This is a genomic window from Bacteroides pyogenes DSM 20611 = JCM 6294 (assembly GCF_000428105.1).
Lineage (GTDB): Bacteria > Bacteroidota > Bacteroidia > Bacteroidales > Bacteroidaceae > Bacteroides > Bacteroides pyogenes.
Genome location: NZ_ATZH01000029.1, coordinates 1 through 55,552 on the forward strand (window position 1 = coordinate 1; position 55,552 = coordinate 55,552).

At 42.6% G+C, this 55,552-nt stretch carries 70 protein-coding genes and 2 tRNA genes (1 of these 72 cut by a window edge); 26 read left to right on the forward strand and 46 right to left on the reverse strand.

Features of this window, described 5'->3' with window-relative positions; all coding sequences use genetic code 11:
- Window positions 1–175: 175 nt before the first annotated feature.
- The 8 genes from C234_RS16130 to C234_RS0108235 form a co-directional block, all read right to left on the reverse strand.
- On the reverse strand, window positions 176–382 hold the full coding sequence (locus C234_RS16130; RefSeq protein WP_051290204.1) for a helix-turn-helix domain-containing protein: 207 nt from the start codon (window positions 380–382) through the stop codon (window positions 176–178).
- On the reverse strand, window positions 375–725 hold the full coding sequence (locus C234_RS0108205) for a hypothetical protein (RefSeq protein WP_027325365.1): 351 nt from the start codon (window positions 723–725) through the stop codon (window positions 375–377). The genes C234_RS16130 and C234_RS0108205 overlap by 8 nt, the downstream gene beginning before the upstream one ends.
- Window positions 716–940, reverse strand: a complete 225-nt coding sequence (locus tag C234_RS0108210) for a hypothetical protein (RefSeq protein WP_027325366.1) — start codon at window positions 938–940, stop codon at window positions 716–718. The genes C234_RS0108205 and C234_RS0108210 overlap by 10 nt, the downstream gene beginning before the upstream one ends.
- A gap of 56 nt (window positions 941–996) precedes the next feature.
- Window positions 997–1,197, reverse strand: a complete 201-nt coding sequence (locus C234_RS0108215) for a hypothetical protein (protein ID WP_027325367.1) — start codon at window positions 1,195–1,197, stop codon at window positions 997–999.
- A 140-nt stretch (window positions 1,198–1,337) separates the two neighbouring features.
- The gene (locus tag C234_RS0108220; protein WP_027325368.1) at window positions 1,338–2,162 is read right to left on the reverse strand and encodes a site-specific integrase; all 825 of its coding nucleotides are present in this window, start codon (window positions 2,160–2,162) and stop codon (window positions 1,338–1,340) included.
- A 794-nt stretch (window positions 2,163–2,956) separates the two neighbouring features.
- The gene (locus C234_RS17435; protein WP_034540782.1) at window positions 2,957–3,181 is read right to left on the reverse strand and encodes a hypothetical protein; all 225 of its coding nucleotides are present in this window, start codon (window positions 3,179–3,181) and stop codon (window positions 2,957–2,959) included.
- A gap of 60 nt (window positions 3,182–3,241) precedes the next feature.
- Window positions 3,242–3,472, reverse strand: a complete 231-nt coding sequence (locus C234_RS0108230; protein ID WP_027325369.1) for a hypothetical protein — start codon at window positions 3,470–3,472, stop codon at window positions 3,242–3,244.
- A 14-nt stretch (window positions 3,473–3,486) separates the two neighbouring features.
- Window positions 3,487–3,867: a hypothetical protein gene (locus C234_RS0108235; RefSeq protein WP_027325370.1), complete on the reverse strand. Its 381-nt coding sequence runs from the start codon at window positions 3,865–3,867 to the stop codon at window positions 3,487–3,489.
- Window positions 3,868–4,406: 539 nt separating this feature from the next.
- Between C234_RS0108235 and C234_RS0108240 the strand changes: the two genes are divergently transcribed.
- From C234_RS0108240 to C234_RS0108260, 5 genes are all read left to right on the forward strand, one after another.
- Window positions 4,407–4,964, forward strand: coding sequence for a hypothetical protein (locus C234_RS0108240; protein WP_027325371.1), 558 nt, complete (start codon window positions 4,407–4,409; stop codon window positions 4,962–4,964).
- Between the two features lie 769 nt (window positions 4,965–5,733).
- Window positions 5,734–6,090 carry a hypothetical protein gene (locus C234_RS17780; RefSeq protein ID WP_027325372.1) on the forward strand — a complete coding sequence of 119 codons (357 nt, stop codon included), beginning with the start codon at window positions 5,734–5,736 and terminating at the stop codon, window positions 6,088–6,090.
- Window positions 6,091–7,746 (forward strand): phage/plasmid primase, P4 family, encoded by a 1,656-nt coding sequence (locus C234_RS0108250; RefSeq protein ID WP_027325373.1) that lies wholly within the window; start codon window positions 6,091–6,093, stop codon window positions 7,744–7,746.
- Between the two features lie 11 nt (window positions 7,747–7,757).
- Entirely contained in the window at window positions 7,758–8,165 is a 408-nt protein-coding gene (locus C234_RS0108255; protein WP_027325374.1) for a hypothetical protein, read from the forward strand.
- The gene (locus C234_RS0108260; RefSeq protein ID WP_027325375.1) at window positions 8,149–8,949 is read left to right on the forward strand and encodes a hypothetical protein; all 801 of its coding nucleotides are present in this window, start codon (window positions 8,149–8,151) and stop codon (window positions 8,947–8,949) included. Before C234_RS0108255 ends, C234_RS0108260 begins: the two co-directional genes overlap by 17 nt.
- A gap of 411 nt (window positions 8,950–9,360) precedes the next feature.
- Here the strand turns inward: C234_RS0108260 and C234_RS16135 are convergent, their stop codons facing one another.
- Window positions 9,361–9,774 (reverse strand): lipocalin family protein, encoded by a 414-nt coding sequence (locus tag C234_RS16135; RefSeq protein WP_051290205.1) that lies wholly within the window; start codon window positions 9,772–9,774, stop codon window positions 9,361–9,363.
- Window positions 9,775–10,165: 391 nt separating this feature from the next.
- On the opposite strand from C234_RS16135, the gene C234_RS16140 reads away from it, so the two are divergent.
- Both C234_RS16140 and C234_RS0108280 read left to right on the forward strand, forming a co-directional pair.
- The gene (locus tag C234_RS16140) at window positions 10,166–10,876 is read left to right on the forward strand and encodes a phage antirepressor KilAC domain-containing protein (RefSeq protein ID WP_081688140.1); all 711 of its coding nucleotides are present in this window, start codon (window positions 10,166–10,168) and stop codon (window positions 10,874–10,876) included.
- Window positions 10,873–11,115 (forward strand): hypothetical protein, encoded by a 243-nt coding sequence (locus tag C234_RS0108280; protein WP_148295176.1) that lies wholly within the window; start codon window positions 10,873–10,875, stop codon window positions 11,113–11,115. Before C234_RS16140 ends, C234_RS0108280 begins: the two co-directional genes overlap by 4 nt.
- Window positions 11,116–11,232: 117 nt before the next feature.
- Here the strand turns inward: C234_RS0108280 and C234_RS0108285 are convergent, their stop codons facing one another.
- Together C234_RS0108285 and C234_RS0108290 are read right to left on the reverse strand one after the other, a co-directional pair.
- Window positions 11,233–12,729 (reverse strand): phage portal protein, encoded by a 1,497-nt coding sequence (locus tag C234_RS0108285; RefSeq protein WP_027325378.1) that lies wholly within the window; start codon window positions 12,727–12,729, stop codon window positions 11,233–11,235.
- Window positions 12,726–14,330, reverse strand: coding sequence for a terminase large subunit domain-containing protein (locus C234_RS0108290; protein ID WP_027325379.1), 1,605 nt, complete (start codon window positions 14,328–14,330; stop codon window positions 12,726–12,728). The genes C234_RS0108285 and C234_RS0108290 overlap by 4 nt, the downstream gene beginning before the upstream one ends.
- A gap of 512 nt (window positions 14,331–14,842) precedes the next feature.
- On the opposite strand from C234_RS0108290, the gene C234_RS0108300 reads away from it, so the two are divergent.
- The 11 genes from C234_RS0108300 to C234_RS16150 all read left to right on the forward strand — a co-directional run bounded on the left by C234_RS0108300 (window position 14,843) and on the right by C234_RS16150 (window position 26,264).
- Window positions 14,843–15,466 (forward strand): hypothetical protein, encoded by a 624-nt coding sequence (locus tag C234_RS0108300; protein ID WP_027325381.1) that lies wholly within the window; start codon window positions 14,843–14,845, stop codon window positions 15,464–15,466.
- 28 nt (window positions 15,467–15,494) lie between these two features.
- Entirely contained in the window at window positions 15,495–15,902 is a 408-nt protein-coding gene (locus C234_RS0108305) for a hypothetical protein (RefSeq protein WP_248596493.1), read from the forward strand.
- A 37-nt stretch (window positions 15,903–15,939) separates the two neighbouring features.
- The gene (locus tag C234_RS0108310; RefSeq protein ID WP_027325383.1) at window positions 15,940–17,133 is read left to right on the forward strand and encodes a major capsid protein; all 1,194 of its coding nucleotides are present in this window, start codon (window positions 15,940–15,942) and stop codon (window positions 17,131–17,133) included.
- A gap of 19 nt (window positions 17,134–17,152) precedes the next feature.
- Window positions 17,153–17,527: a hypothetical protein gene (locus C234_RS0108315; RefSeq protein WP_027325384.1), complete on the forward strand. Its 375-nt coding sequence runs from the start codon at window positions 17,153–17,155 to the stop codon at window positions 17,525–17,527.
- 2 nt (window positions 17,528–17,529) lie between these two features.
- Complete coding sequence (locus C234_RS0108320; RefSeq protein WP_027325385.1) at window positions 17,530–17,853, forward strand: DUF6093 family protein; 324 nt, start codon at window positions 17,530–17,532, stop codon at window positions 17,851–17,853.
- A 4-nt stretch (window positions 17,854–17,857) separates the two neighbouring features.
- Complete coding sequence (locus C234_RS0108325; RefSeq protein WP_154656401.1) at window positions 17,858–18,400, forward strand: hypothetical protein; 543 nt, start codon at window positions 17,858–17,860, stop codon at window positions 18,398–18,400.
- 65 nt (window positions 18,401–18,465) lie between these two features.
- Window positions 18,466–18,816 carry a hypothetical protein gene (locus C234_RS17445; RefSeq protein ID WP_158330245.1) on the forward strand — a complete coding sequence of 117 codons (351 nt, stop codon included), beginning with the start codon at window positions 18,466–18,468 and terminating at the stop codon, window positions 18,814–18,816.
- A gap of 32 nt (window positions 18,817–18,848) precedes the next feature.
- Window positions 18,849–19,418 (forward strand): hypothetical protein, encoded by a 570-nt coding sequence (locus C234_RS0108335; RefSeq protein ID WP_027325388.1) that lies wholly within the window; start codon window positions 18,849–18,851, stop codon window positions 19,416–19,418.
- A 90-nt stretch (window positions 19,419–19,508) separates the two neighbouring features.
- A complete protein-coding gene (locus C234_RS16145; protein WP_052001909.1) occupies window positions 19,509–19,988 on the forward strand; it encodes a hypothetical protein in 480 nt (159 codons plus the stop codon).
- A 41-nt stretch (window positions 19,989–20,029) separates the two neighbouring features.
- Window positions 20,030–20,272 (forward strand): hypothetical protein, encoded by a 243-nt coding sequence (locus tag C234_RS0108345; protein WP_027325389.1) that lies wholly within the window; start codon window positions 20,030–20,032, stop codon window positions 20,270–20,272.
- A 13-nt stretch (window positions 20,273–20,285) separates the two neighbouring features.
- Entirely contained in the window at window positions 20,286–26,264 is a 5,979-nt protein-coding gene (locus C234_RS16150; protein ID WP_051290209.1) for a hypothetical protein, read from the forward strand.
- Window positions 26,265–26,395: 131 nt separating this feature from the next.
- Here C234_RS16150 and C234_RS0108355 read toward each other — a convergent pair whose 3' ends face one another.
- On the reverse strand, window positions 26,396–26,773 hold the full coding sequence (locus C234_RS0108355; RefSeq protein WP_027325390.1) for a hypothetical protein: 378 nt from the start codon (window positions 26,771–26,773) through the stop codon (window positions 26,396–26,398).
- Window positions 26,774–27,111: 338 nt separating this feature from the next.
- On the opposite strand from C234_RS0108355, the gene C234_RS0108360 reads away from it, so the two are divergent.
- The 8 genes from C234_RS0108360 (at window position 27,112) to C234_RS0108395 (ending at window position 37,353) form a co-directional block, all read left to right on the forward strand.
- Window positions 27,112–27,609 carry a hypothetical protein gene (locus C234_RS0108360; protein ID WP_248596494.1) on the forward strand — a complete coding sequence of 166 codons (498 nt, stop codon included), beginning with the start codon at window positions 27,112–27,114 and terminating at the stop codon, window positions 27,607–27,609.
- Window positions 27,610–27,613: 4 nt separating this feature from the next.
- Window positions 27,614–30,586 carry a hypothetical protein gene (locus C234_RS18035; RefSeq protein WP_248596495.1) on the forward strand — a complete coding sequence of 991 codons (2,973 nt, stop codon included), beginning with the start codon at window positions 27,614–27,616 and terminating at the stop codon, window positions 30,584–30,586.
- Window position 30,587: 1 nt separating this feature from the next.
- Entirely contained in the window at window positions 30,588–34,058 is a 3,471-nt protein-coding gene (locus tag C234_RS0108370; protein ID WP_027325392.1) for a hypothetical protein, read from the forward strand.
- Complete coding sequence (locus C234_RS0108375; RefSeq protein WP_027325393.1) at window positions 34,055–35,104, forward strand: hypothetical protein; 1,050 nt, start codon at window positions 34,055–34,057, stop codon at window positions 35,102–35,104. Before C234_RS0108370 ends, C234_RS0108375 begins: the two co-directional genes overlap by 4 nt.
- 46 nt (window positions 35,105–35,150) lie before the next feature.
- Entirely contained in the window at window positions 35,151–35,399 is a 249-nt protein-coding gene (locus C234_RS0108380) for a hypothetical protein (protein ID WP_148295172.1), read from the forward strand.
- Between the two features lie 24 nt (window positions 35,400–35,423).
- Entirely contained in the window at window positions 35,424–35,918 is a 495-nt protein-coding gene (locus C234_RS0108385; protein WP_027325395.1) for a phage holin family protein, read from the forward strand.
- A 449-nt stretch (window positions 35,919–36,367) separates the two neighbouring features.
- Entirely contained in the window at window positions 36,368–36,883 is a 516-nt protein-coding gene (locus tag C234_RS0108390; protein WP_027325396.1) for a glycoside hydrolase family 73 protein, read from the forward strand.
- Complete coding sequence (locus C234_RS0108395; RefSeq protein WP_027325397.1) at window positions 36,880–37,353, forward strand: DUF6808 domain-containing protein; 474 nt, start codon at window positions 36,880–36,882, stop codon at window positions 37,351–37,353. Before C234_RS0108390 ends, C234_RS0108395 begins: the two co-directional genes overlap by 4 nt.
- A gap of 164 nt (window positions 37,354–37,517) precedes the next feature.
- On the opposite strand, the gene C234_RS0108400 is transcribed toward C234_RS0108395, so the two are convergent.
- The 34 genes from C234_RS0108400 to C234_RS16185 form a co-directional block, all read right to left on the reverse strand.
- A complete protein-coding gene (locus C234_RS0108400) occupies window positions 37,518–37,856 on the reverse strand; it encodes a hypothetical protein (RefSeq protein WP_027325398.1) in 339 nt (112 codons plus the stop codon).
- Between the two features lie 153 nt (window positions 37,857–38,009).
- Entirely contained in the window at window positions 38,010–38,381 is a 372-nt protein-coding gene (locus C234_RS0108405) for a hypothetical protein (protein ID WP_027325399.1), read from the reverse strand.
- On the reverse strand, window positions 38,371–38,904 hold the full coding sequence (locus C234_RS0108410) for a hypothetical protein (protein ID WP_027325400.1): 534 nt from the start codon (window positions 38,902–38,904) through the stop codon (window positions 38,371–38,373). The genes C234_RS0108405 and C234_RS0108410 overlap by 11 nt, the downstream gene beginning before the upstream one ends.
- A gap of 96 nt (window positions 38,905–39,000) precedes the next feature.
- Entirely contained in the window at window positions 39,001–39,774 is a 774-nt protein-coding gene (locus C234_RS0108415) for a radical SAM protein (protein WP_034540772.1), read from the reverse strand.
- 4 nt (window positions 39,775–39,778) lie between these two features.
- Window positions 39,779–40,081 (reverse strand): hypothetical protein, encoded by a 303-nt coding sequence (locus C234_RS0108420; protein WP_027325402.1) that lies wholly within the window; start codon window positions 40,079–40,081, stop codon window positions 39,779–39,781.
- A gap of 20 nt (window positions 40,082–40,101) precedes the next feature.
- Complete coding sequence (locus C234_RS0108425; protein WP_034536682.1) at window positions 40,102–40,662, reverse strand: nucleoside triphosphate pyrophosphohydrolase family protein; 561 nt, start codon at window positions 40,660–40,662, stop codon at window positions 40,102–40,104.
- A gap of 241 nt (window positions 40,663–40,903) precedes the next feature.
- Window positions 40,904–41,395 (reverse strand): hypothetical protein, encoded by a 492-nt coding sequence (locus C234_RS0108435; protein ID WP_027325405.1) that lies wholly within the window; start codon window positions 41,393–41,395, stop codon window positions 40,904–40,906.
- Window positions 41,396–41,542: 147 nt separating this feature from the next.
- The gene (locus C234_RS0108440) at window positions 41,543–41,878 is read right to left on the reverse strand and encodes a hypothetical protein (protein WP_027325406.1); all 336 of its coding nucleotides are present in this window, start codon (window positions 41,876–41,878) and stop codon (window positions 41,543–41,545) included.
- 3 nt (window positions 41,879–41,881) lie between these two features.
- Window positions 41,882–42,175, reverse strand: a complete 294-nt coding sequence (locus C234_RS16160) for a DUF4406 domain-containing protein (RefSeq protein WP_052001902.1) — start codon at window positions 42,173–42,175, stop codon at window positions 41,882–41,884.
- 81 nt (window positions 42,176–42,256) lie between these two features.
- Window positions 42,257–42,619: a helix-turn-helix domain-containing protein gene (locus C234_RS0108450; protein WP_027325407.1), complete on the reverse strand. Its 363-nt coding sequence runs from the start codon at window positions 42,617–42,619 to the stop codon at window positions 42,257–42,259.
- Complete coding sequence (locus tag C234_RS0108455) at window positions 42,603–42,872, reverse strand: hypothetical protein (RefSeq protein ID WP_152532445.1); 270 nt, start codon at window positions 42,870–42,872, stop codon at window positions 42,603–42,605. Before C234_RS0108455 ends, C234_RS0108450 begins: the two co-directional genes overlap by 17 nt.
- A 304-nt stretch (window positions 42,873–43,176) precedes the next feature.
- A complete protein-coding gene (locus C234_RS0108460; RefSeq protein WP_027325409.1) occupies window positions 43,177–43,674 on the reverse strand; it encodes a class I SAM-dependent methyltransferase in 498 nt (165 codons plus the stop codon).
- A gap of 17 nt (window positions 43,675–43,691) precedes the next feature.
- Window positions 43,692–43,952 (reverse strand): hypothetical protein, encoded by a 261-nt coding sequence (locus C234_RS16165; RefSeq protein ID WP_034540767.1) that lies wholly within the window; start codon window positions 43,950–43,952, stop codon window positions 43,692–43,694.
- Window positions 43,953–43,962: 10 nt separating this feature from the next.
- Entirely contained in the window at window positions 43,963–44,394 is a 432-nt protein-coding gene (locus C234_RS0108470) for a hypothetical protein (protein WP_027325410.1), read from the reverse strand.
- A gap of 26 nt (window positions 44,395–44,420) precedes the next feature.
- Complete coding sequence (locus C234_RS17450) at window positions 44,421–44,567, reverse strand: hypothetical protein (RefSeq protein WP_160169606.1); 147 nt, start codon at window positions 44,565–44,567, stop codon at window positions 44,421–44,423.
- A gap of 5 nt (window positions 44,568–44,572) precedes the next feature.
- Window positions 44,573–44,956 (reverse strand): hypothetical protein, encoded by a 384-nt coding sequence (locus C234_RS0108480; protein WP_027325411.1) that lies wholly within the window; start codon window positions 44,954–44,956, stop codon window positions 44,573–44,575.
- Window position 44,957: 1 nt separating this feature from the next.
- A complete protein-coding gene (locus C234_RS0108485) occupies window positions 44,958–47,153 on the reverse strand; it encodes a DNA methyltransferase (protein WP_027325412.1) in 2,196 nt (731 codons plus the stop codon).
- 100 nt (window positions 47,154–47,253) lie between these two features.
- A complete protein-coding gene (locus tag C234_RS17790) occupies window positions 47,254–47,439 on the reverse strand; it encodes a hypothetical protein (RefSeq protein WP_154656403.1) in 186 nt (61 codons plus the stop codon).
- Window positions 47,369–48,097 carry a hypothetical protein gene (locus tag C234_RS18040; protein ID WP_248596496.1) on the reverse strand — a complete coding sequence of 243 codons (729 nt, stop codon included), beginning with the start codon at window positions 48,095–48,097 and terminating at the stop codon, window positions 47,369–47,371. Before C234_RS18040 ends, C234_RS17790 begins: the two co-directional genes overlap by 71 nt.
- Window positions 47,994–49,094, reverse strand: a complete 1,101-nt coding sequence (locus C234_RS18045) for a hypothetical protein (RefSeq protein ID WP_051290212.1) — start codon at window positions 49,092–49,094, stop codon at window positions 47,994–47,996. Before C234_RS18045 ends, C234_RS18040 begins: the two co-directional genes overlap by 104 nt.
- 115 nt (window positions 49,095–49,209) lie before the next feature.
- Entirely contained in the window at window positions 49,210–49,623 is a 414-nt protein-coding gene (locus tag C234_RS0108500; RefSeq protein ID WP_027325413.1) for a DUF1064 domain-containing protein, read from the reverse strand.
- Window positions 49,620–50,387 (reverse strand): phage antirepressor KilAC domain-containing protein, encoded by a 768-nt coding sequence (locus tag C234_RS0108505; RefSeq protein WP_027325414.1) that lies wholly within the window; start codon window positions 50,385–50,387, stop codon window positions 49,620–49,622. Before C234_RS0108505 ends, C234_RS0108500 begins: the two co-directional genes overlap by 4 nt.
- 82 nt (window positions 50,388–50,469) lie before the next feature.
- Window positions 50,470–51,132 (reverse strand): KilA-N domain-containing protein, encoded by a 663-nt coding sequence (locus C234_RS0108510; RefSeq protein ID WP_027325415.1) that lies wholly within the window; start codon window positions 51,130–51,132, stop codon window positions 50,470–50,472.
- A gap of 179 nt (window positions 51,133–51,311) precedes the next feature.
- Window positions 51,312–51,433 (reverse strand) — tRNA-OTHER (locus C234_RS17460).
- A gap of 46 nt (window positions 51,434–51,479) precedes the next feature.
- Complete coding sequence (locus tag C234_RS0108515; RefSeq protein WP_027325416.1) at window positions 51,480–51,770, reverse strand: hypothetical protein; 291 nt, start codon at window positions 51,768–51,770, stop codon at window positions 51,480–51,482.
- A 20-nt stretch (window positions 51,771–51,790) separates the two neighbouring features.
- Window positions 51,791–51,861: transfer RNA gene (locus C234_RS0108520), tRNA-Gln, on the reverse strand.
- Between the two features lie 192 nt (window positions 51,862–52,053).
- Window positions 52,054–52,491 (reverse strand): DUF4494 domain-containing protein, encoded by a 438-nt coding sequence (locus C234_RS0108525; RefSeq protein ID WP_428829122.1) that lies wholly within the window; start codon window positions 52,489–52,491, stop codon window positions 52,054–52,056.
- 2 nt (window positions 52,492–52,493) lie between these two features.
- Window positions 52,494–52,679, reverse strand: coding sequence for a hypothetical protein (locus C234_RS17465; RefSeq protein WP_034540765.1), 186 nt, complete (start codon window positions 52,677–52,679; stop codon window positions 52,494–52,496).
- A 5-nt stretch (window positions 52,680–52,684) separates the two neighbouring features.
- Complete coding sequence (locus tag C234_RS0108535; RefSeq protein WP_034536676.1) at window positions 52,685–53,266, reverse strand: hypothetical protein; 582 nt, start codon at window positions 53,264–53,266, stop codon at window positions 52,685–52,687.
- Window positions 53,226–53,402 carry a hypothetical protein gene (locus C234_RS17655; RefSeq protein WP_161625913.1) on the reverse strand — a complete coding sequence of 59 codons (177 nt, stop codon included), beginning with the start codon at window positions 53,400–53,402 and terminating at the stop codon, window positions 53,226–53,228. Before C234_RS17655 ends, C234_RS0108535 begins: the two co-directional genes overlap by 41 nt.
- On the reverse strand, window positions 53,399–53,833 hold the full coding sequence (locus tag C234_RS0108545) for a NinB/YbcN family protein (RefSeq protein ID WP_027325419.1): 435 nt from the start codon (window positions 53,831–53,833) through the stop codon (window positions 53,399–53,401). Before C234_RS0108545 ends, C234_RS17655 begins: the two co-directional genes overlap by 4 nt.
- Window positions 53,834–53,836: 3 nt before the next feature.
- Window positions 53,837–54,118, reverse strand: coding sequence for a hypothetical protein (locus C234_RS0108550; protein ID WP_027325420.1), 282 nt, complete (start codon window positions 54,116–54,118; stop codon window positions 53,837–53,839).
- A gap of 7 nt (window positions 54,119–54,125) precedes the next feature.
- A complete protein-coding gene (locus tag C234_RS0108555; RefSeq protein WP_027325421.1) occupies window positions 54,126–54,800 on the reverse strand; it encodes a lambda exonuclease family protein in 675 nt (224 codons plus the stop codon).
- On the reverse strand, window positions 54,800–55,552 hold the 3' portion of the coding sequence (locus C234_RS16185) for a recombinase RecT (RefSeq protein WP_051290213.1). 57 nt of this gene lie beyond the right edge of the window; only the last 753 of its 810 coding nucleotides appear in the window; its start codon lies off the right edge, out of view — the gene reads right to left on this strand; its stop codon occupies window positions 54,800–54,802. Before C234_RS16185 ends, C234_RS0108555 begins: the two co-directional genes overlap by 1 nt.

The window sequence follows — 55,552 nt, forward strand, 5'->3', positions numbered from 1 at the left end:
ATGACACAAAAAAAACAGCTACAAAATATTGTAACTGCCTGATTTTCAAAAAGAGCGGTAAACGAGGCTCGAACTCGCGACCCCCAGCTTGGGAAACTGTTTTAAATAGTCAATAAATCACTAAACATCAAATAGTTATAAATATGGAAATATTATTTGCACCGAATTTGCAATCCTACTTCCTCTTCTCAATTGTCAGCATATACCCCAATGCTGACAATATCCGTGAAAGCACGTCCACGCCGGGCGAGTACTTCCCGTTTTCTATCTTGCAGATGTTAGTACTTGTAACACCTGCAATGTCCGCAAGCTCTCGAACGGTCAGACCATGCTCTGTCCTGATATCGGCAATCATCTTGCCTATTCGTTCTCTATCATTCATTCCTACTCCTTTTTACAAGGAACTCGCCCGCTTTCCGCATTGCTGATGCAAGTTCCCTCTCGTTATCGCATTCATCTATCATACTTATATTATCTATATCCGATATGCCCTCGAACGCCACACGGGCGATGAAACGGGGATACTTGTTTCTCCGTATCCACGTCTCGCCGTTACGTTCGAATAGTTCATACGCAGATTGTTTGTCATTTCTGTCGCATGGACAGATGGCAAACTCTGGCAACCAGTCCTCCTCCGGTGCGGAGTGAAGTATGTCTCCGCACAGGGGGCACTTCATCAACCACATGTGAAGCGCCCCATCGAATACTTTCTTTGTTATTCGCATAGATTTTCTAAGAACTCTTTATACATTTTTTTATGCTCATCAGTTAACGTATATTCTCCATCAAGGTTTCCATCGTCAAACAACCACCGCCAAAAATCCGGATCACCCTCGCTTTCGAGTTCAAGCCATTCCATGAAAGATATTTCATGCTTTCCCTGACGGTAAGAGTCCCTCAATAATTGTTCCGCGTTACTTCTAATTCTAATTGTTGCCATAATAGTATATTTAAATTGGTTATTAAAATTATGCCCGTCATAGCACAGCTATATACTTATTCTATTGTTTCTTCGTATACGGTCTCGCCTGTTTCTTCGCAGACGATAGAAACCGTACCGCCTACGTAGTCACCGAAATAGGTGCTCTTATCATTGCGGTTGTTATCAATCCAATCACGGCATTCCTGTTCTGTGCCATGAATGTTTTTTGAGTTTGAATCGAAGCTGTCGTTAAATACTACATCATAAGTTTTCATGGTAATAATTATTTCTTGATTAAATTACAAAGCTATATATATTTTTAACGTTGGCAAATCAGGAAAAGAACGAAAGCGAAACCTTAACAACTTTTAGCCGAGCGAAAAATGAATAAGGCTGAATCCGTTCAAAATGATTTCTACCTGAAATACTCCATTACCTCAACAGATTGTTCGCGCAAACCGCAACATATATAGTTCTTTGCAGTCATTTCAACGCTCGAATGCCCCATCATTTTGCTGATGCTGTACAAATCGGCTCCACGTAAATATAGATTTGACGCAAAGCTCCTGCGGGCTGTATGGCTCGATACAAATTCCCACTTCTCGCCCTCCGCTTCTTTCCCAGCCCTGAAAACTTTCACAGGCTCAACGATTCCTGATGCCTTGCAGATTCTTCGCAATATACTATTGAAAGCAGGGGTGGATAATTCACTCTTAATGTGCGTTCCCTCCAATAGTTCAGCTACAATCGGCTTCAATGGTACGGTAGCGTGCGTTTTTGTCTTCTGGCTCACATAAGAGATGTAACCGTTTACTATATTTGTTTTCGTAAATCGGCAATAATCGGAGTGCCTCGCTCCGGAATACGCCCCCATCAGGAATTGAGCCTGTACAGTTCGTTCGTTGTCGTTCAGGGGAATATATGCGGATAGTTTTTCTAATTCGTCGTCATTCAACCACACGGGGACGGGCTTTTCATCCTTGATGGTTAAAACCTTCATATACCCTCCGGGTAGTTCAGCCTCTTCGCTGTACAGGTTTAATACAGCTTTGAATTTTGCCGCATATTGCCGGGCGGAACTTTGCGCCATCCGTTCAAGCATATAGTCCACGAAATTCTGCAATCGGACTTTTGAAAGGTTCCCCCACGTTGCCGGGCATCCGTTCGATTCTTCGAACATCCTTAATATAATTTCATATTTAGGATATTTCTTCAAAAATGATTGTTTTAAGCTTTTCATAAAAACCTCTCTTTCTTGTTTTATAATAGTTCGTTTAATAATTCGTTTGAAATGGCTGTAATTCGGTCTTATTTGCGATTATTTACCCACTCACCGATGCGATGATTGCTTTTAGAATGAAAGTGCCAAAAAACGCCCGAAAACAGTTCGTTTGCTTTTTCGTTTAGTTCGGTTAACCTCAATAGTTCGGGCATAATAATTCATTCAATAGTTCGTTCATGTTTATGCGTGAAGGTATGCGCATGGGAAACGGCGTATCAATTAGCGTGTATATATGTGCGCCTTCCCGGCTCTCCATCTCCCGGATAATGATTCTCCGGGTATCTCGGTTAACGTTGTTGACTCCTGTAGTACTCCTTTCTTCATCAATGAACAACGGAAACAAAGATTATATACTTGTCAAGACTGAATAACAACGCGTCTCTGTACGTTTAACATACAAGCCCGGCAAGATTATCCAGTTGCTTTATTGGCTATTCCCGTCAATACCTTACACCACATCAAGGAATCAGAACAATAACACAGAACACAGGAATAGCGCCGCTTTAGTGGGAAAAACTCTTTCCGATTAGAGAAAGTTCCAACCGGAAAGAATCATCTACATATATTTAATTCCAATATATAACCCTAATAGTACGCAAAAAATCAAATACACAGGAAGCAGCCAGAAGCCACCCAGAACGCTAAAGCAAATCAATAAGATTACTATCAGCCAAATAATTAAACCTAACATTTTTTAGATATAAATAATAGGGGAGTTTGCCCCTGAATGTAAATAAAATGAATTATTTAATTTATAAATTGCATTCCAAGATTTCAATAAACTTTTTATACAATTCTTCGTGTTCTTCTGTTAGCGAAGTTGGGCTTTCGAGATTCTCATCGTCAAAGAGCCACATCCAGAAGCATGGATCGTTCTCGCTTTCGAGTTCCAGCCATTCCATGAACGGCATAGATTGTTTTACTTGTCTGTAAGAGTCTCTCAATAATTGTTCTGCGTTACTTCTAATTGTTGCCATAATAGTATGTTTTAAGTTGGTTCTTTTTATGCCCGTCAAGCCGATAGCGCAGCTATATAATTACAATGTAGTATGATAAGCTATCCCGTTGTTCATGTTTACGTTAAACCTTTTCCCATCCTGAACCCTTGTAACAATCTTATAGCAAGGCTTCTGGGAATTGTTATATACGTTTCTAAGGTTGTAATACTCATTGTCGGACACCTTTACGAATTGAGCGAAAATGTTATGCGCCTTCATTACTTCTACTTCTCTACCTGTATATCCGTTTTTTAATCTGTAATCTTTCATAATATATCCTCCTATTATTTACCCTCTCTTAAGATATTCATAATTTTGTTATAAGCCTGATTCAGCGCACGCGCCTGACATTCGATCCAATTTTCGCGGGAGTTCGCCATGTCTTTCAAGGTTCCGTCCTTACGTGTCGCCTTCTTTAGCTCGGAAGGGGTGCATAATCTTTCGGCTATACCCTTGTCATAGATAAGAGACAAGCCGCCATAGCTGTATTGTACCCAACTATCGGCACCGTTCAATAATATTTCCTTTGCGCCGTCCGCATCAATGTTAGCGTAGTCACTTAATACGTATTCGACAATTTCATAAGCATAATCTTTTACGCCCTTATCCCATTGTGAACGGGTTTTGAGGTTCTCAATAGCTTTTAATAAGTCATTCGTTTTCATAACTGTAATATTTAAATGTTTAATAATTCAATACCACAGCGAATTTTTAAATAAGAAAAGTTTGGAAGATGGGGAAAATAGAAGTACCTTTGTCCTGTCTTGGATGGATACTTCTAAAGTTCCGTTCTCAACCTAACGCCGGGAGTATTGCAGTACTTTCGGCGTTATTCTTTTCAATATCAAAAGATCGCTCCAGAAAAGCTTTATCTCCTTTTCTGTATTACAAATATACGAATTATATTAGATATAGCAAAACTTTTGTACCTTTATTTCCAAGAAAAACACCGATATTTCACATCAATTAACTATATTATAACGCGCTAATAATCAGTGATATATATACGGGGAACAAGCAATCAGATAAACAAATATAATGTAAGTATTTTTATGCAAATACAAGCCAGGAATAACACGCACAAACACCATACACAAGCCACACACAAGCCACCACACGAAATATATTGCTTTTAAACGAACTTTATTCTAACTTTGCAGAATAAGACGCAAAAAGAAACAATAACACGAAAAACTATAGTATTATGATTTTCAGTAAAAGAATAACAGATTTACAACAGATTTACCAACTAACACCGAATGAAGTGTTTTTCTGTATGCTCGTAGCAGCCGGAGCCAATAGAGGAGAAGCATATGCGATCATATTCCGCCCAACGTCCACCAAGATAGAAACAGCGCAACGGGGAGCATGCCAGTTAGCGAAGGACAAGCCCGGAATCAACAAGCTTATAAAGTCATTCGAAAGTAACGGAATGCTTATACTACAACAACAAGAAGAAGAAACAAAAAAAACAAAAAGGAAAAGGAAAAAGGGAGAAGAAGAAGAGGGGGTGGTAAAATATCGTGACAAATCCTCTGTGCTGGCTGGTCTCGAGGAAACTTTGCCTCTGCTTCGGGGGAAAGACAGGGCAGACGTGTTAATGAAGATAGCAGATTTACAGCAAATGAAGAAAGAAGAGAACGTAGAAGAAGTAGATACCGTACATTATTATCTACCATTGCAATGTTATAGATGCAGTCTTTTTTTAGCAGAAAAAGAAAAGAGCAAAGCCTCTGTAGATGGTGAATCAAGCGATATTTAATATTATAGGTATAATATAAAGTTCAGATTTTAAATGTGTAATTTTGTTACCAAACTTCTCTTGTACATTAAACGGTTCCGGGAATCAATATAGGGGGTACCCCCCCTCTAACCGGTAGGGTGCCCAGACATTCATTCCCGGTCGATATTTTTATTTTTTTCTTTTTTTTGAGCAATAAATGGATGCTTTTTGGCTTTCTTCGGTCGTTAACTGTTAAATCCGTCAATCTATGTATGGTTTTCCTTCTAATAATGTATAGTTTGTGTATAGTTTATCTTATAACTATACATATCTAACACTCTCATTATCAATTAGATGTAATTTTTATGTATAGTATGTATAGTTTATATGTAAATTGCGTATGAAAAAAGTATATATTATAATATAGTTTTCACGGAAAACTATACATACTATACACTATTTTTCCATCTACTTGTGTTTCAGTTAATTAAGTATGTATAGTTTTAGTAAATACCATACATTAACTATACATTTCGAGGGTAACTTTGCCTTCGCTTTTTTCTTGTTATTTAGTCATTACATGCTGTATAACAAGACTTTACACTCGTTTGTGATAAATGTATGCTTTGTTGAAGAAATGTGGTAAAAATCGCCCAAAACAACCCTTTATTCTATGTTTATATAGAAAATAACTCTCTTTATATGATAAATTACTCTACTTATATAGAAAATCATTATATTTGTATGCGTAAATAGTTTGATTGGATAAAATCATCAAACCGCATTGTCCTTTTAGAATATATATTTTATGAAGATACACGAGTTTGACCCGTTGATATATCCGCGTAAGTTGTGGGTTGTGGTTGGTACCGATACATTCTCGGACAGGTTTGAAGGTGTAAGCGAGTGGGATGACACTGCTGATGCCATTGTAGATTGTGTTTATGACAAGCAGAGGGATTTAGGTGGTGTTCTTGTTCGGTTTAAAAGCAAGAAGTCCATGACTGTATCCACCATTTCCCATGAAAGCCTACATGTAGCGATGAATATATTTGATTATATAGGGGCAAAGGCTGATCCTCTGAATCAGGAACCGCTTGCCTATCTTGTTGGCTGGATTGCCGATAATATCAATCAAGTGAGGATCGGAAAGTTTAAAGAATAAATGGAATCGGAGAAGTATAAGAAATTGTTGAATGAGGTTTTCGGACTTATGAAAGGTGAAAAGCTGGATGCTGCCTTGCAGGAGTTCAAGAGTGCTGCACGTGTAGATGCCGTGCAGGATTTGATGCGTTCAGCCATTATAAAATCTTCGATTTGCAAGTTTAACGGTACGCCTTATTATTTCAGCGGTCGGATATACGAAGAGATGGCATGGGATGATTTTGGCAATCTGATATATGACTTGATGCGTAAATGCAACCTTCCTAACGGCGATTATTCCCGTGTGGAGGGAGTGTTGAAAGTCTGTAAGCGTGTAGTCTCCGGTAAGGCTTTAAAGCCCGATAACGCCATTGTGGTGTTCAATAACTGTGTGTTTGACATGAACGCCCGTCGTGCACATCCTTTCGACCGCCGTTGGGTGCAGACCACATCTGTACCTTATGATTATAATCCGAATGAGCATGTATTTCTCTGGAGTATGTTCTTGGATGAAGTTCTGCCGGACAGGACTATGCAGAAAGTCTTGCAGGAGTTTCTTGGGAGCATTTTTGTTGACCGCAGTGTGGCGAAGATGGAAACGATGCTTGTCCTTCGGGGTTCCGGCTCCAATGGCAAGAGCGTCATTTTTGAGACGATAATGGGCATACTCGGTAGGGAGAATGTGAGTAACTTCGGCATAGGCGCATTGATTACCGGCAATGAGAGAAAAAAGAACATTGCCTTCATTAACGGTAAGCGGTTGAACTACTGCTCTGAAATACAGGCGTTGGAGTTTGGCAAGGACAGTGATGCGTTAAAGGCGCTTATCAGTGGTGAGCCTACCGAAGCCCGTCCTATCTATGGTGATAATTTCACGGCGTACAATATCCCCCTGCTTATGGCGAACGCTAATCAGATGCCTTACTTAAAAGACTGGAGCTACGGGATGAGACGGCGTATCTGCATCATCCCCTTTGAGGTTGAGATACCCAAAGCCCGTCAGAAAAAGGAGCTTTCCCGTGACTTGGAAGCTGAATATCCGGCTATATTCAACTGGATATTGGAAGGCCGTGACCGTTTTATTGCCAACGGGTATAAGCTGACGGACAGCAAAGACCTTGAAACAGTCATGGACGAATATCAGTCGGAAAGCAGCACCGTGATGAAGTTCATGTACCAAATGAACTATATGTGCCGTTACGAGGATGTCGCCGACGTTGAACCCAAATGGATGTCTTCTGCTGTTCTGTATCGAAGATACTCCAAATGGTGCAAGGATAATGACATAAAGGAGGAAAACATGACTGTGTTCGGCCGTATCCTTTCGGAAGCCGGGTATCGCAAGAAAAGAACCCCCAAAGGTCAGATGTATGGTTTGTATGGTTCGGCTTTGATAGAGAAGATCTATTATAAGAGCAGGGAAGATTTGCGTGGCACCTACAGGCAAAGAATCGCCAAACCCGTTTATAAGGACGGGAAACGGTATATCTACACGCTCGAGGGGCTTAGTTATTATCTCTCGGTAGGCGTTCATACTGTCAGCCGCTTATTCCGGGAGAAGAAGCTGGAGGGGGCGTACCACAAGGAGAAAAGGACAACCGTTTTTGACTTGGACGCTGTGGAGAAGATTATGAAACAATTAAAAAGACAACAAAATAATAAGATTGAAACACTTTAAACAAAAAACTTATGAGTAAAAAAAAGGATGGCATTCAGGTGGGTAACTTTATTGTTACAAGGGATAGTGGCAGTGAGCACGACTGGATAGGTATTAAAGCCGTATCTGGCTTTTGGAGTATTCGTTTCCGGGATGACAACATGATGTTCGTCCGAATTAGGGAAATGGCTAACAAAAAAGAGTTCCATGAGTATTTGGAGGCGTGGATAAGGGTTTGTTACCTTATCAGCAACTCAACGCCGGATGTCCCGTTTTTAGAAGAGTTCTTTAAAAGCTATTCCGCTCTTTCCGAACGCTTACGGGCTTTGCAGAATCCCGTATCTCCCGAAAACGATGAAAAGGTGTTGGAGGAAGAAAGAATCATGAATAGCCTTAAGGAAGCCGTTAAAGAGGTAGGTGAGAATGAAGATGCCGACTGACAAGGAGATTGAAGAAGCGAAAGAGTATCTGCGGCAGAGGTTGGATGCGGAACTTTCCATGCGTGCCAACCTCCAAGCAGTGCTGACCGAAGCTGCGAAACAGATTATAGACGTTTCATATCGATATAACATTTCCCCTAAGCTGTTCCGTTTTTCGGCAAACAGACAATTGCAGGAAGAAGTAGACGCTATTATTGCGTCTCTTCTTGAAGCAATCGAGGATTATGCCTGTACATTGGCGGTGGCAACGCACGAAGAGAACAGGGATGCGATTGTAGCATACATAACACGAGAATCATACGGGAAAACCTTTAAACAACGGGCAAAGGAATATTCCGACCGTTTCTCAAAAGAGGTGGAAGCGGCTGTTGTCGCAGGGCTTTCGTTGAATGTTTCAAAGGAGAAGTTGCTTTCATCCATCAAGCAGTCCGTGAAAGCTCCATTGCTTAATGAGCATATACAGAAAGCTCTTTCAGAGGGGAATCCGATTATTTCAAGGCTTGGTATTCAAGAATCATATGGAGCGGGACGTACCGTAAGCTCTTGGACTGCGTTGTCCGATTTGACGGAGTACGCAGTGGCGGAAGGTTGGATGAAACACTTGGAACTGCATTCGAAAGCCAATGGGGTTGCCGGGTTCTTTGTCATGCGAGGTAGCTCTTATCCTTGCAGCATTTGCGATGATGAAGTAGGGTTTCACACGGAATGGTCGGAATTGCCGCCATATCACGGGCATTGCAAATGTTTTGCTATCCCCGTCTCGGATGTATTTACTTTAATTTGAACTTTAATATCGGACATATGTTTGGACTATCATTAATCAGCACAAAGAAGCTCAATCATCTGGCATCGGAATGCAGTAAGCTGGCTATCGCCAATGTTGAGCTGTCAAAACAAAACACGATACAGGCTAAAACCATAATGGAGCTTACCGGAGAAATACGTGTGTTAAACTCTAAAATGCTACTGACTGAAAGCATCAACGATGACTTTCAAAAGAGGCTTAATCGAAAATACCCCCGAAAGCCCTATAACAGGAAGTTACGCCGGAGATAGTCGATATGCTTGATTCGTTCATTACATTGGAATATGTATAGTAAAAGCAAAGAGGTTCATCCCAAACAAATTTTGAGACAACCTCTTTTGTTGTTATTTTGTATAATATCCGCATTATATATACATTCCAACCATTGCATTACTTTTTAGTGTAATAAGTGGGAGTGTCAACGGCTTCACCTTCCATGCTAAGGAAAGTCATTGTGTTATCTTTTATAGAAAAAGTAATTACTACCGTTTCTTTATCTTCCGTGTATCCTGACCATTCTCTTGACACAGAATTAAAATCTCGGCGTTTTTCCCAATTAATTGTCAGTTTACTGCCGTTAACGCTATAAGAGCCTACGTACTCCCTCATAGCCCCATTCCGTTTTAATGTGCTGTTGTCGGTAACAGAACCATTAGGTTTAAATGTAATTTCAGACGTTTCAAAGGCATCCGAAGTAGTCCAAGTTCCGACTATTGGGCTATTGACTACATTATCATCATCCGATGAGCAAGCGGTGAATAGAACTATTGGCAGCATAGCCAATAAAAATAAAACATTTTTCATACGAATGTGTTTTTAAGAAAATGAAACAATGCAGCAAATATAGACACTTTCCAACTATTGCCCGAATTTTTCCACATTTATTTCCGGAATATTGAAAAAAGATGTATATTTGCAGCGTTGAAACATTACGAGGGCGATGTATAAGAGGCTCTCAATATATGAGGGCTATTTTTGTATAGTCGCATCGGATAAGAAATTAGATACTGGTGTTCGTACCCCTGTGTGTTAGCTGTAATGGCGCACAAACAACTCTCGTAGTGTTTCAACAGCAGGAAAGGCGGACACCTCTTATTTTTATAGTTATGTTGAAAACTACGGAAACGAACGTTACGACGTTCACCAGCGCACAATTCGGGGAGCTGCGCACCCATCAAGCGGTAAACGGTATTATATGGTTTTGCCTTGCCGATGTTGCGAATGCTTTGGGTTTAGAGCAGCAACGCGTTTGAAGTCAAGGTTAAATGAAAAGGGGGTTACTACTATTAAGACCCTTACAAAAGGCGGAATGCAGGAGCTTAACTTCATCGATGAGCCCAATCTTTACCGTTGTATTTTTCAATCTCGCAAGAAAGAAGCCGAGAAATTCCAAAGCTGGGTGTTTGAGGAAGTACTACCATCCATCCGTAAATCTGGCGGATACCTTGCCACTTCTCAAGAAGACACCCCTGAACTGATTATGGCTCGTGCTTTGCAAGTTGCTCAAATGACGATAGAAAAGCATCAGATGCAGCTGCAAGCCGCCCAAAAGCAGATTGAGCTGCAAGACGAACAGATCAAGCAGTCCGCTCCTAAGGTCCAATATGTGGACAATGTTCTCCAATCGGTAAACACCTACACATCTACACAAATGGCGAAAGAGTTGGGCATGCGAGAAGCCGAACAGCTACACAAAACGCTCAAAGAAAGAGGAATCATGTTCAAACAGTCGGGGCAATGGCTTTTAACGGCAAAATATTGCGAGAAAGGATACACCAAGCCCCGTACAACAATATTCACTCGCTCGGACGGCTCGCAGGGGACTAATACGATAACAGTATGGACTGAAAGAGGAAGAGCTTTTCTTCACAAGATATTTCCACAGAAAGGAGGATGCGCCGCATGAAAAAAGAAATAGTACTCGATGCGAACAATCCTTATGTGCGTGGTTTGATGAAAGCGATAAACGAATTTATTTTGGAAGAAACAGGCGGATGTATCTTCACCGAACGTAGATTGATGAAGAATATAGATGAGTTGAAACGTGAGTTTGGAAACGAGCGAGATCGTATGGTTATATCAGGAAGCGTTCCTATGTTCAGCACACCGCGCCCGGATGATTTTGAAATAATATTTGCATTTTGACGCGATAGTAAAGGCGTCTAAAATGGCATGACGAGCATTCATATCAACATATATGTGTGTTGGATTAGAAGCGCGGGGCACCGAACTGCTCCCGCGCTTCGCTTTTCGGGTAGTATATTAATTTTCTCCTTCCTCTTTGCTTTTGTTTTTCTTGTTTTTCAGTTGATATAGCAAGTCCGATTGTTGCTGCTCCTTGTGTTCTCGAATGATGCGATCCCATTCATTGTTTTTCCCATACCCGGACTCTTCCGAACCCGTCTCCTTTGACAGGATGCCTGCGCCAACCAGCTGTACCAAGTTCGATACCAATTCAGCGGCGTTTTGGTGAACGTATGGTACTATCCAAGAAAAGACATTCAGATTGATGAATTTAGTAAGCTGTCCCTTCTCGGTTCCGTACCCGTATAGAAACAAGCGTTTCATCTTATCAATAGATTCGTCAAACTCCTTGCTGTCGATTATGGCTTTTTCCAAAGATGGTGAATAGATAAGTTTAATAGCCACACCCGGCAAATCTCCGGATTTCACTTCGGGAGGCATGACGACAAAGCTACCCATAAAAATCATTTTGAGCAATGTATTTAGTTGAAGCTCGAATGACTGTGCGGCTTCCGGGCGACTCATGAACCCCGCATCATCATCCTTACCCATAGTAATGGCTTTTACTGCGCCATACATGTCTCCCTGAATCTCGACATCGTCTCCTTTAAGCAGCATGATAGGGAAAGCGTATGCCATATTGTTCTGGCACAAATGGGAAATGGCCAGCTCGTACTTGTCGATATTGTCTTGTGAGAAATTCCAGCAAGGCCCGTGTTTGTCCCGATAATATACAACCGGACATTCGGCAAACCCATGATCGTGTTCCTCAACCAATGTATACCCATCAATACCGAAGTACTGTTTCACCTTATTGATTGTTCCGGTTATTCCTCTTTTATCTTGGCGGTAACGGTACATTTTCTTATCGTCCCACACTTCCACCCAAGAAATGACCTCCTTCCCCTCTTCGTCATAATCGCTGTATTTCCGAGCAAACAGTTTCATTCGTCCGGTTATGGAATCGTAGTGAGGATAAAGAGTGTCACCATTAAGATAGGAAAGGTTCTTGGTGAACACCTTGCCTTCATGCATGTAGAATACGATGGCTGCGTCTCCGGTTATTTTTACACTTTTGGCGAACTCGTAAAACGCAATCTCCATATTCTTGTCCAGCCATCCTTTTTGGTATTCCAGAAATGTTTTCCGTGAACTTTCGTCCACTTGCGAGTCTGTTAATTCATGATGAATATCGTTTCCGCACAAGTGCACAAGCTGTTGAATGGTGATTATCATCTGAAAGGGGAAAGAAGCCCGGAATACCTTTTCTTGGAAGAACTGTTTCCTTTCTTCATCGTACTTTACTTTGTCAGGGTAAAAAAAACTTGAATTGATTTTATGCCCCGACGGATAAAACTCACGGATGAAATCGGCTTGTGAAACAACCTGCCATATCAGCTTGTCGCCGCTGTTTGTGAACGATGCGTTTCTTAAATCGTTCGTCAATCTTCCTTGCAAGTACCCCTCTGGGGTAACCCTTGCAAAAGGCTTTTTAGTAAGAATCTCTGTTATCATATCAATCCTAATCCTTTTATGTGTTTGCGTTTATGTTTAATTTCAAAAATCATCCGCATAAGCATAGCTTCTATGAAGTCCGGAGAGTGTCCGACCAATCGCTTCATCATAATTTTCTTGATGATTGTCCATCCGTTCCCATCGGATTCTTCCGCTTTGCGTATCGCCTTTCTTTCCTTGTCAAGAATCTGTCTAAGGGGAACGTTCTCGAACCCTTTCCCGGAGAATTTGCGTTCAAGCAGTGTGTTTTCGATGGATATTTCACGATTGATTATTTTCTGTGCAAACATATATGCAGCCTGCGACTTCAAGTTGGCATAGATGTACTTGAATTTTTCTTCCACCGACTCTCTGTTGTTAAACGGCATGGCGTTTGGGAAGAATCCCTTGAATATCTGTCCGAGTCCGTTCAGGTCATAAGTGAAGTTCTCTTCTCTGACGTGCCACTCCTCCAATTTGGCTTTCACGGCATAGATTGTCTTCTTACTGTCGAGCTTACACACGAATATGTCTCTGATGTGCCACCCTTCCCATAGAAATAGGACAAGGCTGTCTCCGCCGTCAAATGCCGCATCGCATGATGCCCGGCGTACCCCGTCTCCTATTTGGATGGAGTTGGAGTACATGGCTTCCATGTGAGCCATTTTTATTATATCGTCTCCTGCGGACTTATACTTCCAGTTACCGTCAAGGTCACGTGCCCGTTGTTCTTCCGACTGATTGACAAGGTTTGCCAGATAGGTAGGGTCGGAGGACATCAGCTTTATATTGTCAGAGAGCTTTGCTTCGATAAAAGTAACCGATTTGATAAACAGCTCTTGCGGTGTGCCATATTGCTCATATTCCGGTCTCCAATAGGCATCTATGATGCTCTTGCATTGTTCATACACTTCCTCTCGCGTATCTCCCCAATATGTCCCGGATGGATCGTCTCCATCCATGAAGCAGTATCGGATAACGCCGTTGCGTTCCGGAATCGGAAGCCCGTCCTCACCAATCCACCACTCGATGAATTTGGCAACCCAACTGTCGGGGTCAGGGTTACATGTGCCTACGAATCGGTTTCGTATGTAAAAGGCGTTTCGGTTACAGGTGATAAGATATTTGAACTTGAGATAGTCCATGTGGGTTATCTCGTCTACGCCTATATACGCAAACTGTTTACCTTGAAACCGTTTTTTGAAATCTTCAAATGAGTCTGCATGATAGTTGAACTTCAAGAACCCTCCCTTTTGAAAATTCCATCGCATGTCATTCTTGGATTTGTTGTACTCACCGAAATCCTGATACAGTGTTAGTGAGGTTTCTATCATGTCGGAGAGGTCTTCAATTTCATGGCGAAGAAGAACTGCACGGAAATCTTTATTTTTTATATCTTTCAACGCTTCCAGCAAAAGGGTGAACGTTTTACTTCCACCTCTCGAGCCTCCCCCTATGGTAATATCAGCCATAGACGAGAGTATATTCTCTTGCCCCCCGCTTTGCGCTATGATTTTATACGAGTTAGGACTTTTCTTGTCCGCATCTCTCAATGATTGGATATACTCATAGCCAAACGCCAAACCGTCATCATCCGTTTTTATTCCACTATATTTCTCCATAAAAAGAAAAGCCGCTCCTCGCATAACCCATGCGAAAAACGGCTTACAAGCTCTTATTCTATTATTACACTACAAAAATAGACAATAATAGTATTCTTTTCTACTTTTTAATAGAAAATAATATTAAAAATGCTTTGATATAATAGATTTACTATATATATTTGCAACGAAAACATTATGTATGATAAAAGTTAACGCGGATAAGGACACAAACCAGCGGGAAGTATACAACAAAATGGTTTTATGCCCGATATGCGGGCAAAAGCTGACAGACATAAGCTATGTGAATGGCGTTGTTATATTGAGAGTGAAGTGTCGCAGATGCAAGAACTATATAAGCGTGGATGTTATGGGTAAAAAGTAGTTTTCAGGATATTTTTTCTCAAACATGGTAATTAGCAGAAAATTATACATCCCGCTTCTGAATTTTAGAAATAAGACCAAAGAGTCAGATTGATGCAAAAAGCATTATCTGGCTCTTTTTTTATAAACATAAACACAAAATAAACACGATGGAACAAGAAAAAATCTTATCCACTTTAAGAGAGAAACTTGGAGAAACCAGTTTTTCAGAGCGGACATTACAGAAGTACGTAGAACTTAATCCCGTAGCCGAAGGTTCGGAGCTTGACGAGGCTTATTGGGACACAGCTGTAGCTTTTATTAAAGGGATGGAAGGTCAGTACAATCACGATGTCGCAACCAAAGTTGAGGACTTTAAGAAAAACTATAAGCCCCAACAAACCCCGCCGACACCTCCAACGCCTCCCGCACCATCTGGGAAAGAGAGTGAATTGGAGAAAAAGCTGAAAGAACTCGAAGAGCGTTTGGACGCAGAAGACAGCAAGAAGGTTCAGGCTGACCTGCTAAAGAAGGTTACATCTGCGATGAAAGCGAAGCAAGCAACCGATGATTACGTGTTAAGCAAAACTTTGCAGGGAGTGACTTTCGACACCAAGAAGAGCGTAGATGAACTTGTTGTTGAGCTTCTGCCGAAATATGACGCAGAATACAAGGCGTGTCGTGGATATGGCACCGCTCCAAGAACTTCTTCCGATTCAGGCGGGACACAACACAGTGCAGCCAGCAAATACTTTGAGCGTAAAGGCAAGAAGGAAGGCTGGAAGAAAAAGTAATTTATTAACGACTTAAAACAGTGAATGTATGGGAACAATGGGTAACACATTTGACGCTAACACCATGAAATACGGACATGCCCGTAAGGTGTGGCGTGAAATCCGCCACCGTTATCCGGGCGGCGGTATGGTGAGCAACATTTCCGATTGGGTTGCGGCCGGGAAGATTCCTGCCGGTACAGCTGTGAAGTTTGACCTTAAAGGCAAAACGTTCACCGCTTATACGGATGAGAAAATCAAGGCTGCCACAGCTAACATCAGTACGCTCGGTATCAATGGGTATCTGCAAGAGGATATTCTTGTAGCCGGAGCGGGTACGAAAGCCAGCGGGACGGTTGTTTACGCCGGAGAGATTTATAGCTACATGTTTGACGAAGAGGTGTTGGCTGCCTTGCAGAAAATAACCACGCTTCCTCAAATCGTGTGGGTAGAGTAAAACAAACAGAAATAACATTTAAAAACACGACAATCGTATGAATACACTTCCTATTGATTTGTACAAGATTATCGAAAACGGGCTTGGCGGAGACACTTGGCAGGAATTTATCGACCGTTATAACGAGAAGTACGACCTCGTTCAGATTGACGGCTTCGAGTTTGATGCGCCCAAGTTGGATTATACCTTCTCTCAGCTCATTACGAGTCTTGGCGTAAAAACATTACCGGCTTATGTTGATCCGGAAAGCCCGGGATATGAAGCCGCATTGGGTGAACTTGAAGGGAAGACGGGTAATATCCCGACTCAAAAGAAGTTCTACCGCTTGAACCGTGTAACGGTGAGACAGCAACTCCAATTGTTACAACGGGTAGGCATTTCCGCATTTACGGAAGAGATGCAGAATGTGTTCTTGAAACTTATTGACGAGGGTTCTGATGGGCTTATCGGTGCATATTTCAATTCACTCACCCATCAACGCATGAGAATCGTCTCTACGGGTAAATTTACCATTGACACGGACAACAACCCGAGAGGACTGAAAGGCATCACCATCGACTTTAACGTCCCCGCAGACCACTATCAGACGTTGGATGGCACGAAACGGTGGTGGACGAGTGACGACCATGTCCCCTCCAAGCAGGGATCTGCTTCAGATCCGATTGAGGATGTGAAGAGCCGCGTAAAGGAGATTCGCCGCAAATACCATTATTTGGGTAAAATCAGAATGGAGATTGCGCAAGACCTGTGGGACGACCTGATGACTCACACAGCTGTCTTGAAACGCATCGGGCACTATCTCTATCCGAATGTGACGGACGACAACACGGTGACAGCCAATGCGAAGAACGAAGACGAAGACCGCTTGAAAGCAATCTTCAAGAAATTGGTGAAAGTGGACGAAATTGTTCCTCGTGACAGCTATGCCTTTGTGGACAAACCCGGCAAGGATACAGAAGGTCAGCCTGATTTGATAACCAGCCAGGTAGAGAACTTCAAGGCTACCAACATAGCTTTCATTCCCATCGGACAGATCGGAACAATTCAAGGTGTAGAGCCTTTGACGTTGGGGTATGAACCAGATAAGGTAGCTTCCTTCAATGAAGGCAGATTGAAGTTGACGCAGAGAGCCAATCCTGAAACGCACTCGATTTATATCGAGAGCGAGGCTGCTCAATTGTGCGTGCCTACTATGCCGCAGTATATGTTCATCTCTACCGTAACTGCGTAACTCCTAATTTCATGTAAAGATGGGTGAAGAGCTTTCTCATACGGAAGATATGACCATTGAGGACTTTTTGAGTGGCGCTACCGCTTACGAAATAGCGGACAACGCCCTCAAAAGAGTTCTTGTAAAGCGAAAAATCGCTTTCGGTACTATGGTTAGCAAGCTGGAAGAAAAGCAGATCGACCTTGCTACGGCGGACATCTACATGTGGTGTGCGAGTACTCCGAGCAGTAAGAATGACACGGAGGATAGTGACGGGGGGTGGAAGCATAAGGAAGGCGGATGGCAAACCAGTGCGTACGATAAGCGTCAGTTGCGTGAGATGGCTAAGGAACTCTATGAGAAATGGGGTGAAGATGTTGTAAAAGGCAGCAAAATCAGAATAGTAAACTTTTGAGTATGAAAGTAAGCAATCCGAGACATCCGCATAAATGTACTGTTTACCGAATCACGGGAGAGGATTCGTTCAGCGATGGCGAGAAGGTTGTCTTATACGAAGGTAAGTGCCGGAAAGAAGGCAGTACCAATTTGCGGACATTCAAAACGGATAATGTGATAAAAAGCGATTATCTGTTGAGCCTTCCCGGAACCGTTGAGGGGATATTAGCCGGTGATTTGATAGATGTCACGGACAGACAAGGCACTTTCACTCAATGTGTGGTTACTGATAGCTATGCCGGGAATTTAGGAACTACGGTATATTTCAATCTTGCAAAGAATTAGTGGTATGAGTAAGGGTATATCTGATAATGGTAGGTTGTTTGACGCTGGAATGTCCCGGTTTGAAAAGATTAAAAAGAGATCATTCCTAATGGGCGGGCGATCCGTAGCCCGAAAAGTGCTTGAGCACATCAAGAATTCGGGTAAATACTACGATGTGACTGGAAATACGAGAGGGTCTATCGCGTGGGGTATCTATTATGACGGGGTGCTGCATGAAATATCCACTCCCTATAAGAGGATATACGTTCGGAGAAGGACGCTTGTGAAAGGCGAGAGAGACTTCGAAACGGGATTTGTAGCCCGCACGGGAGATGTGCATTATTACGGATATGAAGCGTCGGAAGAGTTTCTGAAAGACTACAAGCCTTCATCGAAAGGTCTGTCCGTTGTATTCGTGGTGGGCACACACTATGCGGAATATATCGAGAACGTGCGTAAGCTGAATGTGATGACGGACAGCGTGTATTTCGTGAGAGCGGCGGGCAGTGGCTTGATTAAGGGTTCGTTCGATTTCGAAAGCGCGGGAAGATTACCTTTTAAAGTTTAAGTATCGCCATGAGCCATGTTACCCAATATCATATAGCAGAAGTGTTGCAAGAGGTGTGCACGCAGATGAAAGACGTTTCAGCGAATGTTTTTCCTGAAAGCAGACCAAGTGCGACACAACAGCAGATGAATGATTTTATCGTGGTTTCCCTTCCGGTTCTAATTGACGACCAGAATGCTTTTCAACGTACAACATTACGGATTGAGATATTTGTGAAAAATCGAGCCAGCGGTGTTGCGTACACAAAGAAACTACAAGAGCTTCTGAATGCAACCATTCGTAAATTCCCTATCGTCACAAAGCGGTTTTCGGCAACTGCTCCACGCCTGCTGTTGAAAGGCGCTGACGGATTAGGGTTTACAGCTTGGAATGTTCAAGCAAAGCTTATAATTAACACGACAGATTCATATAAATAACAAATCACAAACACTTAAAAAAAATAAAACGTATGCCAAACATGACAATTACTAAGAAGACAACGGATTTGAATACTCTTTTCAATGATGTTAAGGAGGTCTATTTCAAAAATAGTGAAATAAAGACTTCAGATTTGGGCGAAGAATCCTTAACAGGACTTATGGAACTTCCGGTCTTGAAAGACGGGGTGAATTTCGATACAGGCTCGGCGGATATAACTCCGGTCAAACTGACTACAGGGGCAACATGGACGTCCAAAGTATCAAAAGGCGATCCTGACATTTCTTTCCAAGTGGCAAGTATAGATGCCGAAGTAAATGACCTGCTGATGAGTAAGGGCAACCCTATAGCGGCTGCAAAAGGTCTTATCGATGGCAAGACCTACAAGGGTGCTGCATACAGCTTGGCTCCCAAGAAGGTTGTCGGCTCTTTGGTGGTGAAGAGCGAAGACGGGCAAAGTTTCATTATTCTTCCTAAAGTTGAGATATATAGCAGCTTTGTTGCCGCTGACGGTGACAATCCGGCTTATTTCAACCTTTCCGTTACGCCGATGGAAAATTCGGAAGGCTCTGACATTATGATTCTTTCTCTTTCAGAGTAAACGGATGACGTATAATAGAACGAATATGTAAACGTGTAAAGGGCGGATGGCTGAATGCCGCCGCCCTTTCTTTATAAAAGCAGAGGAATTATGGCGAAAGCAAAAAAGATAGAGCAGCCCGGCTTGGATGCGGAGCGGGAGTTGAACGATATTGTAAATAACTCCAAAGATATAGTCACCATACGGAAAAGCAAATGGAAGGTCGGGTGGATGCGGAACAGGGCGAAGCGAAAAATGACCGACATCCTTCTGAATGAGAAAGAAGATGATAAAGTAAACAGCAAGTGTGCCGCCGCCCTTCTGCTGAACGGGTACTTCAAAATATTCTTCTTCTATGAAATCCTGTGGAGGTGGTTCTATTATGTAAAACAATACAGCGATGAAGAACTTCTTCCCGTCATAGAATTGTGTAAAAAAAAAGTACAAGTGGAGGCGTATTGCGCAACTACCATATTACTGACAGAGATGAAGGACACAATAATGATAATGACGAGGGAGGAAGTAAGTCGTATCCGTCAAGAGAGTATTATGGCGCAGCATGGGCACTCGGAGAAAAACACCAATGCCTGACAGAATCCCTAAAACTGTTTTGGGGACTTTGGAACATTCCGATGTGGGGGTATTACGACGCTTATACTGCCGCACAAATTGAACTAATGGCGGTTGATGCTCCAATGGTGGTTTATAACCATGATAAAGAGAAAGGCAAAAAGGGCAAAGACGGGCAATCGTTCAAAAAAGCGAATGCTTTGGACATATTAGAAACCGCAAGTGAGTGGAAACGGAAATACGGCGATGGAGCATCGCCAACCAACATTTCAATTGACCTGAAAGGGTTCAAATTGGAAGCATAAACACAAAGAAGATATGGCAAATCTCGGGAATCTATTCTATTCAGTTTATCTGAAAGACATGACAGATGCGGATAAGGAAAAAATCCGCAAGAAGGTGGAAAGCATGACTGCCAAGCTGGATGTAACAGTCAGCTCTTCTACCATTCAGAAAGCTGTGAAAGCTGCATTGAGCGGACATACTTTCAAAGCGGATATTACCCCCAATATTAAAAAGTCAGGGCTTGGCAAGGTTGATATTGCCGCCAATTCAACCAACATACGCAAAAGTATCAATGATGCCTTGAAGGGACAGACTTTCAAAGCCCATGTAAATATGGTGGTGGACAAAGCGAAAGTGGATGACGCCATCAAAAAGGCGTTTGCCAGAGCCGGAATGCGGTATGATACTACGGCAAGTGATTTACGTGCCGCCAAAATTGCTGCCATTCAGACCAAAGCGGAAGCCGCTGCCGCCTCTTCACGTGAGCTTACTCGACAAAGAGCCGCACGTGCTGCCAAAGCGGAATTGGACTTGGCTAATGCCCGTGACAGGTCTTCCAGTGCGGCAAGACGCCACGTGTCAGCCACTCTTAGCATGAACGGAGCTATGAGCAGTCAGTTGAGCATTGCCGGACAACTAAGAAACGAATTTTTAAGCCTATACTCCATTTATGCGGTACAGAATTTCCTGCGTGCGGTAGTTGATATTGGTGGAGAGCTGGAAAACCAGAGAATCGCAATGTCCTCTATATTACAAGATGCAGGAAAGGCTACCACCATATTCAATCAGATTAAAAGTCTGGCTGTCGCTTCTCCATTCGGGGTTATGGACTTGAACCAGTACTCCAAGCAACTTTCCGCATACTCTGTGCCATATAATGAGTTGTACGACACGATGAAAAGGTTGGCTGATATTTCTGCGGGTGTGGGTGTGGACATGGGACGTATCATATTAGCCTACGGACAAATAAAAGCAGCCAAATTCCTTAAAGGTACGGAATTGAGACAATTGACGGAAGCAAATATCCCTATGGTAGACAAGCTGTCTGAACGATTCAGCAAGCTGGAGGGGCGCATCGTTAGTGCCGGAGAAGTGCTTGAGATGATTTCGAAGAAGAAAGTTACGTTTGAGGACGTAAAAGATGTTCTTTGGGAGCTTACGGATGAAGGCGGTATGTTTAACAACATGCAGGAGGCTCTTTCTCAATCCGTAAAATCCAAGTGGAAGAACTTGGCTGATGCTATTGACATCATGCTTGGTGATATTGCGGAATCAATGGGTAGTACATTGAAATGGACTGCCGAGAGCCTTACTGCCCTTGCCCAAAACTGGAAAGAGCTTGTACCTGTTATTCAAGCCGCAGTCGGAGCCTTCGGAGCATATAAGGCAGCTACATTCATGAGTAGTCGATTGTTTGGCAGTGAGTATAAAAGCATAACCCAGTCAATTCTTGCCAATAAAAGGCTTACGGCAGAAAAACTTCGCGTTGAAGCGGCGTATCGGAGGTTGACAGTCGCCGAACAGCAACTTATTGCTACTTCCAACAAACTCACCTATGCGGACTATGAACAGATGGCCGTTTCAGGACAACTGACAAAGAATAAGCTGATGCTGCTTGTAGCGATGAAAAAATTAACAGCAGTACAAGCAGAAAGCATAGCTCTTCAAGCAAAAATGGGAAGGCTTAATGTTTCGAATTCATCATACATTGGCATGATGAACGTAGGCGTCAAGGCTTTGTGGGGGAGTTTGAAAAATTTGGGAGCCGCTATGGTCGGGTTAATTAATCCTTTTACTATTACTTTTGCGGGGCTTGAACTCATCTTTACCCTATTGCATAAATCCGGTCAAAAGGCTGACGAAATGAACGAGCGTATTTCCGAATTGACCACAAAGGCACAAGAGGGTTTTAAAAGCCTCACAAAGGAAGCCCAGAAGTTTGCAGATGTCGATCCATTCAATGCGAATGACGCCTCATTGATTTCTTCTATTGAGAAAATAAAAACAGCATTAAAAGACTATTCTCCTGTCTGGGCGGAAACTTTTAATGAAGCGTTTAAAACTGACGACGAGGGGAAAGCCGTAAAAAGCCTTGCAGAACAATATATCTTACTTCGGGACGCCTTAAATGACACGAGGGATGCTTATAAATTGCTGAACGACATAAAAGGTACAGCCGAACATGCGAATGAAACGACAGACGGGTATTTCGATGAGAGCTTTAGCGAAAACATTAAAGACTACATTAAAGCAGAAAAGCGGGTAGAAAAAGTTATAGGGCGAATGACCGGCAGTTATATCGAGTATTCTACTGCCATGCAAAAAGTCATAGATAAGCATAAGGATTTTGCGAATGCCGCTTTGGGCAAACCCCTGAAAGAGCAGCTTCATATAATCAAAGAGTATCCTAAAGCGTTATCTTCTTTGAATAACGAGCTACCTCTTATGTACAGGGATGATGTTTTCCAACTGCGGAAAGCGTGGGGAATATCCAAACGTGTTCTCGATGAAGACGTATTACCGGATATGGAAAAGTTCATGTCTGAATATAGGTCACGCCTGCGAGCCGCTGGTTGGGATTTGGATAACTTGAATCAGGCTCAAAAAATTGCGATTGGTCTGGATATAAGAGCCTTCTTAGACCAATTTGAGAAAATGAAGGCGCATACGAGAGAGTTTTTCAATGAGAGACTTCTTGAGAAAGGGTTCAATATCAAGGTTAATGTCGAATACACAGAAACCGTTCAGGCAATATCTGATTTGCAGAAAAAATTCAACGAAGCCACAGATGGGAAATTTGAAGCTCAAATAAAGGTTTCCACCGATTCGGAGAAAATTATCGAGGGCATACAAAAGGCATATAAAGAAGCTAAAGAAACAACGAATCAGTTGAAGCCGATATTGATTAAAGCCGGGATAGATTTTTCAGGAATAGATGCCATTGATTTGTCAAAACTTCCCGAATGGCAGAAGCAAATAGTTTCAGATTACAGAAAGGCTTTAGGCATAGTGAGAGCCGGAGATGAGGGATCCAAAGAATTGGGTTTTTCTCTTACTGACACAAGCAAAGATAAAAAGGACGCATTCGCAGAAAAGATGAAAGAGCGGGTAAACCTGCTAAAGGATGCGTACTCTGAATACAAGAAGTGGTCAGGTCTTATCGGGAAAGAAGAAGCCGCCAAGAAGATTAAAGAATCAGGCATCTTTGATTCCTTGTTTAAAGGCAAGGAGCCGGTAAATATTGACAATTACCGGGACGAACTGAACAAGATTTTTAATCAGCTTGACGATAAGACCAAAGAGCGTAGGGAGTTGAAGGTTTCCATACAGAAAGTTCTTTTTGATATTGATGCCGACGCCATGAAAGAGGCTTCGGATAAAGCTTTAAAGGAAGTTGAGGAATATATTGCTGAAATTACGAAAAGGTGGGATTTTTACAAACAGTTATACGGTACAACCGGTGACAAAAATTGGGCAATGAATATTGCTTTTAGCAATCCGACATATTTTGATGAAGCGGCTACCCAAATGGTGGATTCCCTGAACGGGAGGATTAAAGCCAAAGGGTTGAGTATTGATATTCCTTTCTCCGAAACAAAGGAAAACGCCAAAAAGCTTTTCGGAGAGAATAATGAAGATTTATTTAATCTTTGGAAGGCTATTAAGGAGCGAATCGAGAACGGAGGCATAGATGTTTGGAAGTCCGAAGCCAAAGCTATGCAGGATTATTTGAACGAGTATGGCACATTCCAGCAGAAAAAGCTCGCCATAGAGAAGGAGTATGCCGCTAAAATAGCGGAAGCTCGTTCAAAGGGCAACGTAAATGAACTACGGTTGTTGGAAAATCAACGTGATTCATCGCTCCATCAAGTGGAAGTGAATGCTATTAAACAGTCTGTTGATTGGGGGAGTGTGTTCGGAGAGTTCGGAACAATGTTCAGAGAGCAGTTGCAGCCGACAATTGATAAATTAAGAGCAATATCCCTATCTGATGAGTTCAAATCAGCCAAGCTGGAAGAGCAAAAAGTCTTGCATGAACTGATAAAAAAACTTGAGCAATCCAATGCCGTGTGGGATGGCGATATATTCAAGAAAGTGTCTGATGATTTGATAGCCTATCAATCTGCGATGAGAGACTACATTGACGCCCAAGAGCGTGAGCGTCAGGCGACAGAAGCACTTACACAGGCAAAACGAGCACTTGAAAAAGCGGAAAAATCAGGTGATTCTGTCGGTGCACGTAATGCGCAGACTGAAATAGTTAAAACTCAATCCGCACTAAATTCAGCATCTGATGATGTAAAGCGTTTCGGGATGCAAGTTCAGGAAACTACTTCTGATTTGCAGTCTTCATCATCCAAAGCCGTGAGCATGTTTCAAGACTTGGAATCCGGTTTAAAAGGTCTTGCGTCAGGCAACTTGCAAGGAATCGGAGAAGGTCTCATGAAATTGGATAAAATATTCAATAATGGCGAACTCACGAAAACCGTTGGAAACTCCATTGCCAAAGGTATTCAGTCATTGTTGGGGAAAAATAGCAAGGCAAGTAAAGCCATATCAGAAGCATTGGGAAATTCAGGATTTATCGGAGCAATAATTTCGGCAATCTTATCCATTCTTGATGTGTTGAAAGACGGCATCGGTGCGCTGGTTTCAAGCCTGATTGATACGGTTCTTAATGCGGCGAATGGAATATTAAAAAATCTGCTGAATTTCAATACTTCTGTTCAGATTTTTGATTCTATCAAAAAGGGAATTGGCGGGCTTCTTGATGCAATTACATGGGGCGGTTTTTCTTCGTGGATTGATACCAGCAACGCCAAAGAAGTGGCTAAAACCACCGAAAGGCTTACTAATAGCAACGAGCGTCTAAAATCCGCAGTTGACAACTTGAAAGATGAAATGAGTAAGTCCGGTGGATGGAAGGCTATAGATGCGACCAAACAAGCAAGGGAAGACCAGAAAAAGATAAACGACCAAACCATGCAGATATTGCAAACACAAATGGGGTATCATGGTGCACATCACTCCAATGAATATTATTGGAGACTTGGTCGTGAAGATTATGCGTCACTTAACAAAAGTCTTGCTGATTACAAACGAAAAAATCCTTTGGCTGAAACAAATGCCAACTCCGTCTATTCGCTTGCCGATGTTTACAAACTTACTCCGGAACAAATGAACTATATACGTACCTACAATATCGAAATGTGGGAGAAGATGCTTGGTCAGGGTAAATATAATAAGAGAGAATTTTGGGATAATTACGCTGATCTCGCAGGTAAGTTGGAAGAGATAACAGAAGCATTAAAAGAAACACTGACACAGACATCTTTTGATGCCCTGCGTAATAGCTTTGTCGACGCCCTGCTGGATATGGATGCAAAGGCGGAAGATTTTGCCAATGACTTTTCAGAATATATGATGAAGTCTATATTGAACGCAAAGATATCAGATTTGCTTGATGACGAATTAAGGGAGTTTTATAACAAGTGGGCTGAATATGCCAAGAGTGACAATGAGATTACTGATGCGGAGCAGAAAGCCCTCAATAATATGTGGAATGCTTTAGTACAAAAGGGGATTGACATACGAGACCAAGTGAGTGCCATTACCGGGTATGCAGGAAAAGATGGGAAACAATCTTCCGGGTTATCAAAGGGCATTCAGAGCATAACGGAAGATACGGCACATTTGCTGGCTTCTTATATAAATTCCATGAGGTCAGACTTGTCTTTCGTCCGCTCAATTATTGAGCAAAAATATGGCGAGGTAGGTTCCGACTATTCAGCTTATATGTCGAATATTGTAGGGATTTTGAGTTCACATTCTTCATTATTTGAAACAAATAACGCTATCGCTTTGGCTCAATTACAGCAACTCTCTATGATTGTAAGTAACACAGGAAGGTCGGCTGATAGCAATGATGAAATATTGGAGGTTGTTTCCGAACTTCGAGACGATGTTCATGGCGCAAAGGTTGATAAAAATAGAGGCTGGCACATCCAATAAAAGGGAAAGGGCGGTCTAACAAGTCTTAGATCGCCCTTTTGTTATAGATGGCAAAAAATAAGGCTAATAGCGGGACAATAAGATTATAATATGCCGATCACAGATATGTATTCCCCCCCGAAATCTCGTTGTTATTCTTTTTCCATTTCAATATTATATATGGTGGGGTCGTATTTATTTATCTTACCTGTGCCCAAATCGACCAAAAATCCCGGCCAAAACAGTATATTCCATAGTGCTTTAGTGTTGAATGAGGATTCAACAACGAAAGGAGTATTTTTAAATCCCTCTTTCTTGGCTATTATTGTTTTGTCAGCAAGTTTTTTCTTAATTTTTACAGTTGTACTTCCGCCATCTTTTATTTCTGCTAACTTCATATTGTTTGTTCCATCATATAATTTTATACCATTCTCTCCGGTAAAGGTTATAGATTGCTTGGAACTTGAAAGTAGACTCATGCATGAAGATAATAAGAAAGCAGAAGCTACTAAGATTAATACCTTTTTCATAATCACATGTTTTTAATCGTTAAATAATCGCAAAAATAAGAATTTATTATTATTGAGCAAAAAAACAGAACGATAATTTTGTAGAGATTTCCCGCCGCCTTTTATATTTTCCATGTTTTTCAACACAAACTGTGAGAATGTACGATTTTTAAGATATAATAATCTACTAAATATTGTTTTTATGGTTTTATTTTCTATTTTAATATAGAAAATATTATTATATTTGCATTGAAATAAGATTAAAGTATAAAGCCCATAGAGCTTGTTGTGGAGATTGAATGTCTCTGCGGCAGGTTCTTTTTTTATGTGTGTATATGAACGAACCGTATTCCATTTTGATGCAGAAGATGAAGGGAGGCAGTCCGATAAAGGATTTGGTCGGTGATTTTGATATTGTGTGCGTTGAAATCCCCTTTGAGCCTTTTGGGGAAACAAAAGATCTTACCACAAGGGATTGGGCGGATGAAGACGGTGAAGACGTATATGTCCCGCAGGTGCTTCGGATAAAAGCTTATGATTGGAAGATAAAGGCGGCATGCAAGGGCGAGACAAGCGCAAAAGCTATCGACAAGATTACTGCGTTAACTGGATATTTAAGCGGGGCATCAGATGGCAATAGTGCGGAGATAAAGATATACAGCTCGCATTTGGACATCGGTCGAAAGAATGTTTACATGAAGAGCGTTGGGGATTTTGAACACTTCAAGGATGCAGCCGGCAATGAGGTTGTCGAGTTTAGCATCATATTCAGGGTTGCCGACCCTCGAACTCAAATAATCCCCTCGTATAGCATTACAATACCAAAGAAGATAGTTGCGTTAGTTGAAAAAGTGTAGCGTTATGGCATGGAAAGTTTATGATAAAACAGGTAATACGGTACGGTGTACACTCAAAGGATTAGAGTATAACGGTACATGGATGGGAGCATGTTTTGTGGTATGTTCCTTGAAAAGTGCTGTACCTGTTCCTTTTGAGATTGGCGATTATGTCATATATCGTGGCGAGAAGTTTGAGATAAACTATGACCCTACGGCATTGAAAAAGGCGGCAAGAAAAACTTCGGGAGAAGCGTTTGTCTATGACAATATAAAATTCAACTGGGCGGGTGATGAATTGACACGATGTGATTTTCTTGATTACGTGAGGAGTGATAACCGGATACACTTTACTTCTCTACCCAAGTTCAGATTCTTTGCTTCATCCATACAGGATTTGGCTGACCGTATTCAGGTTAATCTCGACCGCATATACACCGGAGCACAGAAATGGACGGTTGCGGTACATCCTGAATACGTGAGTACAACAAACGTAAATATTGACATAAACAATATAAAGGTATGGGGGGCACTGGAACTTCTCAACTCGAAATTCGGAGCGAACTTCGTAATTCGTGGTCGGACAATAACAATCGGTACTGCCGGTATTGCCGTTGACAAGGTTTTCGGGTACGGGCGTGGGAGCGGTCTGTATGAAATACAACGGACTGCCGATACGGAACAGCAGATTATCACCCGATTGCGGGCATACGGTAGCACAAGGAATATGCCTAACAGGTATTACAATAAGCAGTCAAACAGTTCTCTTGCTAATTACTTGCCGAATAATATGGCTGTGGAGAACCTGATGCTGCCCGATTTCCCAAAGATTACACTTGACCCATATATTGACAGCAAGAACATAGAAGCACTTGGCATCAGGGAAGCAAGCGTTTATTTTGACGGAACCGGTGATTTGGAAGAAATATATCCCTCAATGGAGGGCATGACTTCCGGGCAGCTGAAAAGTGCAGGTATTTCTGTCTCGTTGGATGTAGGTGATAATGGCAACCTTGATGAGATAGCAGCTGCGGAGCAGTTGACAGATGACGGTACAATGGATGGCTTGCAAAACGGACAAGACATTCCTCCTTTTACCATTAAGTTGAAAGATGTCGGTTTTGACATAAACGATTATCTGACTTCCGAAACAGCCACCATTAGCATGAAAGACGGCATGTGTGGCGGCAGGGAGTTTGAAATAACAAAATGCAAAAAAGAGGGCAACAAATATGTGTTGACCTGTAATCGTGTTCTTGACGACGGATTAAAGCTGTATTTCCCGTATAAGGACTATAATATCAAGGCTGGTGATAAATTTGTCCTGCTCAATATCGATATGCCTGACGTCTATATCCAAGCCGCATCGCAACGATTGCTTGCCGCTGCAAAAGAATACCTTGCAAAGAATGACTATGTACGCTATTCTTATGAGCCGAAGGTGGATGATATTTTCATGGCAAGACAGCACGATGAAGCTGTTGCAAGAGGTGAAGCAAGCATACATGACACCCTTAAAGAGGGAGATTTGATGCTATTCAGCGATGAAGATCTTGGCATTAATGGGAATATCATAATTGACACCCTTATAATCAAAGAGGGAGAGGACATAATACCGAAATATACCATAACACTTCGAGAGGAAAAGAAAGTCGGCTCGATTGAGAAAATCCAAAATCAGATAGATTCTATTATTGGTGGCGGGCAGGGGATAGGTGGGCTGAACACCGAACAGGTGCAGTCTATCGTACGTGCATTGGGCAAACGGTTTTTTCTATCTCGACAGGGTGACGACACAGCAGAAGGCTTGATAACCTTCCTGAAAGGCTTAACTTCGGAAGGCAAAATCACCTCAAAAGACTTCATCGAAGCCTTGAAAGGCATCCACATCGGAGAGAACGGTAGCGGAGTAGAAGTATTGCCCGATGGCACAACGCAGGCGGTAGTAGACAGACTATACGTCAAGGTAAAGGCATACTTCGAGACGCTGGAGATAAGAAAGAAGACACATGTAGGGGGCGAGCAGATACTCTCACCCGCAGGCATGAAGTGTATACGTGTGGAAGAGCACGAGGGGTACTACCGCTGTTTCTTTCTTGCCCGTCAGGACGGGATAGAGATACACAACGAGTTCACGCCCGGAACGCTGGCAATAAGCAAGGAGGACAACATCAACGAGGGAGCATCAAGCGGAGCCACGAACCGTTACTACTGGCGCAAGGTGGTAGCGGTAGGCAGGGACTACATAGACCTTAGTAAGACACACTGCGACCAAGACAGCAATGCCCCCGCAGCGGGGGATGATATAGTAGGCTTGGGACACGAAACGGACATCGCCCGTCAGGGAGCTATTGTGCTCTCTTCCGTCAGCGAGAAAGCCCCGTCCATCACCTTCTACGCAGGCATCAACAGCTATTCCCTGCTTCATAAGGAGATAATAGAATTAGGTTACGACAAGGTGACAGGTAAGCCGTATCAGAGGATATACGGTGACTTCTACGCAGGTGCGAGGGATAAGAGCACGTACATGGAATACACACCGGAAGGTGGAGTTAAGATACGCGGCATTGTGAATATCGGTAACGGCTCTACGGGCGCAAGCAACCTTACAGACCTGCCGCAAGAGGTGGAGAAAATCATCCCTCCCGTTTGGGACATATACGCTGTGAACGTCATAGAGGGCGCACCTGTTGACGTGAATACAAACCAAAAGCTCGCCGAGCTTGGAGACGGTGCGGTAGACTTGCGGGCAAAGTTCGTCCGTAACGGTCAGGATGTGACGGAGGTAATGAAAAGAAGCACGCTAAGGCTCTATGAGTTCAAGCGCATTAACCCTCTGGGACACGATGATAACAACCTATCGGATGAGGACTGGTACGAGGCGAATAAAGGAAAGGATGTATACCGCCTTACTCCCGGTGATGTGATGTGGGCGTGTAACCTTGTGGCGGTGTTTGATGAAGATATATTGGAAAATGAGTATAAAAAACTAAAATAGTATGGCAACAAAATCGACAATTACAACGATTCCCGACCGCATGGACGGTCAACCTCCCCGCCTGCTACCCAACGGTAACTTGGCGGTATTCGATAACACACAACAGGTATGGGTGGATTCAGGTGTACGCATTGTCCCGGAGGATGATGCTAACGCTGTGAAGTATTTCATATTGACAACTAACAGCGTCGCTCCGCAGGCTCCGACAAAGCAAACGGGCTGGGGCACGATAGACGAACTAAACAACAGTCTGCGACAGGCGGGATGGGATGAAAACCCCGTATCCCCTACGGAAGCGAAGCGGTTCTGCTGGATAGCCATATACGGGCGTTCGAATGTCCTCGATCCTGTGGCATCCGCAGCGAAGAAAAACTCTGTCTTCAAGCCAAAATACACGCTCAACACGGTAGCCCTATGGAGCAACTACGCACCCTCACCGGTGATTACGGTAGAAGCCGGAAAGATAATCATTACCAACCCCGACGGCACGCAGATTGAGCAGGAGTTCGCCACATCGGAAAGCACGGATGCCCTGTTGAAACTCATTCAGGGCTTGCAGAAGCAGGTCGACAAGGCGGTGTACGCCTATCAGGGAAAAGGTGCACCTATTATGGATGGGAACCCTACCAATACTTGGTTATATGACGCGGAGGGACAACCCATCACCCAACCCAACCTGATTGCGGACGTGTACGGTACGCATGTGGGAGATACCTACACCGATTTGGATACGACAGTATCGTATATCTTCGTATTGCGTCCCGGCGCATCGGCTTCCGACCCTGCATCGTATCAGTGGGAGGCGATTCAGAACACAGCTCTGACGAAAGCCCTTGCGGACATAGCTAAGATGGGCAGGGAGAAGCTGACTATCCACACAGAGAAGCCGTTGGGCGGATATAAGAAAGGGGACATCTGGCTGAAAGACGAGAATACCCGGCTGTGGGCTATCCGTGACAATACGACCTTTGCGGACGTGGACTGGATAAACCCGTATGTCAGCGCGACGGACTTCGAGGCATTCAAAAAAGAATACCAGAAGCTTTCACAGCAGTTTGATACTGCGAAGAAAAGCATCAAGGACTTGACGGATGCGATGAATGGCGTAGAGAACGGAGTAGCGGACGCTTTCCGTGACAATATAATCACCGAAGCCGAGCGTCGCGATTTGAGCGAGCTATCCAAGAAGTTGGACATTGAGCAGGCGCAATTGCAAAGCAACGTCAACTACATACTTGACAACGAGTTCTTGCCGGCTGATTTAAAGTCGGAACTCACAACGAAGTCGAAGAAACTCCTTGCGGCAAGTACGGGCAGCATCGACAAGCTGCAAGAATCAATCGCAACCGCTATTGCTGATAATAAGATAACCGAGCAGGAGCGAGCCGATTACAATGCGAAGTATCAGGTTTACGTAGCTGACGTCAAATCGTTGACGGACTGCATAGATAAGTGCAGGCAAGCGATTGACAAGAAGATTAAACAATCCGCAATAGACGGTGTACAGGTGGGCGGGCGCAACCTGCTCACCCTCGAACACTTGAAGCGGGTAAAGATGTATATAGGAGAATCCGATGATCCAAGATATTATTTTCAAGGCTCTTGGAGTAATATGTATAATAAAAATGTCTTGCCGGGTGGAACAACGAATTTTCATTTTCTCGTTACTAATAACGAAATAGCGTTCCAAAATGGCTCTTATTATACATTCTCTTGTGAATACCTTTCTGATGAAACATCGACCGGAAGAAATATCGCCTCAATCTTCTTTTACTACGGGGACGGGACGAAAGAACCTATCGGAAACATTCTTTCCAACCCGACCGGAGGCGGGAAAAAAGCCGGAAAGATTGTAAGGACAAGCAACCCGCTCAGAGTTCTTAAAGGTGTAGGGGGAGAATATGGTACGAATGGCAACGCCTTAATGAACATCCAATTGGAAAAAGGCAACAAGCCCACCTCTATACAGCCCGCTCCGGAGGACTTCGAAGCCCGCATCACGAACGCCAAGTCCGAAGCCGACAAGGCGAATGCCCTGCTGTCAGATATCGCCAACGATTCCAAGCTCACCCCGACCGAAAAGCGGGAAGCATCGCGCGAGTGGGAAGAAATAAAAATCGAGAAAGCGAAAAACGTAGGGCTGGCGGACAAGTACAAGGCGAGCAAAACAGCCTACGAGAATGCTTACAATGCCCTCAATTCATATATCACACCGCTGCTCGCTGACACATCGGCAACAAGCGACATCAACAAGACAGAGTTCGCTAACAAGTTCAAGGCTTATTACGAGGCTCGTGAGGCTCTCCTTGTCGAAGTGCAGAGTAAATTCGACAAAAAAACATCTGACGGCATTGCGGAAGCAAAAGCTATCAAGATGCCCGAAATCGATCCGGTGACAAAGAACTGGAAGCTGTGGGACGACGAGCAGAAAAAACTCGTCGACAGCGGATTGTCCTCGAAAGGCGATAACGGAAACTCTCCTTACATATCCGAGCGCACAAAAACATGGTGGGAGTATGACGCAGAGAACCCGACCGCACAGGTCGAGGGCGAAAAGAGGGGCTACAAGGATACGGGCATTAAAGCGGATGGGGTAGCGGTGCGTCCGAATCTAACGAAAGAACCTGTTAATATCACAGGAGACAACCCAAATAGAGCGGTGGATCTGCTGTCTGATAAATTTCTCGGAAGACGTGTCTTCCTTGTAAGGGGAAAGCGTAGTACTGACCCGGTCTACTTTGGGGAATATGTTACAACTGAGGACAATGAGCAGTTATTTTTTTCCATATATTATAAAAATGAAAATATGGAAGAAACGCATAGAAGAGCTTATGTAATTCTTTATGACAGTAAAAGAGTTAAAGTATATGGGAGGGTAGATTTGCAAAAATCAAGCGAATGGCAGAGGGTAATCAGCAAGGCAATAATTCCGGAGAAAGGAACCTTTTTGCGTTTTTATGTATACTACCCGAACAATAACGACGGCATAGCATCAGACGCAACGACAATATATTACGCCGCTCCGAAAATCGAGCGTGTCCTTCCCGGCGAGCCCGAAATCCCCACCGCTTACATCCCGCATGTAGAAGACTTGAAGGGCGAAACGGGAGAAGCGGGTGAATCGTCATTAGATGTCGATATAACCGTTCGTGGCAGGTTCCACACCAGCTGGGAGCAGGCGGACGAATCAGGGCAGATACTCGACATGCCTCGTCCTGTGCGTTCTGTTGTGAACGGAGTAAGGATTGGCGGCAAGGACTATGTGCAACTCAAAGCCCGCATCACCTACGGCCTGAAAGACATCACGGCAGTAGCGATGAACAATGGCGGAGCGTTTAAGTGGCTGGTGAACGGTCAGGTAGTTGCAAGCAATACCGACACGCTGAATGTGGGAACCGAGTATGCCGACGGCGTGGATGACAATGTGGAGTTCAAGTACGATGATACGAACATTAAGCAGTGGATACAATGATACAGACGAAAGCAATAACAATACCCGATACGGAGGATGTGAAGCCTACGCCGATGACGTCTATTCCTGTTCCGCATGATAAATCGCAATCGTATGTGGGTAACTCCATGTTCGGCGCGACTGTCTTCGTCAAGGATGAGCAGGACAACTTCCAATACTACCAAGCGATTAAGAACGTTCCCAAGAATATAGAGTTGACGAACAAGGAGTATTGGCGTCCTATCTCTACCTTGACTAAGGTAGCGATACATCAGGCTATTATTAATACCCTTGTATCCGACAAAGCATTTATCGACACGCTGAAGGCTACCATTATCGAAGCAAACGTTCTCAAAGCTGGTCCGAACCCTGATGCTCCGGGCGGGTTCAACGCTTTGATTAATGAGAATGGAGACGGGCATCTCTGCGGGGGTAAGCTTAAGTTCAACAATGGTGATGCGGAATATGCCGGAGATTTGAAAGGTGTTTCCGGTTCGTTCAAAAAGCTTAAGTGCGTCAATCAAGCAGGCGAGACATTAGCAGCACTCGAATTCGGAAGTGACGGCAAGATGTGGGTGTCGAACGGGGACTTATACCATCAGGGAACCAAAGATGGTCGGGCACTCCGGTTCTACGCTTCAAATATATGGTGCAGGGGGGAGTTCGGAAGAGCGGCGCACTCCGCAATAGAGATATGGCCGAATACTCCCGGTAGGCTTGAATATTATGCTCATATGACAATTCCGGTACTTACCGGAAAGATAAACAGGAGTTGGCATTTTTATGGCGACCACGGGCAACACATCAACCTGTTTCGCCTCAAAGGGGATGCAATGTATAAGGTAGTCGTATGCGATGGATACATTGATAATTCTGTACTTATTGTCAATGCGAGCAACGGGAACAAAGAGGTTGTATTCAACCAGCAAGGGCATCGATTTTTATTGGAAGCTTGGGAAGGCATATATTGTGTCATAGCGGGCAGTGAATCACACAGTATGGACGGGGGGATACTGTATAAAAATAGTCTGTTTGTTCCTATTAGACAGGTAAGAATACGGAGTTAATTTATATATGAAAATGAAAGAAAAATTACAAAAACTGTTCGGCTGGGTGAAGATTAGTAACCGACCGAAGCACTTGGTAGCAGGTGCGCTTATATTCATTACGATGATGATACAGGGTGTTGTCTTAGACATTCGAATTGGGGATGTGGCTGTAATGGCTTTCTCAACCGTTCTTATTGCCGCCCTGTCTGTCGAGTACAAGGACATGCTGTGGGGAGGGAAATTCGATTGGCTGGATGTGCTGGCTACCGTTCTCGTGCCGGGCGTCATAGCTTTGGTTGCGTCCCTGTTTTAGTTTATAATAAAAACACAAACAAGAATGGAAGAAAAGGCGGTACACCAGTTCACAGCAAGCGTCTTCGGGACAATTGCAAGCGGGTTTGTCATCGAGAGCCTGCAAGCCATGTTCCCGTGGCTGATAACCATGTTCTCGGTCATTATCTGCGACCTTGCGATGGGTGTAAGAAAGAGCTTGCTGATGAATGAGAAAGTGCGCATAAGCCGTGCGATACGTGCGACGATGGGAAAGATGGTGACATACTTCTCGTTCGTTGTCATGGTCGTTTTCATTAATAAATCGGCTGGCGGTACAATGGGAATAGATGTCGCAGGATGCCTGCTTGTTTGCGGGATAGAGGGTATATCCATTATCGGGAATATTCTCAAACCGAAAGGCTACGACATCGACTTGGGGAGAGCGATAACATTAGTATTCAACAGGACGCTCCATGTCGCCAAAGAGGACATGGAAGAGGTCGTAAAAAAGAGCGAAGATGAAGATTTCAAAAGGAGAAACGAAGATGGCGAATCATAAAGAAAAATGGGAGCATCCTGTAATACTCCCTTGACGTTCAAGTTATGCGCAGTTCCGGTCTTTCACGTCAACTAAAAAGGAAAAGAACTTTGCCCGCTTGGGGTAGATTCTTCTGCCTTTTCGAATTATGTATCGACAGAATATGCGAACTTTTCCGTCTTCCGTTAAATCATTCTTCATTGAGTATTACACCTCCTTTCTGTTTGCAGACCCGCCAATGCGGCGGTCGCTACATCTTCCGCATCTGGCTATTGATGCGAAAGAAAAAGCCCAAAGCTACAGGGCAATGGGCTTTATTCTGTTAAGGGGAACGAGTGGTGATAGCCATTCACCAAAGAGATGTAACCCCTATAGATAGAATGATTTAACGGGACAAATATAAGGCATTATTAATTCAAGGAAGACTTGCTATATGCTTTTAACTATTTATTTCAAACTTTTTAAGAAATATGAGAGTAGATGAATTTGTTAAGTGGATTTATCCGCAAGCTAAAAAAATGGGTGAGATTCACCCCGTGTTTGTAACCGCACAGGCTGCATTGGAATCCGGCTGGGGGAAGAGCGCAATAGGTAACAACCTATTCGGAATAACGAAAGGGAGCACATGGAAAGGTGCGGTACAACTGGTTACCACTACCGAGTACTTCTCACGTCCGGATGTGACGTTCAAGGCTCCTGAAAAGGTTATGCAGGTGGTCAAGGTAGGCGAACGAAGATACAAGTATACCGTCAAACGGTTGTTCCGTGATTACGACACTGTGTCCGACTGCTTGGCAGACCATCTCGCTATTCTGAAAAAGCCGGGATATGCGGACGCATGGACATGCCGGAACGATCCGAAAGCTTTTGTTAGAAAACTTGTTGACGGGATAGGTTCCAAGTATGCCACCGCTCCCAATTATGTAGAAGCGATGGACAAGGTATTTCAGATGGTAGAGAACGTGGTGTTAAAGGAAAGGCTATGAAAACCTTGCCGTGGATATTGGTTGGATTATTGATTGGTGTGATAGTATGGTTATTCCTACGTCCGCACCAATCGAATCCTGACGAAGTAAAGCGAGATACCGTTGTAGTAATAGATACTGTACGTGATACTATTCCAATACCCTATAAGGTGTTATTCATACGAAGAGATACAGTCAGACTTCCGGCTATACAATCAGACTCCATACACGCCGATTCTATGCAGATAGACTCCGTTCCTGTTATCATACCCATCGAGCAAAAGACTTATAAAGACAGCCTTTACACCGCTTGGGTATCCGGATATATGGCTAATTTAGATAGTATAGAGATATACAGTCAGACAAACAATATATACATAAAGGAGCGACTAAGTAATCGTAGATTTGGCATCGGCATACAAGCCGGATATGGTTATCCGAATGGCTGGTATATAGGGGTTGGGGTGAGCTACAATTTGTGGAAGTGGTGATTTAATTTGAACTCGATAGGGTTCGAATTTGGGATAAATAAGGTTGCTTTTCAGGATTTAATCATTATCTTTGCATCAGACTTGTATATCAAGTCCAAGTATTATTGAAGGGCGTAGTCTGTGAAGATTGCGCCTTTTTTGTGCCCGCTGTAATTCTTGTATAATCATCTTCGTTCGTTTCCTTCTATAATTTTGCGTAAAGCTTCTATCTGCATCATAGCTCCTTCGTAAGCCGCTTTGTAGTTTGCATTGTTGTCGACATCTGATTCGATCATGTTCCCTTTGCCTGTACAAAGCCATTTTACATTTAATTCCGGGAACTTATCTACAATACGAGCTATGACATCTGTTCCAATAGCCCCTCTTCCATTTCTTATAGAGTTATAGATGTACCTGTTTGATAGTCCGCAATAAGCCTCAAACGAATTCTCGCCCTTGACAACCCCTTTTTTACGAGCGTATTTAGCAAACTCACGTAATCTATCAATAGCTCTTTCTTCCATATTTTTATCAGTTCTGTATGTAAGCGATACAAAGATAGACAGTCCTTTCTATTAATACAATAGTTTCTAAATGTTTTATGGCAGACGCATAGAAGTTTCAGGGATGCGGGAAAATGCGACCATTTTTTAATGGATAGTTCTTCGGCTTATCATTTACCTCCCGCTCTCTGCCAAGAACTTCAAAAACCCGCACACGGTAGAGTAGTTGACGTTGAAGAAATCGGCAACCTTGCCGATAGTCCATCCGTTCTTTCTCATCTGATTGATTATCTCCGAGTTTCTCATAAGATAGTCCCTTGTTCTTTCTTTCTGTTCCCTCTTGGGCGCAATCTTGGGGATGCGCACTACCGATGCTTTTTCTTCTTTCTTCTCGACTGTCTGTCCCCACTCCGATGCTTGATACAAGGCTTTGGCGCATAGCTCTACTTCCCAATCGGTGGTATTGTATGCGCTTTCTTTCGCCTGTCTCACGCACTTGGCGTATAGGGGTTGGTTTATATATGCTTGCATAATTCTATCCTCCATACATTACTAATTCGTATTTCTCGAAGTCAAAATTCTTATAAATGGAAATGAAATTAAAAACCTCATATTCATAAGTATAACTTCCCGACACAAGCATTTTATCTATGTCTGTGTCTTCTTTCAGGTTAAATTCCATAGATATTGGAACCCCTACCCAATGACAGCTCCACCTACGCTTTTTTGTTATTACATAGTCTTTTAGTCTTATCAGACTATCCTCGTCATCACCAATAATGGTTTCCAAATATGAAAGAAACATCTTCTTGATTTCTACAATCCATTGAAATAACTGCTCTTTTGAAACAGTGCCAAGAACTGTATCTTCATCTTCATCAATTTGTGTATAAAGCCTATTATTTCCATTCGAAACTCTGTGGTATATATTAGTGCAAGTATCTGGTTTTACATCCTCACTTACCTTGTCAAATTCATCATAATAAGCCTCATAATCTTCATCGTCTTTAAAAGAGTTTCTTAATTTGAAACCTTTTGGAACACGCATAAATTTTATTCTAAATCCCATAGCTTAATCATTTAATAATAGTTACAAAAACCATATCCGAGCATCCTCTTTCTTCTGTTTCAAAGCATACATTGGTATATTCCATAATCATATTCTTTATAAATTCAGAAAATCAAAATCAGCTTCTTCGGTGCTTAATCCTACACCCTTGTTAAACTCCCTAAGGTCTTTCTTTATATAAAAGGGAACCTTCCCCTCTCTGCATATATCGACTGAATCTTTTATGAATTTAGCCCAATCTACGTTTTTGTCAAGACCTTTATAGTTATTGAGCTTCCCTATCTTGACATGGTCAATGAATGGGGCTATTTCCTTAAGCATCGCAAGTGATTGTTCAGGGAATATAACCGGCTCAAATGACGCCCAAGTTTTCACCCCATTATCAGCGAAGAATTTTAGAACCTCAACCCTCTCTTCTGGGGATGCTGCTCCGGGTTCCCATGCTTTAGAATCTTTCTCGTTGTCGAAGGTAAATGTCGCTCCGACCTTTATTCTGTCGCCAAATGATTTTATAATATCAAAATCATTAAGCAACCTCTTTCCACCTTTCGTCAATATGGCTACTTTGTGCTCATACTTGTTTAATATTTTGAGTACTTCAGTAGTTATCTCCGGGCAAACCCCACAGTATGGATCTCCTGTGAATGACAAAAGAATTTGCTTTCCGCATCCATAGAACTTTTTCGCCGATTTCTCTATCTTTTCGAAAGACACATCAGCGTTGACTTCTGCATGATTATAGCTTGAGTTAAACCTGCCAATCATGTTAGGCACGTAACAGTATCTGCATCCGTGCGTACACCCTTTGTAGTAATTTAGAGCGAGGGGGCTATACTCTCTCGCTCTGCCTTTTGGTTCGTATATTTCCATTTTATTACTTTTCTTCCTCTTTAATCTCTGGGATCTCCATCCAATATGCTACATCCGACTGATACCCAATAACGTTCCAAAACTTATCCTTGTACTCAACCACACAAGGATATCCATTTCTCATTAGGATGAGATACCTACCGTCTTCTTTCGGTAAATCTCCTTTGTCAATACTGTGCCACATATTGGACAAAGCCCATTTGGCTCCATCCTCGAAAGCTACAAACACGTCGCCTGTATCGCAATTAAAGTATCCGTAATTTTTAGCATATTCTTCTGCTGCTTGACTTATTTCTTCTCGTGTCATAACTACTTTAATTATCTATATTAATATTTCTTCCCATGCTTGTATTCCCGCATGGAGTTATACTTCATCTTCATTCTTACATAGGGAAGTAGGTTTATTCCCATTCCTTTGGCGATGCAGAAAACATATGACATAACATTTCTAACCAAAACTTCATCAAGTGTTCCCTCATAGCGATAAAGGCAAATCTTTTCGCACAAGAAGTAGCATTGCCAGATGAATGACCCATCTATGCAACCAGTGGGTACATTGGAAAGGTCTATCCCTCTCAATCCTGCAAAGTCCAACAAGCGGATAACCACATCGGCAAGCTCTTCTTCTACACTTCCCTTGATATATTTTACGAAGTACAGATTGAATAACCGTTTTCGCTCTTCCAGAGGAAGGAATACCTTATATTCTTCCATATCTTTAGTAAATTCGCTATAGTTTGCCCTTCTTCCTTTCCTGTCAGCATCTACCGCTTCGGATATTTCAGTTATTACAAGCATTAGCCAATGCTCGTCTCTATGTTCTTCTTCATGAAATCCATGTTCGCATGCTATGCGATAGGCTTCGTCTCTTAATTTATTTAGGTTCATTATTTTATCCTCCTTGTTATTATTTCCGTAAAAATTTCAATCAACTCTTTGTTGTCAAACATTCGAGCCGCATTGAATATAAAGTGCTTCAAGTGTGGCTTATCACACCAATATCCAAGCCTGTCACAGTTCTCCACGTCAAGCCCTCTATTACTTGTTAGCTCAACGAAAATCTGACCATCGCTTTCAGGTCTCGTTTTATATTCTTTTACTATCAGCATGTTTAATCCCCCTAATCAATTCAATTGAAATCCCCCTCAATTAGTCCGCAAATCAGCTGTTGGTTGCATTTCCATCCGGCAATATACCCGTCCTCGTCAACGTCCATAATGATGTAATCCCCATAGCCCTCTTCTTTCGGGCAAAGGATGTCCGGGACGTAGCTGTTAACTTCTATCAACACATTCTTATCCTTATCGAGCAGGGAATACGTTCCGTCATCGCAAACCTTGTAGTGGATGTCCGCATCAACTCCTTTAGGCCAATCTACGATTTGCCCGGTCTCAACATTAATAACCGGGCACCAGCGGTAATGGTCAGAATAGATATTTCTCTCCGGTTCTTCTTTAACTTTTACCACGCAGGGAATTTTGGGAACTCCTTGCCCTTTGCTTTCGCAAAAGTCTATATCTCTTTCGCCGTTTACTTCGGCGTCTTCAAAATACCGTACACCTGCATCTACTTTCAGATACTTTACATCAACCTCTCTTGTTGTTTTGATTTCTACTTTCATGGTTTCTTATTTTTTGTTGGTTGTTTAAAATTTGTTCTTTCCACTCCGCACCCGCCTCAAAGGCCGTGCGGACAACTTCCTCCATCTCCGGGCGGTACTTGGAGTTCTTGTTAAAGTACTCCAGAGAGGCGGATTCAACGGTTTGTCTCATAACACATGGGCTTTTAAGATTTCGTATATCCAGTCGGAAAACTCGTCTTGTATTTTAGCCGCTTCTTCTTCGGGCAAGTTCAGCCCTCCGATACCTGTGAGATAACCCCAACCACGTACCACCAATACGCTACCGTTTACCAAGAAAGTAATAGCGTCTTCTCGTTCAACAGTTTTTATAGTCCCTCCTTTACCATTCAAAATAGAACAGATTGTATCTAAGAGTCTTTTTGCCTTATCGTCGTAAATAGTTAATGCCATTTTACCATTAGAGGTAAAAATATACGGGAAGGACGTTCTAAACGGAGCCTTCCAAACTTCTTTGTGTGTCATAAATTATCCGATTAATATTTCCTTACCATAAATTTTCGCAATCTCAAATTCCGCCATACACCCTTTCGAACGTTGCCAACCCAAACAGAAGTAGACTTCATCACATTCAAGCAATGCTTCAATGCACTTGCCCATGTGGAATGAATATGGCTTATCAGGGTCTGGCGATACGTCAAACGGAGTAATCACATCGTATCTCAATTTCTCCCAATGAAGTTTCATGCTCTCCGCATATTCCCTTACTTCATCGAGTTGCCGACCTGTTATCGGCAGGCTTATGTACATCTTCTTTTTCATAACATTATTCCTATTAGTAGTCCTATGCACGCTCCAAACACTACCCCTGCGGCGAAGCATGCAATAACCGCAGTCATTAGTTTATCTTCCATATAGTTCTTCCTCCATATCTTTTACTTGTTCTTCCAACTGCTTATCAATCTTCATAAGGTCTCTAATCTTGTAGAAGCTGTATAAAGCGGTCATACGGCTTTTACCAAGAGAACCACCTATCTCATCAGTAGATAGCTCCGTATGCTTGACAGCCAGATACATTGCGACCTGTCGAGGGAGTACAACCTCCCTCTTTCTTGTCTTTCTCTTTAGCTTCCCTTCCGTTATCGAGAAGTGGGAGCATACTGTTTTAATTATTCTGTTCATATTCACCCAGAGTTTAATGCTCTCTACCGTTTCTTCTTCAAGAGCTTCGTTGAGTTTTGTTTCTAATTTATTTAAGTCCAACATTATCCAGATTCTTTAGTCCCATAATCCTTTCGCGCATTGAGCTTAAAGCCTTATAGATGCCCCCGTAGTCTCTTTTCTCGTACATTGAACAGAGTTCATCCCAACGTTCTACAATAGGCTTCCAATAAGGATAAACGGCTGCAACTCGCTCCAAATCTTCTTTGGAAACCTCACAAAACACGTAGAGGGAGTAACAGCGTGAAAAGTCATCTACATCACGTGGGTAATCGCTTCCGTCACACTTGGTTCCCATTAGCGCACCCCACATTGTTCTTGAAGATAAGCCAACGTTACGGCTAGCTATCCATTTAATCATTTTATCTTTATTCATATCTTTCTTTTCATTAATCCCAATCGGATATTTCAATAAAAAATCTACATATAAAAAATGCGGCAAAAAGAACAAATAGCATTTCTGAAATCATAGATACATCCTCCGAAGGTTTATTACTGATTATGTACCATGAATTAGTTTCTGATACTCCGTATAAGTAGGCGCTTATACACGCAATGAATGCGCAGATTGCGTTTTTTAAATTGTTACTCATACTATTCTATTATATATTATTATCTGCATCTTTCATGAAGCACATCCACATCGTCTTACTCTGCCTTCCCGTCGTGTGCCCGAACAAGGGCCTGTAAGGAATAAGGGATAATACATCAGATACCTTTATCTCGCTTTCGTTCCATTTGAATACGAGCGTTCCGTTAGGCTTTAAAACCCTCATGCACTCATTAAAGCCCTTTTCTATGACTTCCCGCCAATCATCTGAAAGTTTACCATACTTTTTTGCCATCCATGATTTTTCTCCAAGTGTCTTAAGGTGCGGAGGGTCAAAAACAACTATATAAAAAGAATTGTCTTCAAACGGTAAGCTGGTGAAATCGGCTACTACGTCCGGTTTTATTTCGATAGTCCTTATTTTATCCCGGTCCTTGGCCGTAACAGTTTCGGAACGCTTATCCACATATATCGCAAGAGGGTTGTGCTTATCGAACCAAAACATCCGGCTTCCGCAACAAGCGTCTAATATCTTTTTCGTTTTGCTCATTTTTGTTTTGATTTAAATTAAATACAATTGGTTCTATATGTGTATTCATCAATCATATCATCACCGATAAGTTCAGGTAGCTCAAAGAATCTTGTAGCCGGGCAAACATTGGCTTCAATCTCCACACAAAGACCGTCGCTCGGCATATAGGCACAACCTACGTTATCGTTCCAATTTATATGTTTTTGAGCAGCCTTAGCTACTTCATCGCAAGCTGATAAGTATTCAGCGTATTTACAATTTGCTCTTTTTATTTTTTTGAATAGCACATCGTTCATATCTGTATTGTTATACTCCAATTATCTTATCGTTGATACGAAATATGTTATCACTTACAAAATCGTATATCTTATACATAAGTTCCGGTTCTTCCTTTTTCGGAGAATAAACCATCACCCTCTTACCTGCACCTTTCATCCAGCCAGCTTCCGTATTAGCTGACCGGCCACAAGGAAGAACCATAACGCAGACATCAGCCCACTGCATACCGTTGAAATCTGAATCAAAACCTTTCTGTGCAGTTGGGTGATTAAGCGCTTCTCTATATTGCTCCGTTGTCCAGTTCTGCCAATCTGGATCTATATCAGACCATTGGAATCCACCATTTCCATGAGGGGGATTCTTAAAATCGTATACCTCATGTCCTAAATCACGGAGAATAGCTACAACGTCCTGTTGAAATACATTTCTCCAACTACTTGCTACATAAATCTTTGCCATAATATTCTTTTTTATATTGTTTTGAATTAAACTTCGCAATACGTCAACAACACCCTGTCGCAACGCATTGCCATCTTAATCTCTTTTCTGAATCCCTCGACATCGGAGGTTTCTACGTTCTCACGGATGATCAGCTTTGAATCACCCGTGATTATTTCCTGCTTTAGTATCAAGTATTTCATTTTTCAAACAGATGAGCAAAGGCATCATCCATCTTTAAGTTCAACTTTAGTTTCGAAGGGAACGATTTTATATAGTTGTAGAACTTGAACGCAAGTTCGTCGTCATCCCCGCATCTGTCTATGAGCGTCAATAACAGGGCGTTCACCACATCGGCATCATTCCCGAAATTCTCCTGTGTCTCTTGGCTGCAATGGTCTACATCCCGCTTAATCTTCTTGATTGAAGCGATGGCGGTATTGTAGTTGCGCTTCGTGTCGTGCCTTAGCCCGAACCCCTGCTTCCTGTACTCATTCTCCATGTCCATTAAGTTTGTCTCAAGGACATCGGTAAGGACGAATACTATGTTCGTCCGTGTATTCAGTTCATTACTTCCTTGCATGTTAGAATAATGTTTTTTGTTGGCTCTCAAATTCTGCCAATTTGCAGTTTTTTATTGCTTCATTAAAATAACTTTCTTTTAATTCAAACCCAATTCCAATCCGTCCAAGCTTAATTGATTGGTACACTTCCGAACCTATACCAAGAAATGGGGTTAGCACGGTATCCCCTTCATTACTCCACAATGTTACTGCGCGATTGATAGTTTCGAGTTGCAATGGGCATATATGCTTCTCATCTTTCTCTTCCCGAGCCTTATTCCCGTTAAGTGTGTTGGAATAATCTATATCCATCCACACAGGGGATGCGTATTTCTGCCACGTATCTACGGATATGTTGCACCGCACAGGGTTTTTATGTTCTCCCGGTTTACGAAAAACCATTAAGTAATCCGGAATACCAACCCTTGACATAGCGGCGTCTTTCTTCACTTGCTTATGCAGAAGCCCAAGAGCCTTTGTACGCTGCATCTCTGTTACCGGGTTTTTCCAAATGGTTACACGGGAATGATAGATGAATCCGGCATCCGTGAATGCGTCCAGTATCATTCCGGAGAAGTCACGAAGCCCTATATATCCTTCCTTTCCTTTCTGTATTGGCAAATCCATGCAGTGTACAGCCACATTACGCCCGCTCCACATAACCCGATATAGTTCTTTTACCAAGAACCGGAATGCGGTAAAGAACTCCTTGTAATCTTTTGAGTTTCCCATATCCTCGAGTTTATCAGAGTATGTATAAAGCTCGGCAAAAGGCGGTGAGAATATGGAGAACCCTACACTATCATCCGGCACATCTTTAATCAATTGTACGCAATCTCCAAGCCGGATATTACACGATTCCGACTCATACATTTTTTTCGATTCTGTTTTCATAAGTTTTATTTTTCTATTCACATTTCGATTAGTGGCCATGCTCATGGCCTTCTGCATTTCATTGAACTGCCTTTGTTTTTCATCGAATGATTTACGAACATTCTGCATTGTGTCTGTTGTAATAAGGTAGATATTAACATCGTTCTTCTGACCGAACCTATAGGACCGCCTTATTCCTTGATATGTGGATTCGAATGAAAAGTCAAGTGAAGCGAATATCTGATTGTTGCAATTCTGATAATTCAGCCCAAATTGCGCAATCTTCAACTTTGTAATAAGAACCCTGAATTCCCCCTTTGCAAAGCCCAAAAGCCTATCCTTTTTATACCCTTTGCTGTCGCTTCCTTTCACTTCCACAGCGCCGGGAATCAATTGCTTCAGTATCTTTCCCTCTTCGTCATGACCTATCCAAACAATGAACTCCTTATCTGAACTATTTACAATCTCCGCTACGCGAGAAAGCCTTTCATTCATCGTATCTCGAAGTTCAGAATGATAAGAAGTTGCTGATACGGCTACATCGTTGAACAACATTCCGTTATCTCTTTTCTCCACTTCTACCATCTCCTCGACTATGTTAAGCTTGGGAAGAACATACCCTGATCCGTCAAATCCTATATCAGACGGGCTGCATAGCATCACCGCCCACGTCGATACAAAGTCCCAAAAAGACTGCTCGGCATGCCCTTTCAATCTCCACGAAGACGTAGATCCCCCATCATGCACAAAATACATAGCAAGCATCTCGTTTCTGCTCATTACATCAAGAAACTCGGCATGATTACACAGCTCCATTGTATCATTAGGGGACGGAGTGGCAGTGCATGCAAGCTTGTAAGGGGTATCCTTGAACTCTCTAATAATAGCTCCCTTTGTTTTTCCATCGAAGTTTTTCAGAATAGAGCTTTCGTCAAGTACAACCCCCGAAAATAGATAGCAATCAATGTTATCCATGTTGTCATAATTAGTTATATAGATTCCGGGTGATAGGTCTTGGTCGAATACTGTAAGTCCTAACTCTTTAACGGAATACCCAAACTTATTACCCTCTTGGATGGTCTGTGGAACAACCCCCAAAGGAGCAAGTATTATCACAGGCATACGAGTGTGTTCGGTTACCTGCTTTGCCCATTCAAGTTGTTGTATGGTCTTACCAAGACCGCAATCTTCGAACATCGCGAACTTCCCCGCGCTTAATGCTCTTTTTACACAATATCTCTGAAATGGGAATAGGTTCTCGTTTAATTCGTTTTCCAAAACTTCAAACCCGCTATTGGCTATATTTTTCTTCTTTTTTTCTAAAAAATCCATATATTCGTTCATGTCTCATATCATTTTCATTATAAACCACTCGGTTATTTTCTCGCATATAAAAATGCCGCAAAAGCTATCGCAATCACGGCATAAGAGAATATCTCTCGTTTCATTTTCTTCTAATTTCTATGTATCCCAAATCAGCCACCTTTTCCAAGTCCGGCAAATCGGACTCGCTGAACTCTCCCGGAGTTTCCCAATTGACGGATATGTAAGAGGACAGGTTAAACCTCTTCCTTATCCGCTCCATGATGTCGGGTGTGGCTTTCTTGTTCCATTTGATTGTCAGTTTCATTTTCAGATTCCAATTTTTTGTAAAACGCATTCAAATCTTTCTTCTGCCTTTCAACTCTGCGTTCTTGAATCATGTTGCTTATCCTGTCTGATAATTCCAGAGCTGTAACAGCGTCTTTGTCGCCGTTTCTCGCTCTCTCTTGAAGCTCCGCCCTGTATTCTTCGTAGAACATCCCGGAAGTAGGCTTGCTGTCAGACTCAATTAAAAGCCTGTGCTCTTTGTATGACTGGTTGTCAGCAATAGAGCATCGCTCTGAATTATACTTCTTCAACCACGACAATACCACCTGCCCGTCTATCCGATTGTATATTTGCCCGTACTTTAGCTTCATCGCATTCTTAAAGCAGAGTTTAAGGTCGTCAGTTTTAAGGTGCGGGTATTCCTCGATTATCAGGTCTACCGTCATTGCCACCTGTGTATCCGACATTGTTTCCCCTGCGTTGAAAAATTCTAAAGCGTCGGCAAGGAGATATGCGACAGCCGCACGAGCGTTCAGTTCTCCGTATCTCATCTTTATCGTCACGATTGACGGCTCGTGGCTATCGAACACATCATCATACGTCTTCGGGCTGAGAGCCTTGCAATATTGCTCCGGCGATGTTTTTAAGGCGGCTAACCGATTCTCTTCTTGTTGCCGCAGTATCAGTTCGTTTCCCATTGTAATTCCCTTCTAATATTCTTGTGAATTTTGCAGGTTTGAATATCCAATCAAAATCAGCTTTCCAATTCCTGTCGTTGTGCCCGAGCAGGAACGGACTGTTTAGCACATTTTGAAACACTGTCCGTATGGACTCTTTCCCGTATTCGGCGATTCGCGCCCTTACAGCCTTTTTCCGATTTTCGCTCATGGATGCTATCTGTGACAGCTTGCCCTTGAAAGTTTCGTTATAGTATTCCATCAATCCGTTATAGTCCACCCTCTCAACTTTCCGGGACAAAGAAAGATTTTCTTTCTTTGCTACTCCTTTAGGAGTAGTTTCTTTCTTTTTATTATTATCAAGTATATTATATAATATCTTTCTTTGTATTTGTGTCGCTTCATCCCCTAAATCGCTGTTTTTTAGCGTGTTATCTGTGCCACTTCCTGTTCCTCGTGTCGCTTGCCGCTGTAATTGATTGATTGTCAGAGTATTTACTGTGTCACTTGCTGCACTAATTGCCGCCTCACCGGGCACTTTATCAGCCGTTGCAATAGGGTGTGTCACTTGCTGTGTCAACGGCTGTGTCACTCGTTGTGTCACTTCGGGTTGCAATTGGCTGATTGTTAACGAGTTTACTGTGTCGTTCGCTGTGTCACTTACTGTGTCGTTCGCTGTGTCACTCGAATTATATTCATCGTATTTGCAAAGAGTAATCAAGCTTATTCCTTGCTCCACTTGAATAGTTATCATCTCTTCTTTTTTCAGATGAGATAAAAAGGTTCGCACTCTTCTTTCCGTCCATCTCCATCGCTTGGCTAAATGCCTGATAGATGCAGGATATTGCCCACGTGCACAGATTACTTCTCGACCTCCGATACTCACCTTTCGTGGCGTTGCTTCAAATCGTGCTGATTGTATTAAATCTAACCACGCTTCGCAAGCGCTAAAAGTCCGGGCTTCATTCCACAAATCATTCGAGAAGAACTTGCGGCTTAGTTTTATAAATCCGTCCATTGCGATTATTATTTGTTTCGTAATTTCAGGCGAAGAGTTCCATATTTTTCTCTGACTTCCTTTTCAAAGAACCATACCTCTCCGTTGGGAAAGGCACGTGCTGTTAACCTGTATGTCATACGCTTTTGATTTCGTTAAATACCCATTCCTCACTCCCGACAGATTGATTGTGCCGGGCGATGAGCTGTTTGATAAGCTTACGGCGTAAGGGATAATCTCTTGCAAGAGCCGTTCCTTTCGATTTCACTTCCTCGATGATGTATTTCCCATCTCTGTAATAACAGAAGTCAGGGGTGTAATGTGCTGCCTGCTCATCCACCCTCTCAACGAGCTTTATTTTTGTCTTTAGCGGCACTTTTACCATCTTGACAAGCTTTGGTATTATCTCGAAGCTTACTTGCCGCTGTAGCCCTTGTATTATGCCTCTGTCTTGCATTGATCTCAAATACAGGAAGCGTTCGTATTCGGTCTTGCTGTCGAATACTCCGAATGCGTTCTTGATTTTCCTTGCGAAGTATTTTTGTTTCATGCTACCTCCTTACCTAAGAACTTATTCACAAAGTAGATTTGTCCTTTACCCGAGACCTTTGTAGTCGTAGAGACGAGTATCGTCCCATCGGGCTTGTTGATTGTTGTCTGCTTGATTTCAAACAATCCCAACTCCATTGACTTTTGGGTAGGCTGGTTGTAGTACTGACCTTTAGAACACAAATAACCATTGTTCCTCAACCATTGGAACAGCCTGTTTTGCCCGATGCTCACCCCGTTCTGTTGGAGTATCTTTGCGAGTTCGGACACAAGGCAGCTGCGTTGAGAGGTTTCCACCGCTTTGGCGAACAACACCTTTGGAGCATCCTGCTGTATCTTCTGTTCAGCTTCAATGCGCTTTTGCTTCTCCTCTTTTAGATTGGTTGCAAGCTGAATGAGAAAATCGGGAGATGTCAGAGCCTTTTCAATCGTATCGCTTGTCATATACGCCCCATGCTTACGAATGGACGGAAGCACTTCATCGCAAACCCAATCTTGGAACTTTTCAGCGTTCGGCAGGTTGGACTTCATTGTTAATCGGTACACCTCACTCTCTTTGCCGTATTTCATTTGTTGAATACCTCCCGGTGTAGGGGTTTCCAAAACAGTAACCCCCTTGCAATGGTCTATAACAGCCTTTGCAGGATTTAAGTAACCTAAGGATTTTGCCACGTCCGCCAAACAGAACAATGGCTCATTACTCTCGCTCATTGCAACCCGAACTTGCCCGAATTGCTCGTTATGAAAAATCTTAACTTCGTTCATATCGTAATTTATTATAATCTGAAATATCTCCTTGCCGCCCCCTCATCGAAGCGGCATATCCGGTTGAATAACTTTGTTTGTTTCATGCTGATTTCGTTAAAAATACTCGAGGGTTATTCCTCTTGTGATACTGGTTTCTTAGATAATTAATCAAACCGTCATAGGTTGGGATAAATCCCTCATTGATTAGGTCTGCCAGCTTTTTCTCAAGCTGGTACAGTTCCCGTTGTTTGGCTTCTTCTCCATGCTTATTCCGCATCTGCTTCTCGTGGCTGTTGAATATTACCCAGTTCAATGCTTCTCCGATTTTCTGCATAGCTTTCGGCATGAAGTCTTTTGGGACTATCTTCATTACTGCGGAACTCAATTCCTTGTAAGCATCTCCGGCTTCATTACGGTACTTTATCATTTCATCAGATACGAATTTCAAAACTTTTACTTTGAATCCCGGATTTAACCACATGCAAAAGTCTATGAAAAGTAGTGGATGCATCCAAGTACCTCCCTTTTTCCCTCTCGATTGCATAACAACGGAATTCCGTTCTTTAAGAGATTCCTCTATAAGCAAGGCGTTTATAAACTCTTTCGTGGAAGCATTATCGGTATAATGAACCATCTGTTTTTGCTGACCATTATTCTTATTCCACTGTTTGAGTAATTCTGTAGCGTTGAACATACCGTCCTTTGTCCGCTGGATAACATTAAATGTCCCCATCTTGCGAACCATTTCCTGATTTGTTTTCATATAATTTGATTTTAAGTTTACATCTTAGATGGCACAAAAAAGAGGTAGCTTAGACTTAATTCTTGCTACCTCTCTGTTGCGTGCGGCTTGCTTAGTGCTTACTTTTCGCATAACAGTTCGGTGTTGTTGTAGTAATATGCTTCTTTAATCATTACGTATAAGTTTTAATTATTAATTTGTGATGCGAGCAGGATTCGAACCTGCATTTACGGCATCCCGTCTCACTTGCGCCCGATACAATTTCGATAAACTGCCGTTGCGTCTCGTCCCTGTCCGTAATGCTCCATTACACTATCGCACCAACAATCTACTTAAATTGTGTTGTTTTTTATTTTGATGTAGTGCATTCAGTGTATTCCTAACAACATTCTAAACATTCGCTCTTTTTCAATGTATTTATAAGAGCCTTTACGCCTCATTTCTTTTTTGTTTTTACCGACCACCATTTGGCAGCCATTTACTCCAACGAAGCAGTAGTTTCTGTAATGTCTTGAATTTTCCTTAATAGCCCATTCTATCTCAAGTCTGCAATACCTGTAACTATCATTCTGCACACCCTCATATCCTTTTCTCATAATAAAATGCCCAAGCGCATCGGATTCCTCTACGGAACGGCATAATGTGTAAATTTTATTCATATCTCAATTGTTTTAATTAGTCGAAACAGGCGGACTCGAACCGCCACTAATAGATTCAAAATCTATTGTGCTGCCATTACACTATATTCCGTTGGGCGAGGATGTTATTCCGCCTATGCTTGCATACTCGGCGGCATCCTCTATGAAGCCTTCTTAAGATACTTCATTCGTGGACTTCGGGGAATCGAACCCCGATGGGCGATATTCTACTCTGCATGCCTGTTTGCGTCCGCCCCGTCTCCACCATGCAGAGTGGAGGTGCGCCTTGCAAAGCCCGACCTTGTTATCGTCCAATGTACGGATACACATCCATAATCGCCGTTTCTTTCAGCGATATGGACTGGTAATCCGCCATCGTCCCCTTCATACCCTCGTCCAGCTTCTTCATTGCATCCTGAATGTCGGACGCTTGAATAAGCACGTTGGTATATGTACGTTTCTCTTTCCCGCTCTTCTCGTCAAGCGTGATAAAGGCTAATCTGCCCTCATACCATTTATCGGCTGATTCCTCATCAGATGGGAATAGCTCGCTGTAGTTGGTACGTTTTATGTCCGAAACAGCAAATTCACCTGTGATAAACGGCGTCATTTCTTCGATAATCCGTGCCTCCACCTCTGTAAAACTCAAAGCTTCTACGAGGTAAGGCTCCGTTACTTTCTTCTGCATTCCGTTTTCCATTGTCTTCTCGTAGCGGATTTTGCACAAAAAATAATCTTTCATTGTTATCTAATTAAATGTTTATAAATCTCTGGTCGTGTGGTCTTGATTACTCCGTTTGTCGTTCTCAATGTCACCATACGCCCGATGTGTTTCTTCTCTTCTTCTTTAACTTTGTTCAAGGCGGAGACAGCCCTCATTTCCACCTCCACCTTGTCGTTCATTATTGAAAGCGAACAATTGATGCTCATAAACTCTATCTTTTAATAGCTTCCTTAGCCTTGTCCGCCGCTCTCTTAGCTTCTTCTTCGGTGAGGAAGTAGTTGCCTGCTTTGTAATAGAGGTCACACAAAAGGTCGCATTTTTCCTTATTTTGGTAGATGTCGAAGAATCCGCTGAACGTGAAGAATATTTCACCTTTCGCAGCTCGTGGCAAAACCTTTTTGAGTTCTTTTGTCTCCGCATTCCATTTATACCCGTTTTTAGCGAAAACGCCAAAGAGTTTCTGTTTTTCTTCTTCGGTGGCGAAACCTCGTATATCATTACAGATCCCGAAAAATGAAGAGGAATCTCTTCTGTTATTTATTGACAAAGAGGAGTCATTTCTTATCGCAGCGTAGTAATTATTCCCAATATTCCAGGTTAATTTAGAATTGTCCGGATCGTAGATAAGGACAGAACCATCCGACAACGCCAATATGTCACCATCCTTATACTTCGGATTCTCTTCGTATTCGGGGATAATCACTACTGTACCGTCTTTAATTTCGCTTCTTACACTCTTTAATACCATCCCATCAGGAATCGGCACGTTGATTTTTAATTCTTGTTTTTCCATATCTCTTAATTTCTTTCAACGCAAGCCTGAACCTGCGCTGCCTGTTATACTCTTTGTCGTTTCTCGGCTCCGGGCACATGGCTTCCAGAGCCTCAATGATTGCTTTGTAGGACTGTGCCCGGAGTTCGATTTTCATAAGTAATGCTTATTACGTTCTATCTCTATTTCCATAAGTTGGAGTATCCTCTCTTCATCGGGGGATGGCAAATATATGCCCTCTGCGCTTGCCCAATTTCTGAACCTCTCAATTGCGGTTGTCATTTCAGCAGTATCAAGGTCGGCAGAAGAGCGAAGCACTTTGATTGTGCCCAAATACTTATCTTCCTTTTCCCGGATGAACATCGCAGGATTCACCAGCTTCTTGAAGTATTGTTGCTTCACCCATTCAAGGGTGTTGCCTGTCTCACAAGCAAAGAAACCCAAGATAGTGTGCAGATACCTGTTCTGTGACAAACCTCTCTTAGGCTTCTTCTCTGTCAACTCGAACACTTTCTTATTCTTGATAAGCTGTTCAAGTCGTGTACGTGCTTGTTCTACATGCAGGGGATTGTTTCCATCGTACTGCATACATCAAAAGGGGAGGTCGTCTATAGGTGCAGGAGGAGCCTGTTCTACCTGTTCGGGGGTGGGAGTTTTCGGGGCGAATGTCTTCATATCGCCGCAGAAGTAGTTGACACCCTCTTTGCGCTCTTCCTGCTTCGGAGCGCAGGAAATGAAATGCGTATGCCCGAATTGGGACACTTCTTTTCTCTCAATCACGGCGATATTCAAGTATATCTTACCGTTTTCAGCTTTCTTGAAAAGCTCTTTGGGAATGTCGCTCACGCAGAGCGAACCATACAAATTACTCATAATTAAGTTATCTTTTTATTAGGGAGTTGATTAGTTCATCCGCTTGTATTATACGGCTTTCCATTTCCTTGAATACGCCCAAATCAGGGTATATCCTCGCAATGTGCATAGGGTGCGACTGAAAGGGATTGAATACAACAAAATCGCACCAATCAGCCTCTGTGCACATCATATGAGCCATACACTGATAGAAGTACTTTGGTTCCGTTCTCAACAAGCTTTCATTGTCGGATACATTCGCTGCATATCGCATGAAGACAGCCTGTGAGGGACATTTTATTTCAATAACACCTTTCTCTTTTGCGTCCTCGTCATAAAAAAAACCGTCAGGGCTGCTTGCGAAGTGCTCGATTGTCGGATGTTTGCATGAACCGACCTCGACTATCCGCCTACCTGTTACTCTTTCATAGAAAGAGCGTGCGTTCTCTTCCTGCTCCGTTCCCCATCTCATTGCTTTGGTTTCGACATTGACTTGTTCGAGGTATTCTTCGAATGCTATGTCGTCATCAAGAATGATGGGGTTCATATCCCTTTCTGCGGCAAGTGAATAGATATAAGTCATTGCCGTATCACCGAACACACCCTCTTTCTTTCTTCCTGATTTCATGATATCGGAGACACGGGAACCTGTCACGTTCCCAAGCCTCGCACGATACCAATCTAATGTACGCTGGGCTTCCATTATAACAGGGTTTTCTGTTGGGATTGAATAACCGCATCCTCTGCCGCCTGTTTGATTTTGTCGGAGCCGGATTCGTTGTCTATGTATTCTATTTCAGCTTCATCTACATTCGTTTCTGTTAAATCTCCTTTTACAGCTGCTTGGTCGAATGTGATTGCACGTTGCATCTCTATGGACTTTGGAGCGTATTTAGAAAGAAGGAGCTTTAATACGGTTTTTCTCGCCATGATATCAAAGTTGTCTTTCCACACCCCGTATCCGCTTTTAAAGGATTGAGAATAGGCTTTAGCGTGAGCGGTAACCTCTTCTGATGTCATATAGAATGTCTTCTCAAATCCGTTTACAAGGCGGAAATAAGCCATATAGCCTATAACCTTGTTGGATGTTTTTGCGTCTTCATCGAAGATATATTCTCCGGTGAACTTATTCTTTTTGACAATCTGTCCCTCGTATACTACCTCGTCAATGAGGGATGCAAATTGTCCGCTTCGTAGGCAAAGCTCCACTAATCCCTTATACATAAGCTGGAATTGAGCGATACATTTACCCGACTTGCGGTCGTTGTACGGCACAATTGCAGCGAACCCTAAATTGGGATTGATTGGTAAATCTAAAGTAGCGGCAATAACTGCTGAATTCAGTACAGATTGAGGATCGGCTACTTGCAACAAGCTGTTGCTATTAACTACTGATATAATACTGCTCGTAAACCCGGCAGCTTTCTTCCCCAAGATTTCATGGAATCTTGATTT

Bases quoted from the DNA above. Each gene is read 5' to 3' on its own strand.
- C234_RS0108320 (WP_027325385.1), top strand. From the start codon at position 17,530: ATGAAAGTAAGCAATCCGAGACATCCGCATAAATGTACTGTTTACCGA.
- C234_RS0108325 (WP_154656401.1), top strand. From the start codon at position 17,858: ATGAGTAAGGGTATATCTGATAATGGTAGGTTGTTTGACGCTGGAATG.
- C234_RS0108345 (WP_027325389.1), top strand. From the start codon at position 20,030: ATGTGGGGGTATTACGACGCTTATACTGCCGCACAAATTGAACTAATG.
- C234_RS0108305 (WP_248596493.1), top strand. From the start codon at position 15,495: ATGGGAACAATGGGTAACACATTTGACGCTAACACCATGAAATACGGA.
- C234_RS17655 (WP_161625913.1), bottom strand. From the start codon at position 53,402: ATGAAAATCGAACTCCGGGCACAGTCCTACAAAGCAATCATTGAGGCT.
- C234_RS17790 (WP_154656403.1), bottom strand. From the start codon at position 47,439: ATGAAACTGACAATCAAATGGAACAAGAAAGCCACACCCGACATCATG.
- C234_RS0108440 (WP_027325406.1), bottom strand. From the start codon at position 41,878: ATGACACACAAAGAAGTTTGGAAGGCTCCGTTTAGAACGTCCTTCCCG.
- C234_RS0108410 (WP_027325400.1), bottom strand. From the start codon at position 38,904: ATGGGATTTAGAATAAAATTTATGCGTGTTCCAAAAGGTTTCAAATTA.
- C234_RS0108310 (WP_027325383.1), top strand. From the start codon at position 15,940: ATGAATACACTTCCTATTGATTTGTACAAGATTATCGAAAACGGGCTT.
- C234_RS16140 (WP_081688140.1), top strand. From the start codon at position 10,166: ATGGTTTTGCCTTGCCGATGTTGCGAATGCTTTGGGTTTAGAGCAGCA.
- C234_RS16130 (WP_051290204.1), bottom strand. From the start codon at position 382: ATGAATGATAGAGAACGAATAGGCAAGATGATTGCCGATATCAGGACA.
- C234_RS18035 (WP_248596495.1), top strand. From the start codon at position 27,614: ATGGCATGGAAAGTTTATGATAAAACAGGTAATACGGTACGGTGTACA.
- C234_RS0108285 (WP_027325378.1), bottom strand. From the start codon at position 12,729: ATGATAACAGAGATTCTTACTAAAAAGCCTTTTGCAAGGGTTACCCCA.
- C234_RS0108370 (WP_027325392.1), top strand. From the start codon at position 30,588: ATGGCAACAAAATCGACAATTACAACGATTCCCGACCGCATGGACGGT.
- C234_RS0108390 (WP_027325396.1), top strand. From the start codon at position 36,368: ATGAGAGTAGATGAATTTGTTAAGTGGATTTATCCGCAAGCTAAAAAA.
- C234_RS0108220 (WP_027325368.1), bottom strand. From the start codon at position 2,162: ATGAAAAGCTTAAAACAATCATTTTTGAAGAAATATCCTAAATATGAA.
- C234_RS0108280 (WP_148295176.1), top strand. From the start codon at position 10,873: ATGAAAAAAGAAATAGTACTCGATGCGAACAATCCTTATGTGCGTGGT.
- C234_RS0108335 (WP_027325388.1), top strand. From the start codon at position 18,849: ATGCCAAACATGACAATTACTAAGAAGACAACGGATTTGAATACTCTT.
- C234_RS0108415 (WP_034540772.1), bottom strand. From the start codon at position 39,774: ATGGAAATATACGAACCAAAAGGCAGAGCGAGAGAGTATAGCCCCCTC.
- C234_RS0108525 (WP_428829122.1), bottom strand. From the start codon at position 52,491: ATGAAAGATTATTTTTTGTGCAAAATCCGCTACGAGAAGACAATGGAA.
- C234_RS0108395 (WP_027325397.1), top strand. From the start codon at position 36,880: ATGAAAACCTTGCCGTGGATATTGGTTGGATTATTGATTGGTGTGATA.
- C234_RS0108555 (WP_027325421.1), bottom strand. From the start codon at position 54,800: ATGGAAGCCCAGCGTACATTAGATTGGTATCGTGCGAGGCTTGGGAAC.
- C234_RS0108405 (WP_027325399.1), bottom strand. From the start codon at position 38,381: ATGGAGGATAGAATTATGCAAGCATATATAAACCAACCCCTATACGCC.
- C234_RS0108435 (WP_027325405.1), bottom strand. From the start codon at position 41,395: ATGAAAGTAGAAATCAAAACAACAAGAGAGGTTGATGTAAAGTATCTG.
- C234_RS0108460 (WP_027325409.1), bottom strand. From the start codon at position 43,674: ATGAGCAAAACGAAAAAGATATTAGACGCTTGTTGCGGAAGCCGGATG.
- C234_RS0108510 (WP_027325415.1), bottom strand. From the start codon at position 51,132: ATGAAAACAAATCAGGAAATGGTTCGCAAGATGGGGACATTTAATGTT.
- C234_RS0108215 (WP_027325367.1), bottom strand. From the start codon at position 1,197: ATGAAAACTTATGATGTAGTATTTAACGACAGCTTCGATTCAAACTCA.
- C234_RS0108315 (WP_027325384.1), top strand. From the start codon at position 17,153: ATGGGTGAAGAGCTTTCTCATACGGAAGATATGACCATTGAGGACTTT.
- C234_RS0108375 (WP_027325393.1), top strand. From the start codon at position 34,055: ATGATACAGACGAAAGCAATAACAATACCCGATACGGAGGATGTGAAG.
- C234_RS0108500 (WP_027325413.1), bottom strand. From the start codon at position 49,623: ATGAAACAAAAATACTTCGCAAGGAAAATCAAGAACGCATTCGGAGTA.
- C234_RS0108385 (WP_027325395.1), top strand. From the start codon at position 35,424: ATGGAAGAAAAGGCGGTACACCAGTTCACAGCAAGCGTCTTCGGGACA.
- C234_RS0108300 (WP_027325381.1), top strand. From the start codon at position 14,843: ATGGAACAAGAAAAAATCTTATCCACTTTAAGAGAGAAACTTGGAGAA.
- C234_RS0108240 (WP_027325371.1), top strand. From the start codon at position 4,407: ATGATTTTCAGTAAAAGAATAACAGATTTACAACAGATTTACCAACTA.
- C234_RS0108450 (WP_027325407.1), bottom strand. From the start codon at position 42,619: ATGTTGGACTTAAATAAATTAGAAACAAAACTCAACGAAGCTCTTGAA.
- C234_RS0108400 (WP_027325398.1), bottom strand. From the start codon at position 37,856: ATGGAAGAAAGAGCTATTGATAGATTACGTGAGTTTGCTAAATACGCT.
- C234_RS0108210 (WP_027325366.1), bottom strand. From the start codon at position 940: ATGGCAACAATTAGAATTAGAAGTAACGCGGAACAATTATTGAGGGAC.
- C234_RS17780 (WP_027325372.1), top strand. From the start codon at position 5,734: ATGAAGATACACGAGTTTGACCCGTTGATATATCCGCGTAAGTTGTGG.
- C234_RS17465 (WP_034540765.1), bottom strand. From the start codon at position 52,679: ATGAGCATCAATTGTTCGCTTTCAATAATGAACGACAAGGTGGAGGTG.
- C234_RS0108455 (WP_152532445.1), bottom strand. From the start codon at position 42,872: ATGGGAACCAAGTGTGACGGAAGCGATTACCCACGTGATGTAGATGAC.
- C234_RS0108505 (WP_027325414.1), bottom strand. From the start codon at position 50,387: ATGAACGAAGTTAAGATTTTTCATAACGAGCAATTCGGGCAAGTTCGG.
- C234_RS17435 (WP_034540782.1), bottom strand. From the start codon at position 3,181: ATGGCAACAATTAGAAGTAACGCAGAACAATTATTGAGAGACTCTTAC.
- C234_RS16160 (WP_052001902.1), bottom strand. From the start codon at position 42,175: ATGAAAAAGAAGATGTACATAAGCCTGCCGATAACAGGTCGGCAACTC.
- C234_RS17445 (WP_158330245.1), top strand. From the start codon at position 18,466: ATGAAAGACGTTTCAGCGAATGTTTTTCCTGAAAGCAGACCAAGTGCG.
- C234_RS0108230 (WP_027325369.1), bottom strand. From the start codon at position 3,472: ATGAAAGATTACAGATTAAAAAACGGATATACAGGTAGAGAAGTAGAA.
- C234_RS0108355 (WP_027325390.1), bottom strand. From the start codon at position 26,773: ATGAAAAAGGTATTAATCTTAGTAGCTTCTGCTTTCTTATTATCTTCA.
- C234_RS16135 (WP_051290205.1), bottom strand. From the start codon at position 9,774: ATGAAAAATGTTTTATTTTTATTGGCTATGCTGCCAATAGTTCTATTC.
- C234_RS0108205 (WP_027325365.1), bottom strand. From the start codon at position 725: ATGCGAATAACAAAGAAAGTATTCGATGGGGCGCTTCACATGTGGTTG.
- C234_RS0108250 (WP_027325373.1), top strand. From the start codon at position 6,091: ATGGAATCGGAGAAGTATAAGAAATTGTTGAATGAGGTTTTCGGACTT.
- C234_RS16150 (WP_051290209.1), top strand. From the start codon at position 20,286: ATGGCAAATCTCGGGAATCTATTCTATTCAGTTTATCTGAAAGACATG.
- C234_RS0108420 (WP_027325402.1), bottom strand. From the start codon at position 40,081: ATGACACGAGAAGAAATAAGTCAAGCAGCAGAAGAATATGCTAAAAAT.
- C234_RS0108485 (WP_027325412.1), bottom strand. From the start codon at position 47,153: ATGAACGAATATATGGATTTTTTAGAAAAAAAGAAGAAAAATATAGCC.
- C234_RS0108480 (WP_027325411.1), bottom strand. From the start codon at position 44,956: ATGCAAGGAAGTAATGAACTGAATACACGGACGAACATAGTATTCGTC.
- C234_RS0108545 (WP_027325419.1), bottom strand. From the start codon at position 53,833: ATGCAGTACGATGGAAACAATCCCCTGCATGTAGAACAAGCACGTACA.
- C234_RS0108290 (WP_027325379.1), bottom strand. From the start codon at position 14,330: ATGGAGAAATATAGTGGAATAAAAACGGATGATGACGGTTTGGCGTTT.
- C234_RS0108360 (WP_248596494.1), top strand. From the start codon at position 27,112: ATGCAGAAGATGAAGGGAGGCAGTCCGATAAAGGATTTGGTCGGTGAT.
- C234_RS0108550 (WP_027325420.1), bottom strand. From the start codon at position 54,118: ATGAGTAATTTGTATGGTTCGCTCTGCGTGAGCGACATTCCCAAAGAG.
- C234_RS0108235 (WP_027325370.1), bottom strand. From the start codon at position 3,867: ATGAAAACGAATGACTTATTAAAAGCTATTGAGAACCTCAAAACCCGT.
- C234_RS0108260 (WP_027325375.1), top strand. From the start codon at position 8,149: ATGAAGATGCCGACTGACAAGGAGATTGAAGAAGCGAAAGAGTATCTG.
- C234_RS0108425 (WP_034536682.1), bottom strand. From the start codon at position 40,662: ATGAACCTAAATAAATTAAGAGACGAAGCCTATCGCATAGCATGCGAA.
- C234_RS16145 (WP_052001909.1), top strand. From the start codon at position 19,509: ATGGCGAAAGCAAAAAAGATAGAGCAGCCCGGCTTGGATGCGGAGCGG.
- C234_RS18040 (WP_248596496.1), bottom strand. From the start codon at position 48,097: ATGGGAAACGAACTGATACTGCGGCAACAAGAAGAGAATCGGTTAGCC.
- C234_RS16165 (WP_034540767.1), bottom strand. From the start codon at position 43,952: ATGAACGATGTGCTATTCAAAAAAATAAAAAGAGCAAATTGTAAATAC.
- C234_RS0108515 (WP_027325416.1), bottom strand. From the start codon at position 51,770: ATGAATAAAATTTACACATTATGCCGTTCCGTAGAGGAATCCGATGCG.
- C234_RS18045 (WP_051290212.1), bottom strand. From the start codon at position 49,094: ATGGACGGATTTATAAAACTAAGCCGCAAGTTCTTCTCGAATGATTTG.
- C234_RS0108470 (WP_027325410.1), bottom strand. From the start codon at position 44,394: ATGGCAAAGATTTATGTAGCAAGTAGTTGGAGAAATGTATTTCAACAG.
- C234_RS0108255 (WP_027325374.1), top strand. From the start codon at position 7,758: ATGAGTAAAAAAAAGGATGGCATTCAGGTGGGTAACTTTATTGTTACA.
- C234_RS0108535 (WP_034536676.1), bottom strand. From the start codon at position 53,266: ATGGAAAAACAAGAATTAAAAATCAACGTGCCGATTCCTGATGGGATG.